The organism is Mesorhizobium sp. KR1-2 (assembly GCF_040045035.1).
Lineage (GTDB): Bacteria > Pseudomonadota > Alphaproteobacteria > Rhizobiales > Rhizobiaceae > Pseudaminobacter.
Window position 1 is genome coordinate 57,672 of the sequence record NZ_JBDZDS010000013.1, and the last position, 56,631, is coordinate 114,302.

The window sequence follows — 56,631 nt, forward strand, 5'->3', positions numbered from 1 at the left end:
GAGCCGCATAGACCTTGAAGTCGTCCTGCAGCGCTTCGCCGAGGCAGATCGCCTTCGCAGCGAGAACCTGGCTGTGGAGCGAGCCCTGCACGCCGGGGAAGACCGCCGACTGCAGCTTCTTGTACCAGTCTTCGTTGTTGGTCAGGATCAGGCCGCCGCGCGGGCCGCGCAGCGTCTTGGTCGTGGTGCAGGTGACGATATCGGCATGCGGGAACGGCGAGGGATGCACGCCGCCGGCAACCAGCCCCGCGATATGGGCCATGTCCACGAGGAACCACGCGCCGACCTTCTTGGCGATCTTGCCCATGCGTTCGAAGTCGAGTTCGCGCGGATAGGCCGACCCGCCGGTGATCAGCAGGGTGGGACGGACCTCCATCGCCACGCGCTCCATCTCGTCGTAGTCGATCACCTCGGTTTCCGGGTTCACGCCGTAGTTGTGCGCCTCGAACCAGCGGCCGGAAAGATTGGCCTTCATTCCGTGCGACAGATGGCCGCCGGCAGCCAGATCAAGCGACAACACCTTGTCGCCGGGCTTCAGCAGCAGATAGAAGACGGCCAGGTTTGCCTGGGTTCCCGAATGCGGCTGGACGTTGGCGTAGCCGCACTTGAACAGCTCTTTCGCACGGTCGATCGCAGCCTGCTCGACGATATCGACGAACTCGCCGCCGCCGTGGAAGCGGTTGCCGGGATAGCCCTCGAGCGTCTTGTTCGTCATCTCGTGGCCAAGCGCGTCCAGGACCGCACGGCTCACGATGTTTTCGGACGCGATGAGCTCAATCTGGCTCTGCTGACGCTTCCGCTCGCTATCCAGTGCCTGGGCAATGAGCGGGTCGCGCTCGTCAACCGAGGCGCTAAAATGGGGTTTCGTTTGAACGGTCATGGCTATCTCCGGATACCGCAGAAAGGTATTGGAGCGAGCCTAGTGAGTTCCTTGATCCAGAAAAAGTTAATAATCTTTGCATATATGTTCTGATCTGCTAATGAATGCGCAGTGAGAACGGAGAGTGCAAGATGGATCTCGCCCGGCTGCGCGCCCTAAGAGAATTGTCGATACGCAAGACCATGGCGGCAGTGGCCGAGGCGCTTTACGTCTCGCCATCCGCTGTGTCGCAGCAGCTCGCCCTTCTGGAAGAAGAGGTCGGCATCGCCCTGATCGAGCGCCGCGGTCGCGGGGTCACCCTGACGCTTGCGGGTCAGCAACTCGTCGAGCGTGCCGAACGTATTCTCGCCGAGCTGGAATCGGCCCGCGCGGACATTGCCGAATTGAAGAAGGTGATTGCCGGCGAGTTGCGCGTCGCGGCCTTTCCATCTGTTGCCGCAGCGCTGATACCGGCAACGGTGCATGAGCTGCTTCAACTGCATCCGCGATTGACCGTCCAGTTTGACGAAATGGAGCCGGCCGAGAGCCTTGCCGCCCTGCGCAGCTGGCAGACTGACGTTGCGATCATTGACGACCTGAACGTCCCCCCTGGGGCGTTGGACCCAAATGTCGAGACGATCCCGCTGATGGAGGACATCTTCAATGTGATGGTGTCGAAAGACCACCGCCTTGCCGAACGGCCCACCGTGACCTTGCAGGAACTGCGCGGCGAGCGGTGGGCAATCGATACGGCTTCGTCGACTTACACGCGCATGCTGACCGACGCCTGCCAGGCGGCGGGTTTCAACCCGCATATCGTGGCCCGCTGCAAGGGGTTCGAGGTGACCATCGCGCTCATCCGAGAGAACTACGGCATCTCGATGCTGCCGGGTCTGCGCGCAAGTAACGATCTCGAAGATGTGTGGGTCTGCAAGGTGGTGCCCGAAATCCGACGCAAGATCTCGCTGGCCTTCCGCAAGGGCGAGAAGCGCAGCCCTGCGCTGCAGGCATTTATCGCGCAGATTGAAAATCGGGTCAGGCCTTGAGGCGACGTCAGGGGTGGGGCGGTCAAGCCGCCGGCAGGCGCGAGGCTCCTGGTCAATCGTCTATTTTTCCTAAACTGTAAGGCAAGGAGAATTAAGTAGACCTGAATAAACCGCATTTTTATCCTGCGGCGGTCGATTTATGGGCGCGCTTGCGGGAGGAACCTCAATAGCGAACTTAGGCCAAATGGCGGGAACGCTTGCTTCAAAACGGCAAAGCCGCCGTTGTCTAACGCCCTTTCAAATCTACGCCACGATGCAGCCATACAGCGTGCCCACGCACATTTTCGTCATATGGGAAGGAATGCGATGAAACTCATGAAAATTCTGGCGGCCGGCGTGTTTGCCGGGCTTGCCTTTGCCGCCACCCAGGCGTCGGCATCAGTGCTGGATACCGTCAAGCAGCGGGGAACGCTGAACTGCGGAACCGACAACACCGCGCCGGGCTTTGGCTACCTGAACACCACGACGGGGCAGATGGAAGGCCTGGACGTCGACTTCTGCAAGGCCATCGCCGCAGCAGTCCTGGGCGACGCTTCGAAGGTCAAGTTCGTCACGGTGACCGACAAGAGCCGCTTTGACGCCGTGCTGACCAACCAGGTCGACGTTGTTTTCGCGCACACCACCGTCAAGCCGGCGCGCGAGTCGTCGATTGCGATCGACTTCCTGCCGATCAACTTCTACGACGGCACCGGCATCATGGTGAAGGCCGACAGCGGCGTGAAGGAGTTCGCCGATCTCGACGGCGCGACCATCTGCACGACGCAGGGCTCGGCCACCGAGACGGTTCTGACTGGCGCCTTCAAGGCACGCGGCTGGAAGACTTCCAAGGTCCTGACCTATGAGAACCTCGAGAAGCTGTTCGCTGCGCTGAACTCTGGCCGCTGCAACGCGATGAGCACGGACAAGTCGGCACTCGCCGCCTGGGCCGGCAACTCGCCGACCCCGGCTGACTACGTGATCCTCCCCGACACGCTCGACAAGTCGCCCTTCGCCGGTTTCGTCGCCGCTAACGACTCCAAGTGGCGCAACGCGCTGCGCTGGATCAGCTTCGGCCTGTTCCAGGCAGAAGAGTCCGGCATCACCCAGGCGAACCTCGATGAGCAGCTGAAGAGCGAAGATCCGTTCGTCCAGAAGTTCCTCGGCGTGGGCGCTGGCTACGGCAAGGACTTCGGTCTTCCGGAGGACTTCGTCGCCCAGGCAGTCAAGGCCGTCGGCAACTACGGCGAGATCTACGATCGCAACCTCGGCCCGAACACGAAGATGTATCTCGATCGCAAGGGCACCCCGAACGCGCCCTGGACGCAGGGCGGCGCGATCTATTCGCCCCTCTGGAACTGATCCATACACGCTCGCTGAGGCGGAACTCCCGCCTCAGCGATTTTTGAGAAGGCGTTTGGTACTTCGATATGACCATTGAACAAACGGATGCGGGCCATCTCACCGCCAATGATGGTTCGCGGCGGCGGCGCAATCGGCTCAGACACGAAGCCATTCAGTTCGCTATCATCGCTGCAGCCATCGGACTGGTTGCAATCTTTGCCATTGCCGTCAAAGAGGGACTGGCAAGACACGGCATCAAGTTCAGCTTTTCGTTCCTCTGGGATGCCGCCGGCTTCGACATCAGCGAAGGCAAGACCTTTGTCTTCAATGAAGGGGCCTGGCCGGGCTTCATCGATTTCACGGCGGACCTCGCAGTCGCACAGGCCTTCGTCACGGGCCTCATAAACACGATCAAGATCGCCATTCTCGCCATTGTGCTGAGCACGGTTCTCGGAACGCTTCTCGGCGTCGGCCGACTTTCCACGAACTGGGTGGTGCGGAATCTTTCGTTCTGGTGCGTTGAGTTCGTCCGCAATACGCCGCTGCTGATCCAGCTCGTCTTCTGGTACTTCGCGGTTGTCCTGCATTTCCCGCCGCTGGCTGCAGCAGCCAAGCTGTATGGCGGCATCATCATCAGCCAGCAGGGGCTCTATTTTCCCATCCCCGTTTGGCAGGGAGAGGGTTCCTGGGTAGCGCTCGCCATGCTGGCCGCGACCTTGGTAGCCGCCGCAGGTGCGATTTTCGGCTCGACCGGGAAGCCGCGGTGGATATTTGCTGGTTCGGCTCTGGCTCTTTTCTGCCTGATGCTGGCAGACGGCGCGATCGCGCTGGACTTTCCGGTCGCCTCGAAATTCCAGGCCCATGGCGGCACGAGCATGAGCCCCGAAATGGCGGCCCTGCTCCTTGCGGTCGTGGTCAATAGCGCGGCCTACATCGCAGAGATCGTTCGCGGATCGATCGACGCGCTGCCGAAGGGCCAATGGGAAGCTGCCGCCTCCCTCGGACTGAGCCGTCGTCACACCGTGAACGACATCATTCTTCCGCAGGTCTTTCGCGTTGTGCTGCCCTCGTTCGGCAACCAGTACATCAGCCTGACCAAGAACACCGCGCTCGGTATCGCGATCGGCTATCCGGAGCTCTTCAACATCTACGGAACGATCGCAAACCAGACGGGCCATAGCCTTGAGGGCATCATCATCGTCATGGTTTCCTACCTGATCCTGAGCTGGATCATCAGCGCGCTCGTCTCCTGGGCCGACAAACGTCTTACCGGTCAGGGAGCCGCGCGATGATCGCCAAATCGTTGAAATGGTCCCGGCACAACCTCTTCGCCAAGCCGTTCGATGCGCTGCTGTCGCTCACCGTGATCCCGAGCGGCCTTTGGCTCATTTACCAAACGGTCGCGTGGGTACTGACAAAGGCGCAGTGGGACATCATCCCGCAGAGCCTGCGCGTGTTGATGATCGGCGTTTACCCGGCCGACCAGGCCTGGCGTGCGTGGACGACGGTGATCATCATCGGCGCGTTGCTGGGCGCGGCGCTTGGCTGTGTCTTTGCCTTTCGGCGCCACCACGCGGCATTTCTGGCGGTCGCCCTGCTCGCCGTGCTGTTCCTGACGGCCGAAGGTGATTTCGCAACCTCGATCTTCATCTTTGCCACGATCGCGATCTCGGTCGGCGGATGGATACTCACTTCGCATTGGGCGCCCGTCCGGCGCGCGCTTGTCCCGGCAAGCTTCCTCGGCCTCATCGGAATATTCGCGGTGCTGGCACCGCCCGGCGTCGGGCTATGGGGCGGCCTGCTGCTGAGCGTCCTCATCACTCTCGTGACCTCCATCCTGACGCTGCCGATCGGCATCCTGCTGGCATTCGGGCGCCGCAGCCGCCTCTCCAGCGTGCGCGTGATCTGCACCGCCTATATCGAGGTCATGCGTTCCGTGCCGCTGATCCTCGTCGTCTACTGGATTTGGATTCTCATGCCTGTGCTGGCGCCCGGATGGGGCCTGGCAGACGTTGCCCGTGGCATGATCGGCTTCACCGTGTTCTATTCCGCCTATGTCGCCGAATATGTGCGCTCCGGCCTGCAGGCGGTGCCACGCGGACAGACCGAAGCCGCGCGCTCGCTCGGCATGAGCGAACTCGACATCAATCGCTACATCGTACTTCCACAGGCGATCCGGGTGGTGGTGCCCCCGCTGGTCGGCAACGTGCTGGATATCTTCAATGCGGCCCCGCTGGTGTTCATCATCGGGCTCACGGATTTCCTACGTGCAGGACAGATGATCCTTGCCAATCCTCAGTACGGCAACCGCACCTACGAAGTCTATTCGTTCCTGTTCGTGACGTATTTTCTCGTAGGTTCCTTGATCACGTTTGTCGCCCGCAAGCTCGAAGCCCATCTCGCGAAAGGCACCCGATGAGCGGCCTCAACCCCAATGGAGTCAATTCAATGAACGCCATCGTTGAAATGAAAGGTCTCAACAAGTTCTACGGAACTCATCACGTTCTGAAGAACATCGACCTTTCCGTTGCGCGCGGGGAAGTTGTGGTGGTGCTCGGTGCGAGCGGGTCCGGTAAGTCCACGCTGATCCGCTGTGTAAACGGCCTCGAGATGTACCAGAACGGCAGCCTGCGGGTCGATGGCTTCCAGATGCCGGTGGAGGAGGACCGCAAGCTCGGCGGCGAGCGCGAGCTTGCCGCCATCCGCAAGGGCGTCGGCATGGTCTTCCAGCAATTCAACCTCTTTCCACACAAGACGGTGCTGGAGAACATCACGATTGCGCCGATGCGCGTGCGCAAGAAGTCGAAGGCCGAAGCCGAGGCGACCGCCCTTGCCCTGCTTGAACAGGTCGGCTTGACCGCTCATGCACACAAGTATCCGGCGCAACTGTCCGGCGGCCAGCAACAGCGCGTCGCAATTGCGCGGTCGTTGGCGATGGAACCGCATCTGATGCTGTTCGACGAGCCGACTTCCGCGCTTGACCCGGAAATGGTCGGCGAAGTCCTGGATGTCATGCGCAAACTTGCGGCGGATGGCATGACTATGATGATCGTTACCCACGAAATGGGCTTCGCGCGCGAGGTTGCGGACCGTATCGTCTATATCGACCAAGGCGCGATCATGGAGATCGCGAAGCCGGACGAGTTTTTCACGCAGCCGAAGAATGAACGTGCGCGGTCTTTCCTTTCCCGTGTTCTCAAGCACTAAGTGCCCCTTGGGGCGATGTCACGATAACCGCCTTCAACGCGGGCTCGAGCTGCCCGTCTATGGTCCGCGCCAAGTGGGGCGGCCAAACAAGATCGCGCCTTTTCCAGTTTGCGACAAAACCCGCAGCACAAAAACGCCGCCTGTAGCGGCCTCACCGGGCTCCCGGCCGGCGAAAATCCAGTTCTCTGCAAGGCGCCAAACAATACGTTATGCGAGGCGTCACAGGTAGCAGAGAAACGTCTCTGCTGTGCATGATCCCCGATCATGAACGGCCAGTTTTTCGAGCTCGTTCCGGATTGCTCGCTCGCCTCTCACGTCACCGTCAAGCGGAACGGCTAAGAGGGGCCTGGGCTGCACAGGAGAACGATTCACGCTAGATCCGCTCCAGCAACTGCGGGGAGTAAACATCTAGGCATCGATCGGTCAGCCACACCTCCCGCAGAAGCGCGCCACTTTGCAGGCCGAGATCACTTCCACCCCTGTGGACGTCGCTTGCCGCTGCGGAATGTGATAGTTTAATGGCTTATCCGCTGCGTTCGCCTTGGGCGAGCGCATTGTCAGCACATCAAGTGCTGAGGGAGGAAACCATGACAAACTGGTCGAAGAAGTGCGCTGGCGGCGCGGCCGCCTGCGTATTTGCCATGCTGGCTGGAACCATCTCGGCCGCGTCGGCTCAGGAAGCAAAGACACATACCCCAGTCACCCAAGACATGCTGAGCAAAGCCGAGAGTGACGGCAACAACTTCCTCCATACAAATGCAAACTATAACCAGACCCGCTTCTACCCCAATCAGCAGATCAATAAGGACAACGTCAAAAACCTGCGGCCAGCCTGGATCTTTCAGACCGACGTCGTCGAGACCCTGGAGACGACGCCGATTGTCGTCAACGGCATCATGTATGTGACGACGGCCTTTGACCATGTCTACGCGCTGGATGCGCGCACCGGTGAGCAGATCTGGCACTACAAGCACCCGATGGGCCCGATCACGACCTTCTGCTGCGGCCCGAACAACCGAGGCGTCGCTGCCTATGGCGACAAGGTCTACCTGGGGACACTCGATGGCCAGCTCGTAGCGCTCAACGCCCAGAATGGATCGGTCGTCTGGAAGAAGGATGTCGCAGACCCGGCCCTCGGCTACAGCGAGACGATGGCGCCGACTGCCGTCGACGGCAAGATTCTCATCGGCACCAATGGCGGGGAATACGGCATCCGCGGCTTTGTGAAGGCCTATGATGCGGAGAAGGGCGACCTCCTCTGGACGTTCGACACAATCCCGGAAAAGACCGTCGGCGTCTGGGCCACGCACGATGCGACCGGCCGTGATTTGCATCGCGACATCAAAGCGGAAAAAGCCGCGCTCGCGAAAACGGGCGATCCATACAAGACCTTGGGCGGTGGCGTGTGGCAGAACCCGGCGGTCGACCTTGAGGCACGGCGCATCTACTTCGTGGTCGGCAACCCGTCCCCCGATCTGGATGGGTCGCTCCGCCCCGGGGACAACCTCTACACGGACTCGCTCGTCTCGGTGAACCTCGATACGGGCAAGTATGTCTGCCACTTCCAATACATCCCCCACGACGTGTGGGACCTCGACTCGGTCAGCCCGCCGATCATCACTCCGGTCAAGACTGACAGCGGCGAGACGGTGAAGGGCATACTGCACGGCGGCAAGACCGGGCACGTTTACGTCAACAAGGCGGACGACTGCAGCCTCATCCGCTTTTCCGAGGCCATGATCCCGCAGGAGAACATGTGGACGCTGCCGACGGCCAAAGGGGCTCGCATGCTTCCCGGCGCCAATGGCGGCGTGGAGTGGTCACCGATGGCGATCGACGCAGAGCATTCGCTTGCCTATGCAATCAATCTACACCAGCCGATGACGTATCAGGTGGAGAGCACACCTTACCCTGAAGGCAAGTTGTGGCTCGGCGGTGCCTTCAAAGTCATCCCCACCGAAGAGCAGTGGGGCAACGTGACGGCGGTCGACTACAACACCGGCAAGATTCGCTGGCAGGCGAAGACGGAGCAACCGATGATCGGCGGCGTTCTAGCCACTGCTGGCGGTCTGGTGTTCACTGGTGAAGGCAACGGCCTGTTCAAGGCCTATAACGCCGAGACTGGCGACGTATTGTGGAACTTCCGCGCCGGTGCCGGGGTCAACGCCCCTCCGGCCTCCTACACGGTAGACGGCGAGCAGTACATCGTCGTAGCCGCCGGCGGCAACACGCAACTGGACTACAAGCGCGGTAACGCCATCATCGCGTTCAAGCTTGCTCAATAGGAAGCTCCGCTTCCCGACAGGCGAAGCGCTTTGCGCTTCGCCCTCCTTGCGCCCACACTGGAGGAGTAGCAATGCGAGCCGTTCACCTAGGAAGCATGTCCGTATTTGCGGCGGTCCTCGCGCTGTCGGTCGGCCACCCCACAAATGCGCAACAGGCTGCAGCTACGCCTCCTCCGCCAGAGATCGCGGACAAAGTGCAACTATGCGCGAGCTGCCACGGCGCCGACGGAAAACCGGTCGTCGAAAAGGTGCCGATCATCTTCGGCCAGCACATGTTCTATCTGCTCACCGAGCTCAAGGACTACCGGGCGGGTCGCCGTGCAAACGAGACCATGGCTCCGATCGCCGCCGAGCTTTCCGATGATGAGATGAAGGCGCTTGCGACCTATTTCGCGGCTCAGCCCTGGCCGAATTATTCGGAAGTCACCAGCCCCGAAGACAGCGCGCGCGCGCAAAGCCTCGCTGTCGAGGGGCAGTGTACGCAGTGCCACCTCGGAGGAATGCTGGGCGACAGCCGCAACCCTCGGCTCAATCACCAGAAGGTCGACTATCTGACCCAGACGATCACCGATCTGCGGGATGGAGCCCGCAAGAATGCCGCGGCCATGGCAGCGATTGTCAAGGACTGGTCCGATGCCGACATAGCTGCGATGAGCCACTATCTCGCCGGGCTCTGATCGGCCGGCTGCGTCCGAAGCGCATTGAGCACGGCAGAATCCGACGCAAGATCGGCTGCCATTTTGCCTTGCCCGTCCCTCAAGGTTGCATCGGCGCCGTGTGCCATCAGCCATGTGACCATTTCGGCATGGCCGCGCTCGGCCGCAATCATCAATGCCGAACGTCCACGGTCGTCCACGGCATGGATGCTCGCGCCGCGCGCCACAAGCAGTTCTGCCGTTGCAAGACCGTCAGGCGCGGCAACGATATTCGGGTAGCCGGCGGCCCACATCAATGCCGTCAGCTTGTGTGCATACTCCCTATTCACGTCAGCGCCGGCATCGAGCAACATCCGCACGATCGGCGTCAGGCCCTTCGCCGCAGCATAGACAAGCGGACCCTTGCCGGTTCCGTCCGGCTCGTTGGGATCGGAGCCACGATCCAGCAGGACACGCACGAGCTGCTCGTCGCCGTCGAACGCGGCAGTGGCCAGCAAAGTCGATCCGCGTGGAGCCAGGCCGGCAGTTGAAGCTCCCCGTTCCAGCAGAATCTTCACCACGTCATGGCGCTGGCGCGCAATCGCAAGCGCCAAGGCTGTCGAGCCGTCCAGATTGGCATGATTGATGTCGGCCCCCCTGTCGAGGAGCAACCCGACCATCTCCTTGTGGCCGCTTTGTGCGGCGTAAAGCAGCGCCGTGTTGGACACGCGGTCGCGCGCGAACACCGAAGCGCCGCGGTCAAGGAGCTCCAGCACGATCGGCGTGCAGCCCAAGTCGGCTGCCCGAAACAGGAAACTGTTGAGGCGCGCGGGGTTAAGTTGGCTCTCGGCCTGCGCAATGCGTCCTTGCAGCCAGCCACAGGTCAGCGGATTGAAGTCGCTGCCCTGCTCTGCAGCTGAAGCAACTTGGCTGCAGGTGAGCACGCATGCGGTTGCAAGAACTACACGACCGCGCACAGAACGCTCCCATGAACTCTTGACCACCTCAAATATAGATGAAGTTGGGGGGCTTGTCCGAGCTCCTTTTCTGCGGATCGACGATTCCCATCGCCTGATCCGATAATCGTGACTGCTTCGGGTCACCTCGCGCCATCGCGCGCGTCAACCCGGATGACTGCAATGGGCCCTTCACTCGTCCTCAATCCCGCCACCTGCCAGCCCTGACAGAAGGTCGCCTGCGAGCAACTTTTCCCTCGAGAGCAACCCGGCATCCTCGAGCGCCTCGAAATCCGGCAGGTCGCGCAGCGTCTCGAGCCCGAACTGGGACAGGAAGGTTTTCGTCGTCACATAAGTGTAGGGTGCGCCCCAATACGTCGATACCGTTGGACCTAAGCCTATGCTCAAGCCTGTGCTTGAGCTTTCTGTTTATGCCAACTGTCCGGTCGACATGGGGGCACTTCATCATGCACTGTGTCTATGCCGCGAGTACCGACGCCTGGTTTGTGTAACAAGCCCCTAGTTATTCCTGCGCGGCCGCTATTTCGCCCGATAAGGCCGGCGTTGCTGTTCACGGCCTGCTTCTCTAAAGAACTGTTCCGCTTTGAGTGGCCCGAGTCGGAGGTGATGTGATGCAACCGCGGCGGCACCACCCATCTTTACTCCATGTAACGAAGATGGCTGTGTCGCAAACTCGCAATAGCGACGCGATCGGGCTGCACCCTTGGGGCTCAGGCAGCTAGGATGGCGAACTGCTCGGCGAGTGATGGTGCGGGATCGTAGGCGTACCTCGCCTGTCGTTTGCGCATCATGTGAACCATCTCGATGCCCGACAGGATGGATGCAGCGCATGCGGTCGATTTGAAGCCGAGCATGGATCGAACCCGACGCTTGATGCGCCGATGGTCCTGTTCGATGCGGTTGTTGAGGTACTGGCTCTGCCGGATGCGGATCGGTTTCACCTGTCGTTGTGATCGATGGCGAAGCCTGCTTTCACCATCGCAGGCAATGATTGCCTCCTTGTTCGTCTGGCTTCCGTCGATCACGATGCGACCCGGTCGGCCATGATGCTGTAGAGCCTTACGAAGAAAGCGCTTGGCGGCCAGAAGATCGCGGTTCTCGCTGAAGAAGAATTCGACAGTGTCACCGACACTGTCGATGGCGCGGTAGAGGTACATCCATCGACCGCGCACTCGCACATAGGTCTCATCAACATGCCACTTGCCGGTGACGGAACGCTTCCGTCTGTTGAATCTCTCAAGCAGCGGCGGCGAGAAGCGCATGACCCAGCGGTGGATCGTGGAATGGTCGACACAGATACCGCGCTCGGTCATCATTTCTTCCAGATCACGCAGGCTGAGATTGTACGCCAGATACCAGCGCACACACAGCAGGATCACCGAACGATCGAAATGGCGGCCTGAAAACATGGAACGCTCCGGGTCACAAGGAGCGGCAATCATGCATCAGCTTTCGTTGATGCTGAGTTTGCGACACAACCTTTCGGACTACGCGGAAATTGCCGCCTTCGAGGGGCCGATTCCGAAGCCGTCGGCCGCGCGGAGAACTGGCGAACTGGCGAACATGAACCAACTAGGGCAACATAACAGTATGCTTCCGAGTGCATGTCCGGCGCAGGGGTCCGCGCCGAACATGGCTGTTGCACCAGATCAGATGTGGTTGTGGCCCATGCGGGCAAACCGGGCGGGATCGGACCTTTCCAGCCGCCGCGCCAGCAGATAACCAACCACGGCCGCGGCTGGGATCAGCGACGGCAGAATGATGCCGAGTGCGCCGCCGGTAGTGTCGGTCAGGTCGCCAAAGTTCATGAATATATAGACGAACAGTGCCGCCATGATCACTCCCGAAACTAGGGGCAGGATCAGCGTCGACAGCGGCGAACCCGCCACCCCGTGTCGACGAAAGAAGACGATCACCGAAACCGAAGTGACGGTCATCATGCCGAGCACGCCGAGCGTGCCGACCTGGCTTATCCAAGTGAACATGTTCAGCACCGGATCGAGCCCCAGACCCGCAAAGAATGCGAGGACGATAAGCGCGCCGATTGTCTGAACCACGGAGCCGATATGCGGGCTCTGGTGGGCGTCATGCGTGCGGCCGAAGGCGGCAGGCAGCAGCCCTTCGCGCCCGGCGACATAGCTGTAGCGCGCAATGTAGTTGTGGAAGGCCGAAAGGGCAGCGAACAGGCTGGACACCAGTAGGATGCCCGCGATCGCCGGCACCGGGCCACCGACATACTCGCCGGCAAGGTCGAAGAAGAAGTTCGACGGGTCGGGCAGGCCCTGGATCGTCGGCACCAGCTTGTCGGCGCCCACGCCCACGATCATCAGCCAGGTCGTGAAAACGAAGAAGATGCCGATCATCAGCACCGAGAGAAAGGTGGCGCGGGGAATGGTCTTTTCCGGCTCGCGTGCCTCTTCAGCATAGATCGTCGTCGCCTCGAAGCCGATGAAGCAGCCCAGGCAGAACAGAATTGCCGCCGTCAGCGAGCCCGAGAAGATGGCGTTCGTGTCGAAGAGATTGAACGACAGGCCGCTGGCACCGCCCTTGCCGAGAATGGCGAAGTCGACGATCAGCACGACCAGATATTCCAGTGCCACCACGAAGACGAGCACCTTGGCCGACAGATCCACCTGCCGGTAGCCGAGGAAGCCGACCAGCGCTATGGCCATCAGGCTCCATCCCCACCAGGGTAGCGCCAGGCCGAAATCAGCGAAGACGCCGGACGCAATGCCGCCGAAAAGGCCGATCAGGCCGAACTGCATGGCGTTGTAGGCGACCAGCGCCGTGATCGCTACCGCGCCGGCAGCACGACCGCCCAAGCCGCGGGCGGCATAGGCGTAGAAGGCCCCCGCATTGGTGACGTGCCGCGACATCGCGACATAGCCGACCGCGAAAGCCAGCATGACGAGGGTCACGAAAATGAACGTGGCCGGAATGCCGGCCCCATTACCCAGCATGAAGGCCAGTGGCATCGCGCCCGCCACGCCCGTCAGCGGCGCCGCGGCCGAGATCACCATGAATGTCACGGCGATCAGGCCAAGCGAATTCTTGCGGAGCTGGTTTGTACCAACCCCCGCTCCTACTCCCGTTATGTCTGTCATAGTTGTCGTTCCTCTCTCTTTGAATTCTTGGCGCCGGTCTTGCCGCCGACTGCCCGTGATGTATTTGAAAGCTCCTCAGTTGCCCGGAGGCAGTTGCACGGCGCGCCGATAGGTGCGCTGGCCATAGAGCAGTGCCGCCGGGCTTTCCGAAAGCCGGACGGACGTGACGCGTCCAACGATGATGTGATGGGTCTCCCACAGAAGCGACGTCGCCACGCGGCACTCGAACGCCGCGGTCGCTCCGTCGATCATCGGCTGGCCCAGCGGGCTCGGCACCCAGGCCGCCCGGTCGAAACGGGCTGCATGCTCGCCTGCCCCGATACGGCCGGCAAAGAGGTCCGATACGTCCTGCTGGTCCTCCTGCAGAAGGTTCGCGCAGAACGCCCGGTTCTTCAGTATGGCCGGCGCTGCCGGGCTGAGCTGATGGATGCAGGCCAGAAGCGAGGGCTGGTCACCATCGGCCGAAACCGAGGTGAGCGAGCTGATGGTCACCCCGTAGCGGCCAGCCTCGCCATCGGTCGTGGCGACCGCGACGAAGGTAGCGGCTCGGCTCATGCCTTCCAGAAAACGGGCGCGCAGGTCTGCATCCATCTTGGTTCACCCCAGATCGAAGAAGCGTTCCAGTTCCACGTCGGGAACCTTGCGGCGGAATTCGTTGTGCTGGCTTTCGCGGGTGGAAGTGAAGGCCTCGACGAAGCGCGGCCCGAACCAGTCCTTCGCGAAATCCGATTGGCGCAGCCGGTCGATCGCTTCGGGCATGGAGCGCGCGAAGTCGCGAGGCGCCTCCTGCGTGTATCCGTTGCCGATGGTCTCTGGCTCGGGTTCGATCTGTTCCAGAATGCCGGCCACGCCTGCCGCCACCGTGGCGGCGACCGTAAGGTAGGGGTTGGTGTCCGCGCCCGGCAGCCGGTTTTCTACGCGCAGCGAGCCGGCATCGTGGCCGACGATGCGGAAGCAGGTCGTGCGATTCTCAAAACCCCAGGTCAGGCCGGGAGGCGCGAATGTTCCCGGCGCGAAGCGGCGGTAGGAATTGACCGTCGGTTGGAAGAGGAGCGTAAGGTCGCCGATATAGGTCTGCAGGCCGCCAATGAAGTGGCGGAAGGTCTGCGACACGCCGTTCTTCTGCGAGGAGTCGTAGAAGACTGACCTGCCCTCGCGGTCCTTCAACGAGACATGGACATGGATCGACTGGCTGTCTGCCGCCTCGGTCCAGCGCGGCATGAAGGTGACGCACTTGCCCTGCCTCTGCGCTAGAGCGCGCAGAAAATTCTTCAGGAGCACCAGTTGGTCGGCGGGCTCCAGTCCCTCCCCGGCTACGATACAGGCTTCGAGGAAGCCGCCGCCGATCTCCTCATGCATCTTGGCGAGGTCGATGCGCAGCGGCTCGCACATTGCGGCAACTGCCTCGTACCATTCCGTCTGCTCGACCTGATAGAGTACCAGGTCGTGGCTGTTGTGCTGCGTCGCGGTCTTGAGGTTGCGATAGCCCTTGGCGCGCGCGCTTTCCGGCGTCTCGTCGAACAGCGTGTACTCGAGCTCCATGCCGTAGCGCGGCAGGTATCCGGCCTTCGCCACGCGGTCGAGCACGCGCTTGAGGATGGACCGCGGGCAGAGTTCAGCCGTATCGCCGGAATAGTTGGAGAGCACCAGAAGGTCGTGCCCGGGCTTCGACCACGGCAGGCGACGAATGGTGGCCGGGTCGACGACCAGCGGGTCGTCGTGGAAGTCGGAGCTGCCGTCGGAGACGCCCGGGATCGTCTGCACCACGTCGGTCGGGTCCAGCGCCAGGGTCACCGGCGACATGCCCATGCCGCTTTTCGCGATCCCTTTCAGGCTGCCCACGGAAACCATCTGCCCGCGCAGAAGCCCGTTGGTGTCGGTCATCGCAACCGTGGCAAATCGGCTGGCCGGATCGGCCAGGTAGTCGTCAATCGTCATGTTCCACCTGCTGAAGGGAGTGGGCGCTTATCAGCGCCTCTAGTTTGGCCAGATCCTCCTCTGGCCGGGTCGAATAGGCTTTTAGGAATACCCTGAGCCCGTTGTTCAGATATCGCGCCACCTCCGCTCGGCTGGGGAGGTGGTCGGGCATGTAGAGGGCCTGGGTTCGCGGTGCCGAAAGGATCAGGCCCCAAAGGTCCTGGGCGGCCAGTTCCGCGTCCTCGAAGGCGAGCTGTCCCGCGGCCCTGCGGCCCTCCAGATAATCCATGATCCCGCGCAGAAGGCGGTCGGGACCGGATTCCTGATAGGCGCGGCCGATCTCGGGGAAACGCTGCACTTCGCCGATGATCAGGCGCGCAAGCGAAAGGAGGTCGGGGCGCATCACCGTGTCGGCATAGTCCCAGGCAAAGCCGTGTAGGTCGGCCACAATGCCCTTGCCGGAGGGGTGCTGGAAGAACTCCAGCATCTGGTCGCGCTCGCCTAGCATCATGGCCGAGAAGAGCGCCTCCTTGGACGCAAAATACTGGTAGAGCGTCGGCTTCGACAGGCCCGCCTCGATGGCGACGGCATCCATCGTCGCGCCGGAATAGCCGGTCTCGGAAAAGACCTTCAGCGCAGCCTCCAGAATACGCCGCTCGCGTTCAATTCGGTTCTGCTGGCGGCGCGGAAGAGCGGTCATTTCGGCAGCTTTCTCAGGAAATCCAACAAGATACGGCTATAGGCTTCGGGCTGCTCGACATTGCAGACGTGGCCGGCATCCGCGATGGTTTCGTAGCGAACGTCTGCCATCGGGGCCTGAGCCAATATACGGCCCGCGACGCCCCGGATCTCGACCGGCGATGCCAGCCGGTCGTGCTCGCCCGTCATCATCAGCACCGGCATGGTCAGGCGGGAAAAGTCGAACCGCTCGGGCGGGTTGGTGAAGCAGACCAGCGCATCGCGATAGGTCTGGGCCGGGATCGCGGCCATGGAGTCGAAGAGCTGCGCCTTCACCTCGTCCGAGGCATTCGGTCCCGCCAGCACCTTCACCACCGCCGGCGCGAAATCCGCCGGTGTCTGACCGGCATCGAGCGGCACTTCGCGACTGACGCGGAAGGCTTCGCGCTCCACAGGCCCAGCCTCCGACATGCCGGTGCAGCCACCAGACAGGACGAGCCCCGCCAGTAGTTCGGGGTGGCGCATGGCAAAGGAGGCGGCGATCCAGGACCCGTAGGACAGGCCCACCAGAACCAGCTTGTCGGCACCAAGCTGCTCGCGGATACGCAGGATATCGGCGCAGTAATCGTCAATTGTGGATTGGTTCGCGCCTAGTGTGCTGCCGCCGTATCCTCGCAGATCGAGCGCGGCTGCGCGCATCACGTTGCCGGCGGCGGCCAGTTGCGGCCGCCAGTTCCAGCGCGCTCCGCCGATGCCGTGCAGGAACAGGCAAAGCGGCCCATCTTTCGCTGGTGTTACGGTCAGGGACAACCGTGGCAGTTCGCCGAAGCTGAAATCCTCTGTGGCCACAGGCTCGGGCGGCCCTTCTTGGACGGTCGCAGCGCCACGTGGCGCAAGCTCCGAAAGCGCCGCGATGCCGGCCTCGAAGATAGGCCTGGTGCCCGCGCAGACTACTGCCGCTCGCGCCGCATCCGGCGCCTCCACGGTGGCGGTCCATTCGATGCCGCTGCCGCCGCCCTCGGCCGCGGAGACGATCATGCGGGCGTCATAGCGCTCGACGCCGGCAATGCCTTCGAGATGGGTGTAGCCAAGCGACCGGTCGCTGTCGCTGAACCAGGTGAGCTGCTCGCGGTAAAGCGTGTCTTCGCCGTGGACGGTGAAGGCGCGGATCAGCGATCCGCGCGCATCGCGTTCCTCGCGGATCGCGGCGATCCCCGGATGCCAGTGCCCGCAAAAATCGCCGGCAACTGCCCAGACCGCCTCGGGAGAGGCCGGGCAATGGCCAATGACCTGGACTTGGTCGCGCGGCATGGAAGCTACCGGACCGCGCGAGCGCCACTGCCCGTGTCGCCCCGCCAGAGCGAGTTGCGGGCGCCGCCCTCGTCGCCGGGGGCGTGGTCGAGCTCGTCCATCTCGTAGAGGGCGAGCACGCCGAGATAGTCCTCCATGATCTCGGAAGTGAAGGGCAGCATCAGCGCGCCGCAGCGGCTGTCGCGATACATGCGCTCCAGCGGCAGCGAGCGCAGCATCGACTGTCCGCCGCAGGTGCGGATCGCCATCGAGGTCATTTCGGCAGCACCTTCCATGACATTGTACTGCGCCGCATACATGCGCAGGACTTCGGCCTTGGTGGGAAAGCCCTTGGCTTCACCAAAAGCCTGCCACCAGAGCGCGCGCATGTTGGCGAGGCGCGCATACATCTTGCCGACCGCGATGCGCTTGGTGGCGTACATGCGCCGGTCGATCGGCGGCTGGCCGGGGATCTTGCCCTTCAGGTAGTCCACCATGAAGTCATAGGCGCCCTGCGCCACGCCCATATATGTGGGCGACAGCGTGATCATCATGTGCGGCCAGTTGGGCAGCGTCTTATTGAAGATGCCGCGCGGCATCAGAAGATCGTCAGCGGTGACGAAGACATCCTTCAGGATCAGGTCGCGGCTGTTGGTGCCGCGCATGCCGAGCGGGTCCCACTCGCCCTTCACGCTGAGGCCCGGCGTGTCCTTGTGGACGACGAAGAGCATCGTGTCCTCATGGCGCGGCTCCTGGCCCTCGAACACCTCGGTGCAGACGATGGTGTAGTAGTCGCAATAGCCCGCCAGAGAGGCGAACTTCTTGAAGCCGTCGATCTTCCAGCCACCGTCCACCTTGCGGCACTGGGTCTGGTTGGGCTTGGAGGTCCAGTTCTGGCCGCCTTCGGAAATCGGCTGCGAGTAGATCGCCTTCTTGGCAACGGCGCGGCGGAACTGGCGCTCGCGCAGCGGGGCGAAGGTGGCCTTCTCCTCCGGCGTCAGGTTCGGCATGTCGAACATGAAGCGCGACCAGGCCATGGACGAGTTGTGCATGTTGAAGGTCAGCGCGGTGGCGCCGCAATATTTGCCAATCTCGGCGCCGACCATAGCGTATTCGGACATCGAAAAGCCCCTGCCGCCAAACTCCTCGGGGATGCAGAGTCCCAAAAAGCCTTCGTCCGCGAGATCCCTGTAGTTCTCGACCGGGAAGGAGGCGTCGTCGTCGACGGCCTTGGCGCGGCCGGCAAAGCGCTCGCGACCCAGTTCATTCACTCGGTTGAGGACGTTCTGGACCTCCGGCCGGATGCGCGACAGGTCATAATAATCGGCAATTTCGCTCATGCTTGTTTCTCCGAAGGCGTCAGAGCGCCAGCTCCCCTTGCAGGACGCCGTTCTTGACGACGATCTTGTTGTCCAGTGCGATGGTGCAGTTGCGCATCGGCAGGTCGAAATGGCCGAGCGTGTAGCGCCCGGCATACTGGTTGGCCCCCGTGGACCACAGGAACGAACCGGCCAGCGCGCGGAACTCGACTGCCTGCATGTCGCGCTTGTCGTACATTGCGGCCGACACCCACCGGGCGCGCGGGTTCATGCCCCAGCCGACATGGCTCATGCCAAAGGCGTTGCGGTCCTCCCAAGCCTCCATGTATTCGCGAAAATGGATGGCATCGATGCCGTCGCCCTTGATGGCGGTGACGAAGTCGTTCTCGATCGCGAAGTCGATGCGGCTGGTGAGCGTGGTCTTGAACGTCAGGTTCATGTCGCCGACGTCCATGACGATGCGGCCGTTGACGGAGTTCTGGCCGGGGAAAGCCAGGCACAGCCCGCCCGGCCAGTGCGCCACCGCGCCGGGCTGGGTGCCAAAGCCGGGCGTGCCGCCGCAGGGCGCGCCGCGCAGATTGATGATGAGATCGGTGCCGGCAGCCGAGGTGACGCGCATTTCGCTCGCCTCGCGCAGCATCTGGGTGCCCAGCGCCACCTTTGGGCCAAGCTCGGCCGTCGGCTCAGTGCGCTCGAGGATTTCCGGATGTTCGTTGCAGACCACCAGGAGACGCGTGTTGCCTGCCTCTTCGATCTCCGGCCATTCGGGGGCGTGGATCAGCCCCTCCACCGTGCAGTCCACGATCACCTCGACGCGCTTCAGCGCCTCGATGACTGCGCGGTTGTGCTGGATTGCCCAGGACGTGCCGGTCGACTTCACCGGCACCGGGGCAGTCTGGCGCGGCGTGGGCATCTGGATCATGCAGTACTCGGCGCCGAGGTCGTGCAGCGCGAGATCTGACAGATGCACCAGCACCGGCCGCGATTGCGTTTCAGATAGGATGGCGACCTTGGTGCCCTGGCCGATGCCGTTCAACCTGAAGACTCGGCGGAAGCAATCAAGCCACCGCCCTTCGATGCGCTCTTGCAGCATCGCAACTCCCCCCTTGAAGCATCATGGCGACGCGAATTTCTTTACTCGTGAGTAAAGTTTCACTCGCCTCCTTTGTCAACGGGATTTTCGAAGATTATCGATCGTTCGATAATTCTTGCTCCTCGCGGGCCGACCACTCCCGCCAGGTCGGCCGTGCCAGGCTGAAGGTGGTGCGGCTGCGGACATAGTCGCTGCCATAGGACCGGGCGAAGAGATCGAGCTTGGGCGTGTCGATATGGGCGCGTTCGGGGTTCAGTACATAGTCGTCGGCGACATGCACGGTCAGCACCCGCCCGATGACCACCACCTGCGCCTGTTCCCATCGCGGAGAAAATGGGCAATTATTTTCGATAGCAGCGGTAATTTTCGAAATTTTTGGATTTGCCGACAAGCTGGACTATGGGATAGTTCCAAGCGCAGAGGAAAGCCGCATGACTCTTGCCGAAAAGGCCTATGACGCGCTGCGTCACGACATCATCCGGGGTGAACTGGCGCCGGGGCGCCCGCTGCGTCTTGCCGACCTCAGCGAACGCTACGGCATGGGTTTTTCTCCGCTCCGCGAAGCCTTGAATCGCCTTCAGGCGGAACGGCTGGTCATGGCCGAGTCGCTGCGCGGCTTCCGGGTGGCGCCGCTTTCGCTGGAGGAACTGCACGATGCGACGTCGCTGCGCATCCTGATCGAGACCGAGGCGCTGTGCGCCTCGGTTCGGCTTGGCGACGATGCCTGGGAAGCGGGAATCGTCTCGGCCCTTCATGCCCTGAACCTCCAGGCCGGCCGCACAGGCCCCGAAGCGGACATCTGGGAGTTGGAGGCGCGGCACCATGCCTTCCACCACGCGCTGCTGGCCGCCTGCAACTCGCCCTGGACGCTGGAATTCGTCGAACGCCTCTATGTGGCGACGGAACGCTATCGCATTCCGATTCTGCTGGCTGCAGCACTTCCGGCCGGGCGCGACGTACAGGCCGAGCACAGCGCGCTTGCGGAAGCAGCGCTCGAGCGCGACATCGACAAGGCGGTCGCGCGCCTGCGGGAACATTATCTCCGTACGGTGAATGATCTGGCCGACGTCATCCGACTGAACGACCCGCGCACGGCTCGGGTTGCCGCGAAGTGAACGGAAATCGGCGCCTCAGGGGCAGGTTGTCGGGCCAGTTCATGAGGCGGGGCAGACGGAGATACGCAGATGGGTCGCGACGGAGCGGGTTGTCACATAGGGTTAGCCGGCTGACGACGAGAGCTTCGAGCGCCGCCAATCGCTCGGCGCCATGCCGGTGCGAAGGCGGAAGAAGCGGGAGAAATAGGCCGGGTCCCTGAACCCGATCTCGTAGCCGATGTCTTCCAGCGGGCGGACGGTGAAGAGCAGCAGCCGCTTTGCCTCGAGCAGGCGGCGCTCGTTGACGAGTTCCTTCACCTGCATGCCGAAGGCGGCCTTGCAGGCCTTGGCCAGCAGATGCGGCGTCGTCGCGAGCGCTGCGGTATAGCGCTCGACGCTCCAGTTCTCGCGGAAATGCGCATCGATCCTGCGGCGCAGCTGCGTCGCGAGCAGGAGATGCGGCGGATGCGCCGCCGAGGGCTGGTCCGCGGCCAGGCGGGCGATCTGCGTCAGGATGGCCGACGTGAGGGATGCCATCACCGTCTGACTTCCCGCTCCGGCGCCGACATATTCCTCGGCGGCGATGTCGATCAGCCGCGCCAGACGGTCCCACAACCTGTCCTCGCCGATGCCCCAAACCATCACCGGGACGTCGAGCGGCAGGATCGTCTGCTCCCGTACCGACAGCAGGGCACCGTCCGCAATGGAGATGACGACGGCGTCGCTTTCCGTCGGCTCGACGGAAAATCCATGCACGATCCCGCTCGGCACGAAGCCCACGGCGGGCGCGGAAAAATCCAATCTTTTATCTTCGATGAAGTAGGAGCCACTGCCTCGCATCCAGTAGGTGATCTGGCCCATCAGGTCATGCTTGTGCGCACTTACCTGTCCCTGATGCAGGTTTTTTCGCGCCATAACGGTTTCCACGTGGAAAAAGCCGGGTTCGAGCGGTTGTTCCGGCTCGCCATAGACAAAGAAACTGGGAATAGCCTCGCCCATTATCTCCCCGAAAAAGTGCAAGCCATTTTGCCATTCTGTCCATGGCGGCCGCCGGACGCAATGCCTAGTCTCGATAGAACTCACGGGAGGAGTGACATGAGAGCTGAAGAATTTCGCGCCGACGCGGCGCGGCCGTTCACGGGCGCCGAATATCTGGAAAGCCTGCGCGACGGGCGCGAGGTCTATATCAACGGCGAAAGGGTCGCGGACGTCACCGCCCATCCGGCGATGCGCAATTCGGTCAGGTCGCTTGCCCGCCTTTACGATGCGCTTCACGATCCGGCGAAGAAGGACGTCCTGACATCCCCGACCGATACCGGTTCGGGCGGCTACACGCACAAATATTTCCGCGTGGCACGGTCGTCGGCCGACCTCGCTGCCCAGCAAGGGGCGATCGCCGAGTGGGCGCGCATGTCCTATGGCTGGATGGGGCGCACCGCCGACTACAAGGCCGCGCTGATGAACACTTTGGGCGCCAACGCCGCCTGGTACGGCCCCTTCAAGGACAACGCGCTCACCTGGCACAAGCGCGCCCAGGAGGCCGCGCTGTTCATGAACCACGCGATTGTCAATCCGCCGATCGACCGCCACAAGCCGGCCGATGCCGTGAAGGACGTGTTCGTCCACATTACCAAGGAAACGGATGCCGGCATCTACGTGTCCGGCGCCAAGGTGGTGGCGACCTCCTCGGCACTAACCCACTACAATTTCCTGGCCCAGAGCTCGGCCACCGTGACCGAGGACCCGTCGCTGTCGGTGATGTTCATCGTGCCCATGAACGCGCCCGGGATAAAGATGTTCTGCCGCGTCTCCTACGAACAGACGGCCAACACGGTCGGCCATCCCTTCGACTATCCCCTCTCCTCGCGCTTCGACGAGAACGACGCGATCCTTGTGCTCGACAATGTCTTCGTCCCCTGGGAGGACGTTCTCGTCCTGCGCGACGCCGCCAAGATCCTGTCCTTCCATCCGGCGTCGGGCTTCATGCACGGCTACTGCTTCCAGGGCTGCACGCGCTTTGCGGTCAAGCTCGACTTCCTCGCCGGCCTGCTTGCCAAGGCGCTGCGGGCAACGGGCGGCGATGCGTTCCGCGGCAATCAGGCGGCACTCGGCGAAGTCATCGCTCTCAGGCACATGTTCTGGAGTTTTTCCAACGCCATGGCCTACAACCCCATCCCCTGGACGGACGGGGCGGTGCTTCCCAATTTGGAAGCCGCGCTCTCCTACCGGACCTTCATGTCCGAAGCCTATCCTCGCGTGATCGAGACGATCCGCAAGGTCATCGCCTCCGGCCTCATCTACCTGCCGTCGTCCGCGAAGGATTTCGGCAATGACGAGATCGACCGCTACCTGGCACAATATGTGCGCGGCTCCAACGACATGGGCCATATCGAGCGCATCAAGATCATGAAGCTCCTGTGGGATGCGACGGGCACCGAATTCGGCGGCCGCCATGCCCTCTACGAGCTCAACTATGCCGGCGCACCGGAAGAGGTGCGGCTGCAGGTGCTGAAGGGCGCCGAGCGTGGCGGGCGGCTCAAGGAAATGGAGGCGCTGGTCGACACCTGCATGGCCGATTACGACCAGAACGGCTGGACGAACGGCACCTGGCTGCCGCCCCTTACCCAGTCCTGACGGGTGAACGCCATGGGCGAAGCCGTTTCCCGGACCGAATTCCGAAATGCGATGGCGCGGGTCTGCGCGCCGGTCAATGTCGTCACCACCAACGGACCCGCCGGGCGCGGCGGGTTCACCGCCACCGCCATGTGCTCGGTCACCGACGATCCGCCGAGCGTGCTCGTCTGCATGAACAGCCGCTCGGCGCAGTGCCCGCTCTTCATCGAAAACCGGCGTTTTTGCGTGAATGTGCTGAGCCACGACCACAAGGATCTGGCGGCGCATTTTGCGGGGGCCACGGCGGACATGGCCGAACGCTATGCCGCCGCAGATTGGGTCGAAATGAAATCCGGCAGCCATGCGCTGGCAGACGCCATCGTCGCGCTGGACTGCGAACTGGCCGACGCAAGGCTCGTTGGCACGCACCATGTGTTCATCGGCCGCGTGGTCGACATTCGGTCACGCCCGGACGGCAACGCGCTACTCTATTTCGATCGCAACTACGTTCACGTGCCGACGCAGCTCGGCAGCTTCGGCGGCTGAAAGCGGATCGGCCTACAGCTGGATCCAGGCCGTCTTTAGGTCGGTGTATTTGTCCAGCGCGTGCAGCGACTTGTCGTAGCCGTTGCCGGACTGTTTTACGCCGCCCAGCGGCACGGTGTTGTCCGCGCCGCCATAGGTGTTCACATGCACCACGCCCGCGCGGATGCCGCGCACCATGCGATGCGCGCGGGAAAGGTTCGACGTCCACACCGCCGAGGCCAGCCCATATTCGGTGGCGTTGGCGATGCGCAGTGTATCCGCTTCGTCGTCGAAGGGGATGATAGACAGGATCGGCCCAAAAACCTCTTCCCTAGCGAGCGTCATTTCCGGCGAGACGTCGAAAACGGTTGGCTCCATGTAGAACCCGCCGGTTTCCTCCAGGATGCGCCTGCCGCCGGTTCTGAGGCGTGCGCCCTCGCCAAGCGCCTTTTCCACGAAGCCAAGGTTCTTGCGCAGTTGGACGTCGCTTGAAATCGCACCTGCCTGCGTCGTGAGCAGCAACGGATCGCCCACCTTCATCTCGGCGGCAATGGCCGCGATCTTCTCCGAAAATGCCTCGCAGATCGAACGCTCGACGAGCAGGCGCGAGCCCGCAACGCACACCTGGCCGGAATTGCGGAAAATGCCAAAAGCCGAAACCTTCGCGGCCTGGTCGAGGTCGGGCGCGTCGGCGAAGACGATGTTGGGCGACTTGCCGCCCAATTCCAGATAGACGCGCTTGAGATTGGAGCGCGCCGAATATTCGAGCAGTCGCCGGCCGACATTGCCCGAGCCGGTGAAGGCGAGCACGTCGATGTCTGGATGCAGGCCGATCGCTTCGCCGGTCACCGCGCCCCTGCCCGTCACGACATTGAGAACGCCTTCCGGCAAACCAGCCTCGGCGCAGATCTCGGCCAGTCGCAGCAGGGTCAGCGACGCCCCTTCAGCAGGCTTCAGCACGACCGAATTGCCAGCCGCGAGCGCCGGCGCCACCTTCCAGGCGCCGATCATCATCGGGAAATTCCACGGCACGATGGCCGCGACCACGCCAACGGGCTCGCGGTGGATGAGGCCGAGAATATTGCCGGCCGTTGGCGCGACCTCGCCATAAACCTTGTCGAGCGCCTCGGCATAATAGCGAAACGTGCCTGCGGCACTGGCCGGCTCCGCCTTAAGCGCCATGGAGATTTCGGTGCCGTTGTCGCGCACGCCCAGCACCGCCAGTTCAAGCGCGTGCTTCTCGATCAGGTCGGCGATCCGGCCCAGCACCTTCTTGCGCTCGGCCGGGGCGGCCTTCGACCAGACGCCCTTTTCGAAGGCGGCGCGGGCAGCGTTGACTGCCGCATCCACATCATGGTTGTCAGCGTCGGCAATGGTCGTGAGCCGGCTTCCGTCGATGGGCGAGATCACATTTAGAGCTGCGCCCGACAGGGCTTCGCGCCAATTGCCCGCCACAAACAGCTTTTGCGCCGGAACGCTGTTCAGACGCAACTGGTCGATCTTTTCCTGCATGACGGGTTCCTGTCGGCAAATTCGTATCGAGAATGGTTGAACCGGCGGGGGAACTCCCCCGCCGGTTCATGATTATCAGGCTTCCACGCCGGCGCCGAGGCGGGCGAAGGAAACGCTGTTTCGGGATTTGAGCGATGCTGCGAGAACAAGGCCGATGACGCCGGCGATCAGCACCAGTCCCGGCAGGAAGACGGCAAGGAAGCCCCCGGCACCCGCTAGGTCGCCGAAGTTGGAGGCGATGAAGATCACCAGCGCCAGAAGGATCAGGCCGGTGATCGCCGGGATGATCCTGGTCACCAGTGCGCTCGGCTCAAGACCGGGATTGCGGCCGAAGAAGACCACGATGGCAAAGGCCGTCAGCGCCATCAAAACCATGATGGCGAGCGTGCCGACATTCGTCAGCCACGAGAAGAGAGCCAGAACCGGGTCCTGACCAGTGAAGGCGAAAAGCCCGATGACGAGAACCGCGATGATCGTCTGGATGACCGAAGCGACATGCGGGCTCTGGTAGACCCGATGGGTAACGCCGATCGATTCCGGCAGCAGCTTTTCGCGGCCTGCAACATACATGTAGCGGGCAACGCCGTTGTGGAAGGCAAGCACGCTGGCGAACAGGCTGGTGACGAACAAGAGGTTCATGATCGGAGGCAGCCAGGAGCCGACATAGCGCTCGGCCAGGCCGAAGAGGAAGGTGGTCGGATCGGCAAGCCCCTGCAGTTCCGGCACCAGCTTGTCGGCGCCCGCGCCGTTCACCATCAGCCATGAGGTGAACATGTAGAACAGGCCGATGATCAGCACGGAAATGTAGGTCGCACGCGGCACGGTCTTGTTTGGTTCGCGGGCTTCCTCGCTATAGATCGTGGTCGCCTCGAAGCCGATGAAGGCGGCAAAGCAGAAGAGAATGCCGATGGATGGCGAGCCGCTGAAGAAGGCGGTGGGCGTGAAGGACGAGAAGCCAAGACCGCTGTCACCGCCCTTGCCGAGGATCGCGACGTTGATGACCATCACGACCGCATATTCGAGGAGGACGAGAACGGTCAGGATCTTGGCTGAAAGATCGACGCGGCGATAGCCGAGCACCGCCACCAGCGCGATGCCGATATAGGTCCAGACCCACCAGGGCAATTCCAGCCCGAGACTGGCGAAGAAGCCCGACGTGGCCGCGCCGAACAGGCCGAAGATGCCGATCTGCATGCAGTTATAGGCAAGGATGGCGATGAGAGCGGCGGCGCCTCCCATCATGCCGCCAAGCCCCTGCGCGGTGTATGCATAGAAAGCGCCGGCGTTGCGGATATGCCGCGCCATCGCGACATAGCCGACCGCAAATAGTAGCAGCACGGTGGTGACCAGCAGGAAGCCTGCCGGAATGCCGGCACCGTTGCCGAGCATCATTGAAAGCGGCACGCCGCCTGCGACCGCCGTCAGCGGTGCGGCTGCCGAAACCACGAGAAACGTGACCGCGCCGACACCAAGCGCATTCTTGCGCAGTTGGTTCGCCCCGGTCGCGGGCGAAGATTGACTGTCCATGTTTTCGCTCCCCTTTTTGGCAGCTTCTGCCATCTGCCCTTGGACGGTTCTCCAAAGGCCTCCTCCGTCGAAGCGAATTGAGACAGCGAATTTCCTCTTGCGCTCAGTCCTCATCGGTTCATTATTTGAACCGTCGCTTCAAATATAGACTTGCAAAGGACGCATCGACCTGTCAAGTTATTTCGCATGTTAAGTATCCCAGTCTGATAGAATCGGCCACTCAGCGATCACCACAAGGGGACGGGCATCGGGAGACTTCAGGCGGCGCTCAGCAGCGGAGGAATTGATGAGCACCATCGGAAAGGCGCTGACTTTGCTGGACGCGGTATCGCGCCTGGAAAAGGAAGTCGGGCTCACCGAGATCGCAAGGCACTGCGGGCTCGACAAGGCCACAGCGCGCCGCTTTCTCGTCGAACTGGAGAAGCACGGCTTCGTCGAGCAGGACCCCGAAACCCGGCGCTATCGGATCGGCGGGGCGCCGGTGCGGCTTGCGCGCATCCGGGAGGCCCGTTTTCCCTATCTCAGCACCGCAGCCCCATTCGTCCGTGAACTGGCCGAGGCCTCGGGCGAAACCGTGCATCTGTCGGAATATGCCGCCGGCAGGCTTTCGACGATCCTGGTGGAGGACTCGCCGCGCGCAAACCGAGTCATCGTCGAAGTCGGCAGCGTTCTGCCCTTTCATGCGACGGCTTCGGGCCTCGCCTTCCTCGCCTTCTGTCCGGCCAGGCAGCTGGAGGACCTGCTGTCCGCGCCGCTCGAAGCCTTCACCGAAAACACAGTCACCTCTGCAAACGACCTGCGCAGCCTGTTGGCCGAAACGGCGAGGCGCGGCTATTCGATCTGCCTGCAGGGCCTGGAAAGTGGCGTGATCAGCACGGCAGCACCGATAAAGGCGCCCAACAGCCTGCCCATCGGCACCATCGCGGTCGCCGCACCCTTGGTCCGCGCCGACGAGGCAACGATCCACCGGCTCGGATCGACCACTGCGGCCACCGCAAAACGCATTTCGGAAAAATTCTTTGGACTTGAGCAGCTTGCTGCTCAGCCGCTGGCGAGGAGGGCCGGCTGATGAATGCGATGAACCGTCTACCCAACATACTTGTCCTGGGAACGGGAGACACAAAGAGCGAGGAACTCGAATTCATGGCTTCCGTCATTCAGGAAGCCGGTGGCGTGCCGGTCATGGTAGACGTCAGCATTCTTGGCGATCCTCCCTACACGCCTGAATATTCGCGGCACGACGTTGCCGCCGCCATCGGCAAGACCATCGAGGCGATCGCGACAAGCGGCGACGAAAACAGCGCCATGGAACTGATGGCGTCTGGTGCTGCCACCCTCGTCCGCAACCTCCATGAAGCCGGCCAGGTGGATGGCGTCATCGTCCTTGGCGGCTCGCTCGGCACCGACCTTGCGCTCGACGTCGCCGCCGTCCTGCCGCTCGGCGTGCCAAAATTCGTCGTATCGACCATCGCCTATTCGCATCTTCTGCCGCCGGAACGCATCGCGCCGGACCTGATGATGATTCTGTGGGCCGGTGGGTTGTACGGACTGAACAGCATCTGCCGTTCGGTACTGTCGCAGGCCTGCGGCGCGGTCGTCGGCGCCGCCCGCTTCGGCATCAGGCCGAGCAGCGAGCGGCCGCTCATCGGCATGACCTCGCTGGGGTCGAGCTGCCTCAAATACATGAAATACCTCAAGCCCGAGCTGGAGCGCCGCGGCTACGACGTTGCCGTCTTCCACGCGACCGGCATGGGCGGTCGCGCCTTCGAGGCGATCGCCGCGCAGAAGGGCTTTGCCGCGGTCTTCGATTTCTGCATTCAGGAGGTGAGCAACCATCACCATGGAACGGTGGTCACCTCCGGCCCGGACCGCATGGAAAATGCGGGCCGCGTCGGCATCCCTCAGCTCGTGGCGCCCGGCGCGGTCGACATGGTGGACCTGCAGGCCTGGCGCGAACTGCCCGCCGCCCTGGCCGACCGGCCTTATCACGCCCACAACCGCCTGATCGGCTCGGTCACCACCGCACCGGAAGGGCGGCGCGAGATCGCCCGCGTCATTGGGGGCAAGCTGGCCGGGACGAGTGCCGAAGTCGCCTTCATCCTGCCGCTCAAGGGCATCCAGGAATGGGACCAGGAGAACGAGCCGCTGTACGAGCCCGAAGCGCTCGACGCCTTCATCGACGAGATGCGGCGCGCGGTTCCCGGGAGCGTCAGCCTGCACGAGGTGGACAGCCACATCAACGAGCTGGAATTTTCCGAAAAGGCGCTCGCCATCTTCGACGAATGGATCGCACGCGGCATCGTGCCCGGGGGCCGGCCATGACCGGACGCGCGCTGATCCTCGATTTCGGCGGCGTCGTCACGCGCACGCTGTTCGAGACACATGACGTGACCGAACGCGCGCTAGGTCTTACCCCTGGCAGCCTGACATGGCGCGGGCCGTTCGATCCGGCAACCGATCCGGTCTGGGTGTCCATGCAGAAGCGCGAGATCACTGAGCGCGATTATTGGATGACGCGCACCCGGGAGGTCGGTCGTCTCGTCGGCGAGGAATGGGTCGATATGAAAACCTTCGTGCAGCGCGCCCGCGGGGCCGATGCCGAACTCGCGCTGCGGCCGGAAGCACGCGATGCCATCCTCAAGGCGAAGGAGGCCGGCATCCGGCTCGCCATTCTCTCCAACGAGCTCGACCTGTTTTACGGCGTCGAGTTCCGCAAGCGCTTCCCGTTGATCGATCTCTTCGAGATCATCGTGGACGCCACCTACACCAAGATATTGAAGCCCGATCCCCGCGCGTATGAGCTTGCTCTGTCGGAGCTCGACCTGCCGCGCGAGGCCTGTGTCTTCGTCGACGACCAGAAGAAGAATATCGAGGGTGCGGAAGCGGTAAAACTTCCTTGCGTCCATTTCGATGTCACCCGGCCTGCCGAGGGCTATGCGACAGCCCTCACGATGCTCGGCCTTTGAACGGACAGGAACGAAAAATGCGTGAAGCCAATTTCCTCATCGAGAACAACGCCCGCCATCTGTGGCATCCAATGGCCCATCCGGCCGAAATGCAGGCGTCGCCGCCCCGGATCGTCAATGCCGGTGAAGGCGTCGAAATCACCGACATCCATGGCAAGCGCGTGCTCGATGCCGTCGGCGGGCTTTGGAACGTCAATCTCGGCTATTCCTGCGAGCCGGTGAAGGAGGCCATCCGCCAGCAGCTCGAGCAGCTTCCCTTTTACTCGACCTTCCGCGGCACCACCAATTCGCCGCTGATCGAGCTGTCCTACGAACTGGCTGAATGGTTCAAGGAAGATGGGCTGGTCCGCTCCTTCTACACCTCAGGCGGCTCCGATTCCGTGGAAACCTGCCTGCGTCTCGCCCGCCAGTACCACAAGCTGAACGGTCAGCCCGAGCGAACGAAATTCGTCGCGCTGAAGAAGGGCTATCACGGCACGCATTTCGGCGGCGCATCCGTCAACGGCAATTCCAACTTCCGCCGCAACTACGAGCCGCTGCTGCCCGGCGTCTTCCATCTTCCCTCGCCCTTCACCTACCGCAATCCCTTCGCGACCACAGACGGCGCGGAGATCGCCAAGGGCATCGCCCGCCTCTTCGAGGACGAGATCGCCTTCCAGGGCTCGGACACGATCGCCGCGCTGATCATGGAGCCGGTTCTCGGCGCGGGCGGGGTGATCGTGCCGCACGAAACCTTCATGCCGCTGATGCGGGAGATCTGCGACCGCCACGGCATCCTGCTGATTGCGGACGAGGTGATCACCGCCTTTGGCCGCACAGGCGCCTGGACGGGCTCGCGCCTTTGGGGCGTCAAGCCCGACCTGATGTCCACCGCCAAGGCGATCACCAACGGCTATTTCCCGTTTGGCGCGGTGATGATTTCCGAAAGGGTCGCGCAGGCGTTCGAGAACAACAAGGGCGCGATGGGTTCCATAGGCCATGGTTACACCTATTCCGGCCATCCGGTCGGCGCAGCAGCGGCGCTTGCCACGCTGAAGGAAACGAAGCGGCTTGACGTCGCCCCCAATGCAAAAGCGCGCGGCGAGGAACTGATCGCCGGCCTCAGCGAACTGCAGCAGCGTCATGAGCTGGTGGGCGATGTGCGCGGCAAGGGGCTGATGTGCGCGCTCGAACTCGTATCCGACAGGGAGAAAAAGACCGGCGCTGCGAAGGACGTGGTTCAGAAGGTCTACGATGTCGCCTATGAGGCGGGCGTCATGGTCCGCACCTCGGGCGTGAACGTCATCATCTCGCCGCCGCTCGTCATCACCGCCGCGGATGTCACCCGCATCGTCTCGGCGCTCGACGCCGGCCTCTCTGCGGCCGGAGGCAAATGAGCTCTACCAGGACCCGTGCACATCGTGCGGTGCGAACGCGTCTGGCTCCGGGTCGCGGACGGGCTTCTTGGCGGGCCGGATCAGACGCCGAGCGTGGCGAGATCGTCCAGCATGTCGAGAAGCTTCTCGACCCGCTCCTTGCCGAACTTTGCCTCGAGCGTCGCATAGATAGCCCGGCTCTCGGGGCCGACCTCGGCAATCACCTTCATGCCCGCGGGCGCGATTTCCAGCAGCACCCGTCGGCCGTCGTCGGCGTCCTTGTGCTTGGAGATCAGGCCGCGCTCCTCGAGCGAGCGGATGATGCGCGTCAGGCTGGGGGCGAGAATAAACGCCTTCTCAGCCATCTCGGTGGCGTCGACCTGCCCGGACTCGGCGAGGATGCGGATCACCCGCCATTGCTGCTCGGTCAGTTCATGGCGCGCGAGCATGGGCCGGAAATGCCCCATCACCGCCTCGCGTGCCCTGAGAAGCGCTATCGGCAGCGAGCGGCGGGTATTGTGGGGAAGAAGGCCATCCGGCTCGGATGTTGCAGAGGTTTTCTGGCGGCTCATAGGTGCTCTATGCGGCATTTTTCACCCTTCCGCAATTACCGGCGCATCGAGGACCGGGGCTGAAATCCCGCTTGACAGCGCCGGGATTATTATTAACATGTTAAATAATGAAAGCGAAGGGGATCGGGCAAGAAATGCCGCACTTCACGATCGAGTACTCGGCCAATCTGGACAAGCGCGTCGATTTCGAGCGCCTCTGCCGTGCCGTCCGCGACACGATCATGGAGACCGGCCTGTTCGAGCTTGGCGCGGTGCGCGTGCGCACGATCCGCAGCGAGCATTATGCGGTTGCAGACCTTTTGCCGGAAAACGGTTTCATCGACATGTCGTTTCGCATCGGCCGCGGCCGCTCCGACGACGAGAAGAAGCGAACTGGCGAGGCGATCTTCGCGACGGTCACGCGCGAGCTCGCGGGTCTTTTCGCCACGCCGCATTTCGCCCTCACCCTGGAAATCCGTGAGATCGACCCGCAGCTGAGCTGGAAGAAGAACGCCATCCATCCCCGGCTCCGCCAGGCCGACGCACGATAGGTCTTTCCAGTTCGCACCTCAAATTCCAGCGCGGCCCGCAGGGGTGGCGCGCCACGACCGGAGAATGAAATGTCCAAACTCGATGAGAACATCGCCAAGGCGGAAGGATTCCTCGCCCGCTTCCGCCAGCATGGCGTGCTCAACCACATCAACGGTGAGGCGGTTCCGGCGGTCGGCGGCGAAACGTTCGAAACGATATCGCCCGTCGATCTGAAGCCGATCGCAAAGGTCGCCCTCGGCCGCGCCGCCGACGTCGACCTGGCCGCAAAGGCGGCCAAGCAGGCCTTCCCGGACTGGGCCGGCATCTCCGGTGACGAACGCAAGAAGATCCTGCACAGGATCGCCGACGCCATCGTCGCGCGCGCAGAGGAAATCGCCTTCGTCGAGTGCATGGATACGGGCCAGTCGCTCAAGTTCATGTCCAAGGCGGCCCTGCGTGGCGCCGAGAACTTCCGCTTCTTCGCCGACCGTGCCCCGGAGGCGCGCGACGGCAAGGTGCTGCGTGGCGGCAACCAGGTCAACATGACGACGCGCGTGCCCATCGGCCCGGTCGGCATCATCACGCCGTGGAACACGCCCTTCATGCTCTCCACGTGGAAGATCGCGCCGGCGCTCGCTGCCGGCTGCACGGTCGTCCACAAGCCTGCCGAATTCTCGCCGCTCACAGCCCGGCTGCTCGTCGAGATCGCCGAGGAGGCGGGGCTGCCCAAGGGCGTGTGGAACCTCGTCAACGGTTTTGGCGAGGACGCCGGCAAGGCCTTGACCGAGCACCCGGCGATCAAGGCCATCGGCTTCGTGGGCGAAAGCCGCACGGGCTCGATGATCATGAAGCAGGGCGCCGACACGCTGAAGCGCGTCCACTTCGAACTCGGCGGCAAGAACCCCGTCGTCGTCTTCGCCGACGCCGACCTGGAGCGTGCGGCGGACGCGGCCGTCTTCATGATCTATTCGCTCAACGGCGAGCGCTGCACGTCCTCGTCGCGACTGCTGGTCGAGGAAAGCATCTACGACAGCTTCACCGCGAAGGTCGCCGAGAGGGCCAAGCGCATCAAGATCGGGCATCCGCTCGATCCCGAGACGGTCGTCGGCCCGCTCATCCATCCCGTGCACGAGAAGAAGGTGCTGGAATATATCGGCATCGGCCGCAATGAGGGCGCCACTGTCGCCGCAGGCGGCGAGAAGTTCGAGGGTCCGGGCGGCGGATGCTACGTCTCGCCCACGCTGTTTACCGGCGCCAACACCGGCATGCGCATTGCCCAGGAAGAGATTTTTGGCCCCGTGCTCACCGCCATCCCCTTCAAGGACGAGGCGGAGGCCCTCGCGATCGCCAATGATGTCCGTTACGGCCTGGCGGGCTATCTCTGGACGTCGGACGTCACGCGCGCCTTCCGTTTCACCGACCATCTCGAAGCCGGGATGATCTGGGTGAATTCGGAGAATGTGCGCCACCTGCCGACCCCGTTCGGCGGCGTCAAGAATTCCGGCATCGGCCGCGACGGCGGCGACTGGTCCTTCGATTTCTACATGGAAACCAAGAACGTGGCATTCGTCAGCTCGGCGCATGCCATTCAGAGGCTCGGCGTCTGAGCGCGCGTTAAGCGCGCCCAACGCTCGTGGAGGAGACACTCATGCCATTGCCCAAACCGAACCTTCATCCGCCCTTCAACATCGTGCGGCTGAGCCATGTCGAGCTCGCCGTCACCGATCTTGCGAAGTCGCGCGCGTTTTATGTCGACGTGCTCGGCCTTCAGGTCACCGACGAGACGGCCGACACGATCTATCTGCGCGCGATGGAAGAACGCGGCCATCACTGCATCATCCTGAAGAAGGCGGACAGGGCAGAGGCGCGTGACCTGGGATTCAAGGTCTACAGCGAGGAAGACCTGGACAAGGCAGCGCATTTCTTCAAGCAGAAGGACCTGCCGGTCGAATGGATCGAGCGGCCCTACCAGTCGCGCACCTTCCGCACGCGCGATCCGCAGGGCATTCCGCTCGAATTCTATTCGAAGATGGATCGCCTGCCGCCGATCCATCAGAAATACGCGCTCTACAAGGGCGTGAAGCCGTTGCGCATCGATCACTTCAACTGCTTCTCGCCGAATGTCGACGAGGCGGTGGCCTTTTACAACGAGATCGGCTTCCGCGTGACGGAGTACACCGAGGACGAGGAGACCGGACGTCTCTGGGCGGCCTGGACGCACCGCAAGGGCGGCGTGCACGACATCGCCTTCACCAATGGTCGCGGCCCGCGTCTGCACCACACCGCTTTCTGGGTGCCGACGCCGCTCAACATCATCGATCTGCTCGACCTGATGTCCACCTCCGGCTGGCTCGCCAATATCGAGCGCGGGCCGGGCCGCCACGGCATTTCGAATGCCTTCTTCCTCTATGTCCGCGACCCCGACGGCCATCGCATCGAGATCTACTGCTCCGACTACCAGACGGTCGATCCGGACCTGGAGCCGATCAAGTGGGACCTCAAGGACCCGCAGCGCCAGACCCTGTGGGGCGCACCGGCTCCGCGTTCCTGGTTCGAGGAAGGCAGCAACTTTGCCGGCACCGAGGCCAAGGAATCGATCCTCAAGGCCCAGCCTATCGTGGCACCGTAAGCATAGATGGGCGGAAGGACTGACATGGAACGCGCAAGATTCGCCACATTCTCCGTCGCCGGGGCGCAAAGATACGGCCTAGTCACCGATTGCGGGGTCGTCGACCTCACGGCCCGGCATGGCAAGCAATGGCCGACGCTGCGCGAGGTCATCGAGGCGGGCGCGCTACAGCGCCTCGCCGACGAGGCAGCGGGTCTTACCCCGGATATCGACCTTGGCGACATCCGCTACAAGATTCCTGTCCCGGCTCCGGAAAAGATCATCTGCGTCGGCGTGAACTTCCCCGACCGCAACGAGGAGTACAAGGACGGCCAGGCCGCCCCTTCCAACCCCTCGCTCTTCATCCGCTTCCCGCGTTCGTTCGTGGGCCACAAGCAGGCCTTGGTGAGGCCGCCGGAAAGCCCGCAGCTCGATTATGAGGGCGAGATCGTCATCGTCATCGGCAAGGGCGGGCGACGCATTCCCGAAGCCTCCGCGCTGGACCACATCGCCGCGCTGTCGCTCTGCAACGAGGGCACGCTGCGCGATTGGGTGCGGCACGCCAAGTTCAATGTCACGCAGGGCAAGAATTTCGATCGCAGCGGTTCGATCGGCCCATGGCTCGTACCCTTCACCCACGAGGCGCAGCTCGCCGACATCAAGCTGGAGACGCGCGTCAATGGCGAGGTGCGCCAGCAGGACCGCACCAGCCGCATGATCTTTTCCTTCCGCAAGATCATCAGCTACATCTCCACCTTCACGACGCTCGTGCCGGGCGATGTCATTGTGACCGGCACCCCGACCGGCGCAGGCGCACGCTTCGATCCGCCGATCTGGCTGAAGCCCGGCGATGTCGTGGAAGTCGAAGCCGAAGGCATCGGCCTTCTGCGCAACCCGATTGCTGACGAGGTGATCTGAACCATGCTGACAAGCGCCGAGATAGCCGCCGCGGTGAAGGCTCTGGACGATGCAGAGAGAAGCCGCGTCCAGACGGGCCTGCTTTCCCTAAAACATCCCGAAATGAGCATGGACGATGCCTATGCCGTCCAGTCTGCCTGGGTGAAGCAGAAGATCGCCGACGGCCGCAAGGTGATCGGCTGGAAGATCGGCCTCACCTCCAAGGCCATGCAATATGCGCTCAACATCGACATTCCGGATTCCGGCGTGCTCTTCGACGACATGATGTTCGAGGACGGCGCCACTGTTCCGAAGGAGCGTTTCATCCAGCCGCGCATCGAGGCCGAGATTGCCTTCGTGATGAAGGCCCCGCTCAGCGGCCCGAACGTCACCGTCTTCGACGTGCTCAACGCGACGGACTATGTCACGCCCGCGCTTGAAATCCTCGACACGCGCATCCTGCGCGTCGATCCGGAGACCAAGAAGGCCCGCACCATCGTCGACACCATTTCGGACAACGCCGCCAATGCCGGCATCGTCATCGGCGGCCGCGCCATGCGCCCGCAGGAGGTCGACATGCGCTGGATGGGCGCGATCGTCTCGCGCAATGCCGAGGTGGAGGAAACCGGCCTCGGTGCCGGGGTTCTCAATCATCCGGCGCGCGGCATCGCGTGGCTGGCAAACCGCCTCGCCGCCTATGGCGAGAGCATCGAGGCCGGCCAGATCGTACTTGCCGGCTCCTTCATCCGCCCCGTCGAAGCCCGCCACGGCGACACGATCGTCGCCGATTTCGGGCCCTACGGGACGATCAGCTGCTTCTTCGAATGAGGTCCTGAATGCCGGTCCCTCGCAATCTCTTCAAACAGGCGCTTCGGGACGGCCGGACGCAGATCGGCATGTGGCTCGCGCTGGCCAGCCCCTACACCGCCGAAATCTGCGCCGGAGCCGGTTTCGACTGGCTGGTCCTCGACGCCGAACACGCACCCAACGACATCCCGCTGCTGCTGTCGCAGCTTCAGGCGTTGGCCGCCTCGAGCAGCCATGCGGTGGTGCGGCCGCCGATCGGCGAAGCCTGGCTCATCAAGCAGATCCTCGACATCGGCGCCCAGACGCTGCTGGTGCCGATGGTCGAAAGCGGCGAGCAGGCGCGCGCCTTGGTGCGGGCGACCCGCTATCCGCCGCACGGCATGCGTGGGGTGGGTGCTGCCCTTGCGCGCGCCTCCGCCTTCAACCGCATCCCGGATTATCTCCAGACCGCCAACGACGAGATCTGCCTGCTCTTGCAGGTCGAGAGCCGGGCGGGGCTTGCCGCGATCGACGACATCGCCTCGACCGACGGCGTGGATGGGGTCTTCATTGGCCCTGCTGATCTCGCCGCCGACATGGGGTATCTAGGCAAGCCCGGTGCGCCGGAAGTGCAGCAAGCGGTGGAAGCCGCCCTCACCCGCATCTGTTCGCATGGCAAGGCCGCCGGCATCCTGACCTCCGACCAGACGCTCGCCCGCCGCTATGTCGAACTGGGGGCGAGTTTCGTCGCCGTCGGCAGCGATGTGGGGCTTCTGGTGGCGGCGACGACGAACCTCCGAGCCGCCTTTGCGGCACGCTAAAGCCGGCGCCGCAGACTGACGGCAAGAACGCCATCTACTGAGGCATGGACGCAGGTAGGGCGCGGCGCGATCACACCCCCCGTTTCAGCCTTCGCCCGATCGACGGTGGTCACGCAGCACGCCGCGGGGTTTGTTTGGCAGCCAAGGCGCGATGATCGCTCATTCCCGGTCCGTGGTTCGTAGCGCCGTCGCGCCACAGGCCGCCCCGGGCTTTTCCTGGCCTATTCCTTAGCTTCGTGCAGCCAACCAAGCCTCGCGCGGGTACTGTCACGTTGTTTGAAATGCAGACGCGCAGGAGCCGAGAGCGCTATTTCAGATGAACTGTTGGCTTTTCGCTTTCCATTCTGCCATAGCCTGAAGGCGGTGGGTTCGTATCTGATGTGCTGAACGGCTGGAATGGGAGGGAACGAAGTGATTGCGGACCGCCGAAAAGACCGAAACGAATTGCTGCAGTGATGCGATCGACCTGAAGCCTTGCCGTGTTTTCTCTCGCTTTCGAAACGGCAAGTGCGAATTTTCGGCCCGGTTATTCAAGCCCTTATGTGAGCGGTGCTCGACCTCTGGCATGACCTGGCGTCTCCCGGCACCGTACGAGCGCAACTCGTCGGTGACCATGCGCTTCGGTGCCATACCCTGCTTCTTCAACAGTCTGGTCAGCAATCGCTTGGCAGCCTTGGTGTTGCGGCGGGTCTGGGCGATCTCGTCGAGCACATAGCCATCTTGGTCAACCGCCCGCCACAACCAGCATTTGCGCCCATTGATGCGAACAACACGCTCATCGAGGTGCCAGGTGTCGCTGGGCGAGGGTGGCTTGCGACGCAAACGGCGTGCATAATCGGCACCGTGCGTCCGACACCACCGGCGGATCGTCTCATAGGAGACAGCAACGCCGCGCTCGAGCATCATTTCCTCGACCTCGCGCAGGCTCACATTGAACCGGAAGTAGAGCCACACGGCTCGGGCAACGATCTCGACCGGAAAGCGATGATTCTTATAGGTCGGCGTCGGGCTGCTCATGCTGTGGGACTACCGCAACTCCATTGACGAATAATCAATGTGACAGCCCCATTTGGGCAGGTGCACGGCCCCGCGGCTCACACAGGATCATCGACGGAACATTTACACTCCCTTTGGGAAGTGTAGTGGCAACAAAAAACGATCTTTATCAGCCATAATCACGGTCCTATAGCGGGCGGGAATAGATATAAGGTCTCCAGTCTTTTCCTGGAGAGTCCGGTGCATATCCGAATAATTAACCCGAACACCACAACCACGTTCACAACAGGTCTAGTCGCCGCAGCGACCACTTTCGCAGCCACGGGAACGCTGGTCGATGCGAGGTCTCCGGCGTCCGGAACGCCATCCGTCGAAAGTCATGTGGAAGAAGCCATTGCCGCGATCGGCGTGATGGAGGAAATCGTCAAGGGCGAGCAGGACGGGGTGAACGCCTATGTGATCGCCTGTTTTGGCGACACGGGTGTAGCGGCTGCACGCGAACTCACCAACGCTCCGGTGGTCGGCATGACCGAGGCAGCATTCTTCGCCGCGTCGCTGGTTGCCGCCCGGTTCAGCGTCATCACCTTGCCGCCGCGCACGCGCATCCACACCGAAAGGGTTCTGCGCGAAACCGGGATGAGCGAACGCTGCGCGGCCGTGCGCGCAATCGACGTCCCCGTGCTCGATCTAGAGGACGAAGAAGAGGCTATTGGCGTCGCTTTCCTGGAGGCGGCCAGACATGCGCTGGACGAAGACCATGCCGAGGCGATCGTGCTGGGCTGCGCCGGCCTCACCAATCTCGTCGAGCCGCTGACCCGCGAGCTCGGCGTTCCCGTCATCGACGGCGTGATGGCTGGGCTGAAGATGGCCGAAGGGCTGGTGATGCTGGGCCTGGGCACCAGCAAGCGGTCGAGCTTCGCCTACCCGCCGGCCAAGAACCTCACCGGCCCTTTTTCCACCTTGCTGAAGGGCTGAGCCCCCCGCAGGCGATGGCGGCCTATGGCCGCCACTCGTCGAGCCGGCGGCGCATGTGGGCCGGGTCGGCCTTGAACAGCGGATCGACGCCGTACCCCGCGACGGTGAAGGATGCCGCCACCGCACCGGCTCGGGCCGCGCGTTCCGGGTCGCCACGATCGGCCAGATAGGCGGCCATGAATGCGCCGCAAAAGCTGTCGCCCGCACCGGTCGTGTCGACGACATCGGCGACGGAGAAGGCAGGAACCCTAAGCTCGACCTCGCGTTCGCGGTCATACAGCAGCGCGCCCTCGCCGGCGAGCTTGATCACAACAAGCTTCGGGCCGACCGCAGCAAAGGCGCGCGCCGCCGCGCTCCAGTCGCTGGTGCCGAGCAGCCGAACCACTTCCTCCGCGCTGGGCATGAAGATGTCGACCTTCGAGATCAGCTCGCGCAGCGCCGCTTCGTTGCCCTTGATGTAGTCTTCCTGCGGATCGAGCGCGACGACGGCATTGGTGTTCGCCTTGAGGTCGGCGACGAGCCTCTGCTGCGCCGTCAGCGTCATCGCCAACACCATGAACCCCTTCGCGTCGCGATAGGAGGGGGGAATGTCCGCGGGCAGCGGCGAGAGGATGTCGAACTCCTCCTCCGTGGCAAACAGCGTCCACTCGCGATCGCCATTGGCGAAGTACTCGACGCGATTGTGCAAGGTGGGCGAACTCCGCCTGGCAAGCCCCGCGTCGTCCAGCCCGGCCCGCCTCATCTCGGCGACGATGGAATCCGGAAAATCCGTGCCAACGGGAGCCACGAGCTCACTCGAGGGCTCCCACGGACGCGCTGCGAGCGTCGCATAGAGCGCGTCCCCGCCTGTGCAGCCGGGACGCTCGCTGCCGTCGGGAAGGACGACATCGTCGATGGTGAAGTTGCCGAGGCAGACGAGCGAGGGCGTGGCACTCATGCTGCGTGCACGCTTTCGGCGGCGCGGAACTTCGCCATGGCGACATGGTAGGCGAAGAGCTGCACCGGGATGGTGTAGACCAGCGCCGACAGCACCTCGGGCACCGCGGGCAGCCGCAGCACGACGTCGGAGCAATCGTCAAGCCTGGTCTCGTCGCCGGTCACGAGCGAATAGATCTGCCCACCCCAGCGGCGACCTTCCTGCGCGGTGTCGCGAGCGCGCGGCACAGAAGGTCCTTCCGGTGCGATGAGGAACAGCGGGTCGCCGGCCTTCTGCGAGTTGTAGTGGTGGAACTCTTCCAGCGGGATGGAGATGCCGTGGTCGGGCGAGCACTCTTTGACCTTGGCCGATCCGAACATCGCCGCCGCAAACGAAGGGCCGCCCGCGGCATAGAGATAGACGCTGCGTGCAGCCTCGCGCTCGGCGATGGCGGCAATGACCGCCTCATGGCTTGCGATGACCTCAGCGATCTGGGCGGGGATAGCGTCGAGCGCCGCCTGAAGCGCCTCAACCCGCTCGCCATTCGAGCCCTTGGCCTTGGCGATGTCGAGGGCAAGCTGGCAGAGAAGCGCGATCGCGGCGGTGCTTGCCTGGGTCGGCCAGCCCTTCCGCTGCGCGTGGACGGTCAAGCGATGGTCAGACTCGGCCATCAGCGCCGAGCCCGGCGTGTTGCTGAGCGCCAGCGTGTGGGCGCCCTTGGCCTTGGCGATCATCATGGCTTCCACGGTCCGCGTGGTGGTGCCGCTGGAGCTCAGCGTGATCATCAGCGTGTCTGGGCCGAGCGTGTGGTGGTAGTAATAGGCCATGTCGAGCGCCTGTACCGGCTCGCACGGAATGCCCAGCAATTCCTCGAACAGGCTGCGCACAGCCACCATCACGGCCAGCGAATCGCCGCATCCGGTCATGAAGATACGGCGGATGCCGGCAGCGGCGATGTTCTGGGCGGCAGCGGCGATGTTTTCCCGCTCACGCTGCAGCGTGGTGCGGATGACCTCGGGCTGCTCCAGGATCTCAGGCAGCGTGAAGTCGACCCGGCGACGGCGCTTGGGGTCCAGCGGATCGTCCGTCGGCAGCGCCGCCATCAGTTGCTGTTCGCGCTCGAACAGATCCGTGACCAGCGCCCTTGAGCGGAGATCGAGCGGCGATTGGTCGCCGAGCAGTGGCGTGAGAAGGCTGGCATTGGTCATGATGGGATCCGAAGTCGCGTTAGAAGAAGGCCGAGAGGTCGAAAATCAGAGTTATTTGCGCTGGGCGGCTTCCATCAGCCGCAGGACCTTGTCCTTGTCCCAGAGGTTGAAGTCGTCATAGGCCGCACCGTCGCGCAGCAACGACGTGCTGACAACGACCGCGTCCGCGGCGTCGAGTGCAGTGGCAACGTTGTCGGCTGTGGCACCACCGCCGATCAGGATCGGGCGCTTCACACCGGCGGCGCGGGCCGCGCGGACGCGCGAAAGAGTATCGGCAAAGCTTGTGCCGGTGATGATGATGCCGTCGGCCCCCATCGACTGCGCCCACAGCGCCGCTGTCTCGTTGGCCACCGGCGCCAGCGGCATGCAGGTGCGGTCGTGCACATCGGCGTAGATGCTGATGTCAGGACGCACTATATCGCCCCGGTAACGCGTGGCCTCGACGCTCAGCGCGTCACGCAGGCCCTCAGCGTTGACTGCTGCGCCGACGAAGATCTTGAGGCGGACGAAATGGGCGTCGGCGGCATCGGCGATGGCGAGCGGCGCTATCGCGTCATGCGCCTGCACGATGATGCCCAGTTGCATATCGGGGAACTCCTTGCGGAAGGCTCGCCCCAGCGTCGCCATGCGCGCTATGGTCTGCGGCGCGGCAGCACCCTTTTCGCGGGTTTCATCCTGAATCTTCACCGCCTTGATACCGCCCTCGGCGAATATCCGGGCGTTGGACAGGAGAAAATCCTCGTACCAGGCGATGGACCGGTGCTTGCCGTCATCAAAGGGCGGCAGCTGCAATGCGGCGATGATAGGAACAGGGGGCATGCCTTGCATAATCTCAATTACTCGCAACGTCTCCGCCCGAACTTGGCGGCGATTGACCTTAGGCGGCGTTCGCTAGGAAAGGGAAATTAAGCTAGTCTGTTGCCGCCGAATTTAAGAATCGAACATCGCGAGCTTTAACACATGCCTTCTTTGAAAGCTACCGAAAGACACCAGAAGATTATGGACCAGCTGAGCGCAACCGGTCGCACCGACGTTTCGGAGCTTGCCGAAGCGCTCGGCGTTTCAACCGTGACGGTGCGTGCGGACCTGCTCTATCTGGAGAAGAACCAGGTTCTACGCCGCATCAGGGGCGGCGCCATCTCGGTGCGCCCCAGCCGCTACGAGCGGCCGGTGGACATCAACGCGTCGCTGCGCAGCAACGAGAAAAACGCCATAGCGGCACTGGCCGCGGAGATGATCCGCGACGGAGAGACCATCATCATGGATACCGGCTCGACCATTGCCGCGCTGGCCGCCCTCTTTCCCAAGACCCTGACCGACATTGCCGTCGTCACCAACTCCCTCGCGGTAGCAACAGAGCTTGCAGACCACCCGGGAGCAACGGTTATCATCACCGGCGGCACGCTGCGTCCGAAGCTCAACTCCCTCATCTCGCCCTTCGGCGATCTGATCCTGAAGGAGATCAACGCCGACATCGCCTTCATGAGTTGCGCCGGCGTCGATGCCGAAAAGGGCTTCACCAACAGCAACTGGCAGGAAGCGGAGATCAAGAAGACGATGATCCGCGCGGCAAGCCGAGTGGTCTTCCTCGCCGACCACTCGAAGCTTAAGCACGTCGCCACCGCCAGGATCGCACCGCTGAGCGAGGCGGACATGCTTATCACCGACAGCAACGCCTCCGCCGAAACACTCAAGGAACTCCGTGCGGCCGGCCTCGAAATCGTGGTCGCCTAGAAAGCAATTTTTTTTGATTGGCAAAAGGAAAAAAATAGAAAGTATTTTTTCGCAAATTTTCCTTGTTTTCCGACCGGGGATATTAAAAGTTACGAAAGCGCTCGCCGATCCTGGCGAGGCGCCTTCCGACAGGTTTTCCCCATGCATGCGCAGCCCGACAGAGACCACTCACACGCATCAGCGCCGATGTTGGCGGACATTCGCCGGCAGGCGGCAACGCTGGGCGAGGTCCATGCAAGGCGCGAGGCGATCGGGACATTCGCCGAGATTAATCTGCGACCCGGAAAAGCTGGCCGAACGCATATCTTCGGCAGCGGCGACGGCTGGTTTGCGGCCCGCGCGGCCTTGACCGGCACGCAGCAGGGTCAGGCGCACAGCGGACTGGATTTCGTTCTGAACGTCGCCCCCACGCTCACCGCCGACGACAGGGCGGTCGCCATTTCGATGTCCGGCAATGTCGACCGTACGCTCGAGGGAGCGCAGATCGCTCAAGCACGCGGCGCGCGACTGAGCGTGCTTACCAACGGTCAGGGTGGACGTCTCGGCGCTCTGGGCGACGCGCTCCACTCGCTCGACATTCCCGACATCGCGCCGTTCCTGTGCGGCACGTCGAGCTACACCGCCACGCTGGCAACCCTGCAGCTTGCATTTGCCAGCCTTGATCCCCGCTCGCGATTTCCCGCGGCGCTCGGCGCGCTGCTGACCGCCCTGCCCGGCTTCATCGAGGAAGCCGACCGCTTCGCGCGATCCGTTGCCGAGCGCGCCGGCAGTGCATTCCCCGGCGCTCGTTTTCTCGGCGTTGGCGCCAGTGTCGCCACGGCCGACTACGGCGCGGCGAAGTTTGTCGAAGTCACCAAGATCCCCGCGTGGAGCGACGACATCGAGGAATTTGCACACCGCCAGTATTGGGGCATGCAGACCTCCGAGATCGTCGTCCTTTTGCCGCTCGACGAGGGCTCGGCGCGCTACGCCGACGCAACCGCCGATGCGTTGTCTGACCTTGGCATCCTGACGATCGCGCTGGAACCGCAAGGCGCCGGCGTGCCCAGCGCCAGCGCCCGGCTGGCACTACCCGGCGACGGCCGCACGGTCGGCATCACCCAGGCTATCGCCCTGCAGTTGCTGGCCTACCATCTTGGCTTCGCCAGCGGCACCGATCCCAACCGGCGCGAGCACCTCAAGAACGATCAAGCGCGGTTCTCCGTAAGCCGCAAACTGACCCGCCGATCCCTGCTCGGCACCGGACAGTAACCCCGAATTCGATCACCAAGGACATCCCATGCTTCCGACCCAGCCCCGCTACGCCTATCACCCGATCACCGAGCGTCCGAAGTTCCAATGGCCGGAAGGCAAGCGCCTCGCCATCTATGTCGCGCTGGGGATCGAGGAATATGTGTTCGGCGAAGGCCTGACCGAGGACCTGTTTCCGGGCGCGTCGAAGCCCGACTACGCCAACACGTCGTGGCGCGACTACGGCAACCGCGTCGGCGCCTTCCGCCTGATCGACCGTTTCCACCGCGAAGGGCTGCCGGTGTCCATCCTGCTCAACACGGAAGTCTACGATCATGCCCCGCAATTGATGGACTATGCACGCGAGCGCGGCTGCGAGATCATCGCCCACGGCCTGACCAATTCCGACACGCTAGCCGGCCGCCCGGCCGACGACGAAGCCGGCTATTTGAAGGCCGTCGCCGACAGGATCGCCGAGCGCGAGGGCACGCCGCCCGCGGGCTGGTCCAGCCCGTGGCTTGCACATACCGACAACACCGCCGACCTCCTCAAGGAGGCAGGCTACCGCTACGTGCTGGATCTGGGCATGGACGATCAGCCGGTGTGGCTCGACACCAGAAGCGGCAAGCTGCTGTGCATCCCCTATGCGCTGGAGCTCAACGACAGCTCGACGATCATCGGCCGGCAGGCCAGCGCCACCGATTTCGCGCAGATGGTCATCGACCAGTTCGACGAGATGCTGGAAGCCTCCGCGGATCAGGCCCTTGTGATGCCGCTTGTCGTCCACTCCTTCATCTCGGGGCAGCCCTTCCGCCTGCGGGCGCTGCGCCGGGCGCTCGCCCATATCGCCCGCCACCGCGATGACATCTGGTTCACGACGCCGGGGCAGATCGCCGATTTCATCCATGCCAAGCCGGAGCTGGCGGTCTGAGCAGAGGCCTCTCAGAGCCCCTGTTCGAGCCACACTTTGGCGATCTCGTCGCGGCGGGCGATCCACGCCTTGCCGCTTCCGATGAGTTGCTGCAGCAACAGATAGAGGCCGCCGATCCGTCCAGGGCGGCCGATGATGCGCGTGTGCAGCCCCACGGTCATCATCTTCGGCGTGGTGCGCCCCTCACGGACAAGCCATGAATAGGCGTCGCCGCAATATCCAGCGAAATCCTCGCCGCGCACGAAGCGCTGCGTCTTGAAGAAATTCATGTCGTTGGTGTCGAAGGCGTATGGCAGCAACACATAGGGCCGCTCGCCGCGCCGAAGCGTGATCGGCAGATCGTCGTTGTAGACATTGCTGTCGTAGAGAAATCCGCCTTCCTCCATCAGTAGCCGCCGCGTGTTCGGCGACGTATGGCTGCGGACATGCCAGCCGGACGGACGGACGCCGGTGGTCTCCTGAATGGCCGACACGCAGCGCGCTATCAGGGCGCGTTCCTGCGCCTCTTCGAAGTGTACCTGGTCTTCCCAGCGCCAGCCGTGGCACATGATTTCGTGTCCCTGCGCGACGGCGTGGTGCGCCAGCCAGGGCGAGGTCTCAAGCGTGCGCCCGCACAGATTGAGCGTGACCTTCACGCCGAACTCCGCGAACACCCGCATCACGCGCCAATAGCCGGCGCGACTGCCATATTCGAAATGGCTTTCCATGCAGTAGTCGCGGGCGCCCACGAGTTCCTGTTGCACCTCATAGGCGGCCTCGTTGCGTTCATCGCCTGAGGACAGCGCGAGCTCCGCGCCCTCCTCGATATTGAGCACGAAGGAGACCGCGACATGCGCACCATCCGGCCAGCGTACCACCGGCGGATGCTCGCCATAGCCACTGAAATCCCGGTCCGGATGGACACCCGTCATTTGCCCACCCACCGCGTGAAACCGACGTCGCGGACAGCCGCCTGCATCACCATCTGGCGGTAGTAGGGTTCGAGCGACCTGGCGCTTTCGCGCAAGGCAATCGCGTCCGCGCGTAGCTGCGGCTCCATGGCACGCAGGCTCTCCAGCATCTTCGTTTCGTCGATCGTCGTCAGCCGGCCGTCGCGGACGACGACCCGGCCATCGACGATGGTGTGGCGCACCGAGCGTCCAGCCTCGCACAGAACCAGTGCGCGCCGAACGTCGTGCAGCGGCTGGAATGTCGGGGAATTGGCGTCAAGCACTGCAAAATCCGCCGCCGCACCGACCTCGATGCGACCGACCGGACTGGGTCGCCGCATGACGCGGTTGCCGCCGTCCCACACCGCCGAAAGGATCTCGGAGCAGGCCGGCCAGTCCCGGTAATCGCCACCGGCAAGCGCATGCATCACGCTGGCGGCCTTGATCGCTCCCCACAGATTGTGGCTGTCGTCGCTCACCGCTTCGTCGGTGCCCAGGCAGATCGGCACGCCGGCGTCGCGCAGGCTCCTGAACGGCATGACCCCGCTTCCCAGGCGCATGTTGCAAACCGGATTGTGGGCCACGACCGCCCCCGAGGCTGCCAGGATCGCGATGTCTTCCGCGTCGACCCAGATCGAATGGATGACCTGCATATGCTCGTCGAGGATGCCGAGTTGATCGACATATTTGACCAGCGACTGACCGTACTTCTCCTCGCCGAGCACGCGCTGCAGCTTGGTTTCCAGGATATGGCAGAAATACGGGAGGTCATGCTTGCGCGCGAGCCCGTGCAGCGCCCGCAAATAATCCTCGGTGGCGCGCTGCGGCGCTGAGCACGACACGGCGGCGGCGATGCGGCCATGCGCGGCGCCGTGCCATCTTTCGATGAGATAGGCATAGTGCTCGAGCATTCCTTCCGCGGTTTCGCGCGGCGCCAGTTCCATGGTCCGCCGGATGTCGTCGGGCAGGAGGTCGCGCAGGAAGGGATATTTGTCGTATTCGACGACGATTGGCTGATCCAGGGCTACGGTGGCGCGAATGCCGATCTCCTTGTAAGCGCCGGCGATGGCGTCAATCGAGGACCGCGTGGTCAGCGGGACGAAAAACGCGTCGTCCATCAGCGAGGTGATGCCGAGCTTGAGCATCTCGGCGGCGCCAATCAGGGTTCGCAGCCGCACCGCCTCGGGGGCCTCCACGCCGCTCGCCAAGGGCGGAACCTCATAGAGCATGAAGACTTCGAGCGGCAGGCCCTCAAGTGTGCCGCGCATGAAGTTGCCCGGCGAGTGCAGATGCGCGTTGATGAGGCCTGGGATCACCACGTCACCCGCCACGTCGAGCACCTCGACATCGGCTTGCAGGTTCGAGCCGATCTCGGCGATCAACCCGTCGCGCACCAGAATATCGGCTCGCACCAGGGTTTCATGATCCGCCGAAATCAGTAAGTTGCCATTGCGGATTATCAGGTCACGCATACGGAGTTCCTTGTCCATGAATGAGTCCGCCCTCCCCGCATCGCGTCAGGTCGTTGTGGGAGCCGGCGGGCAGACACCGCTGAAATTCGCGTTCTGGGGCGTGCGTGCCGAAATCGTCGTCGACAACGTCGCCCACTATGCCGCCGAGACCGGCGAGTGCGTCGCCTGCATCGAGGTGCCGGGCGACTACGAACAGGCTCTCGGGGGGCAGTTTGCCGCCGGCGAAGGTCCCGATGTGTTCTACGCACAGCGCGCCGAGGCCTCGTTGTGGGATGCTCAGGGTCACCTTGCGCCGATCGACGAGACCGAGCCGACGGTCGCGCCGCTTTTGAGGCGCATGGACCACCGTCTGGTCGACGGCGCCCGCAACCGGGATGGCCGCCTCATCGGGCTCACTTATTACAATGGCGGCCCCTTCGCGCTCTTCGCCCATGAGGCCTTCGCCGGACATGTCGATCTGGACAGCCTGAAGGACTGGGAGGCGGTCCTGAACCAGCTTCGCCGCGCCAAGCGGGACGGCTTGTCGCCTCACCCCTTCGTGCCACGCTGGCATCGCAGCCAGACAGGGCTGGTCTGGAGCCTGCTTTGCCATCTCGCCAGCGAGGGTGTCCTCAACTTCGATGCGCCCGACGCGCCTGCGGCGCTGCGGGATGCTCTGGAATTCTTCGCCAGCCTGGTGAATGAGGATCTGGTGCCCGCCGCCTCTCTGGCCGACGAGGCTGACGCCGCCGCGCTGGAACGCTGGGCGAGCGGCCGGCATATGTTGACATTCACCCCGGACTACCTGGCCATGGATGCCTGCGAAGGGGCTGGCCGGCCGATCAACATCGTTGCACCGCGCCTGCCTGGCCGCACCGGCACGCCGCTCATGCCCGGCCATGCCTTGCTGTGCATGAGAAGCGGGATCGACGACGCATTGCTCACGCGTGCACGCGGACTGCTGACCTATCTGGGCGGGACGGCCCCTGACGGTTCGCTGCGCGTGCATTCGCGCTGGTTGTCTGAGCGTCTGTTTGCAGTTCCCTATGCCGAACTCGACGCTCGCGCCGGCATTCGCGCCGGGATGGCCCGGGCGTTTCCCGAAGGCCTTGCCGGGGCCTGTGTCGAGCGGCTCATAGAGGCTCGGCGATCGGCCGAAGTTTCCCCACCTACGCACGCGCCCTGGTTCCTCGAATGGTCGGCCATGTGCGACGCGACCATCCGCTACGAGCTGCTGCGCGACCGGACCATGTCCGCCGCCAGTGCGGCGGACGCCCTCTTGGAGAAATGGTCCATCCTCGCCGCCCGGACCCGCTGACCCGGAAGCCGGCATCGCTAGACCGCAGTCGGCTGCGGCGCTACCCAATGACAGGCCGCGCTGTGCTGGCCACCGATGGACGTCATTTGCGGCTCCAGAGTGCTGCAAACATCCATTGCCATCGGGCAACGGGTGTGGAAGCGACAGCCCTTCGGCGGGTTGAGCGGGCTCGGGATTTCGCCTCCAAGCGTCCCGGTCTTGCGCTCTGGGTCGGGGGACGGCGCGGCCGCAATCAGGGCACGGGTATAGGGATGGGCTGGCGCGTGGTAGATTTCGCGGGCCGAACCGATCTCCACGACCTTGCCGAGATACATGACCGCGATCCGATCGGCGAAGCCGAAGACGCGGGCAAGATCGTGCGAGATGAACAAATAGGTCAGCGAGAACTGCTGCTTGAGGCTGGCGAAAAGCTTCAGGATCTGCAGCTGCAGCGAAACGTCCAACGCCGACAGCGGCTCGTCCGCGACGATGAAATCCGGACGCAGGATCGCCGCGCGGGCGATGGCCACACGCTGGCGCTGTCCGCCGGAAAACTCGTGCGGATAGCGTTCGGCGAAGCTCCGGTCGAGCCCTGCCGCCTCGAGCATATCAAGGACACGCGTGCGGATCGCGGCACTGCTTTCGTCGGTGTGTACCCGCAGCGGCTCGGCCAACGTATCGAAGATCTTCATCTTCGGGTTGAGCGAGGCGTAGGGGTCCTGGAAGATCATCTGGAAGTGCCTGCGCGCGCTGCGCAGCGCCTCCCCCTCCATCGTAGTGATGTCCTGTCCCTTGAAGGCAATCCTGCCGCGCGTGATCGGCGTGCTCCGCAGTAGGGCGCGTCCCAGCGTGCTCTTGCCGCAGCCGCTTTCGCCGACCACCGCCAACGTTTCACCCGTTTCGACCGTGATGTCGATGTTGCTCAAGGCCTGGACGACAGGCGCCGTCTGACGGCCAAGCAGCGACCGTCTGCCGCCGAATTCGACCGTCAGGCCCTCTGCCCGAATGATTGGAGCGGTCGTCAAGGCTAAGTCCTCATGATTGGGTTGAAGCAGGCGACGCGCCGCCCGTCATCTGTGATGTGCAGTTCGGGCAACTCCGCCTCGCAGCGCGGCTGTGCACGGCTGCAGCGCGGTGCGAAGCTGCATCCGGGGCTGACGATCTTCGGATTGGGCGGGGTTCCCGGTATCGGGTCCTGCTCGGTGAACGGATCGTCGATGCGCGACGTGCTGGCCAGCAGCCCGGCCGCATAGGGGTGGCTCGGTTGGGCGTAGAGCTGCTCGGCCGTGGCGTCCTCGACGATCCGGCCGGCATACATGACCACTACACGGTCGGCGAGTTTGGCGAGCAGCGCAAGATCATGCGTGACCCATACCATCGCCATGCCGCGTTCGCGCTGGATCGACTGCACCAGCTTCACGATCTCGGCCTGCACGGTAACGTCCAGCGCTGTCGTCGGCTCGTCGGCGATGAGCAGCTTGGGGTCAGCTGCCAACGCAATTGCGATCATCACGCGCTGACGCATCCCGCCCGACATCTGATGCGGCAGCTGGTCGATCCGGGTTTCGGGCGCCGGAATGCCTACACGCCGCAGCAGGTCGATCGCGCGTGCCCTCGCTGACGACCGCGACATGCCCTTGTGCCGGCGCATACCCTCGGTGATCTGCCGCCCGACGGTGAGCAGCGGATTGAGCGCGGTCAGCGGATCCTGGAAGATGTAGGAGACGATGGGCCCGCGGACGGATTCGAGATCCCTGCGGCCGAGTTCGAGCAGCGAGCGGCCGTCGACCACCATCTTCTCGGCACGGATTTCAGTGCGTCTGCGGTCGAGCAGGCGCACCACCGACATCATGGTGACGGATTTTCCCGAGCCACTCTCTCCCACCAGGCCGACGATCTCGCCCGGAGCGACCGTCAGCGACAGGTCGCGCACCGCGTGGACCGCACCGTCGCCGGTCTGGAAGCTTACGTTCAGGCCCTTGACCTCAAGCATGGCGCTGCTCATTTGCGAAACCTCGGATCTGCGCGGTCCTGCAGCCAGTCGCCGCAGAGGTTCCCCGCGAGCACTGTCAGGGCGGTAGCTATCCCAGGCATGGCCGTCATCCACCAGGCGTTCTGCAGATAGTTGCGACCGTCATTGAGCATGGTGCCCCAGGACGGGGTCGCGCCGCCGATGCCGACGCCCAGAAAACTCAGCGCCGCTTCGGTCAGGATCGCCTGCGCCATTGAGAAGCTCGCCACGACGATGATCGACGACAGGACGTTGGGCAGGATGTAGCGCCAAAGGATGCGCCTGGTCGGCACGCCGACGCTCCTGGCCGCCTCGACATATTCCTGGTTCTTAACGCTCATCACCTGGCCGCGCACCACACGCGCATAGTTGACCCAGGTCGCCAGCGCCACCACGACCACAACGGAGAGGAAGCCGCCGCCGAAGGTCGCCAGCAGGAAGATCGCAAGCAGGGTGAATGGGAACGAAAGCTGCACGTTGATAAGGAACGACAGGGCAGCGTCTACCATGCCGCCGAAATAGCCGGCGAACAGCCCGACCAGCGACCCGATGATTGCGCCGAGGACCACCGCGCCGCCGCCCACGGCCAGCGATATCTGCGCCCCGTGGATAACGCGGCTCAGTATGTCGCGGCCGAGATTGTCGGTGCCGAGGATGTGCTTCAGTGAGCCGCCCTCGACCCAGAAGGGCGGGACAAGCCGGGCAAGCAGATCGACCTTGGTCGGCGAATAGGGCGCGATCCAGGGTGCGAAGATCGCGGCTGTCGCGGCTGTCGCGAGTATCGCCAGGCCGATCAGGCCGATCGTATGTCGGCCGAGGAACATGCGCAGGGCAGAAACTCTCATTTGAGCTTCACCCGCGGATCGATGACAACATAGAGCATGTCGACCAGGAAATTTATGAGGACGAAGAAGGCTGCAGCCATCAGCACAACTCCCTGAATGACTGGGAAGTCGCGCTGGTAGACGGCATTCACCGCCAGTCGGCCCACGCCCGGCCAGGCAAAGATGGTTTCGGTGATGAAGGCGCCCGAGACGAGTTCCGCCAGTTCCAGCCCGGCCATGGTCACGACCGGTATCATGGCGCTCCGGAACGCATGGATGAACAGCACCGTGCGCTCCCTCAGTCCCTTGGAGCGCGCCGTCCTGATATAGTCGGCGCCAAGCACTTCGAGCATGCTGGCCCGCACCAGCCGGGTTAGCCGAGCCGCCGACTGGAGCGCCAGCGTGATTGCGGGAAGGATGAGATAGACACCGCCGCCATAGCCGGAGACGGGCAGGATCTTCAGCTCGACCGCGAAGAGCACGATCAGCATCAGGCCGATCCAGAAGCCGGGCGCTGCCTGGCCGATCATGGCCAGCGCCGTCACCAAGACGTCCCAGACGGTATTGCGGTTGAGCGCGATGATGATGCCGAGCGGCACCGAGATGAGCAAAGCCAACAGGAAGCCGGCCGCGGCAAGCTCCAGCGTGGCCGGGACGCGCTCTGCGATGAGTTCAGTTACCTTGGCCCGCTGTACGAAGGAATAGCCGAGATCGCCATGCAGCGCATTGCCGATGAAGGTGAGGTACTGTTCGCTCAGCGGCTTATCGAGGCCGAGGAATTCGCGCAGTTGTTGCTTGTCTTCGACGGAGGCGTTCTCGCGCGCCATCAACTCGACCGGGTCGCCGGTTAGATGTGCGACGATGAAGGTCGAGAACGAGACGCCGATCAGAACCAGGGCCGCTTGCAGGAAGCGCTTTGACAGGAAAAAAAGCATGGGGGCTCGTTCGGCTGCCCTGCCCCGGCTTTGGCCGGGGCAGGGTGTGCGATCTTACTTGTAGGTGATGAGGTACGGCTCGAGATAATTGTCTGCGCGGAAGTCGTAGCTCAGCTTCTTGGAGATGCCGAAGAAGGCCGGCAGTCTCCACAGATAGAGCCACGGCGCATCTTTCCAGATGATCTCCTGCGCAGCGAATTCCAGCTTCTGACGCTCGGCATCGTCCAACGTCTGCGACGCCTGGATGACGAGCTTGTCATAATCGGGATTGCAGTAGCCGCTCGAATTGTCGACATGGCCGCAGGTCAGGATCACCAACTCAACCGACGGGTTGATGAGCGCGGCCCAGCCCTGGAAGTAGATGCCCTTGAGCGACTGCTTGGACAGGCCCGCACGGAACTGGCCGAGTTCGACCGCCTCGTAGCTCGGCTTGATGCCGACTTGCTCGAGATAAGCGCCGACGACTTCTGAAACCTCCTTGCCGCCGTCGAAGCGGGTCGACCACTGCAGCGTCACCGGGAAGCCGTCCGCATAGCCCGCCTCGGCCAGCAGTGCCTTGGCCTTTTCTGGATCATAGGGGAAAGGCTTGAGGTCCGGATTGTTGTTCGGCGGATTGACAATGCTGGTCAGCTGCGAGGTCGAGCCATTCAGCACCGACGAGATGATGGTCGGAACGTCGACCGCATAGTTCAGGGCCTGACGGACGCGAGGATCGGCAAGTGCTGGCTGTTCGCCCTTGATCGAAAAGCCCATATGCATCTTGCGCAGGCCTTCGAGCTTGACGACATCGCTCACATCCGAGTTCGCCTGCTCTGCTGTGTCGGGGGTGATGCCGACGACCACGTCGACAGTCCCGGCACGAAGCTCGTTCAGGCGCGAGGAAACTTCCGGCACGTTGCGGAACACAATGTCCTTCACTGTCGGCGCATCGCCCCAGTAGCTCTCGTTCGCGGTCAGAACGAGCGCGTCGCCGCGCCGCCATTCGACGAACTTGTAGGGGCCGGAGCCGATCGGGGCCTTGGCAACTTCGTCAGGAGAGGTTTCGGTGATGTATTTCGGAGCAGCAATAAAGGCTTCTTCGAGCCAGTACAGCATGTTCACCGTGGGCTTCTCGGTGACCAGGTCAACGGTGTAGTCGTCGACGACGCGCACTTCCTTCAGCCCGGTCTGCTCGTGCAGTTGCTGGACCGAATTGAAAGGCGCGGTATTCATGCGCGCGAAGTTGACCTTGACGGCTTCGGCGTTGAACGGCTCGCCATTGGTGAACTTGACGCCTTCGCGTAGGTGGAAGCGCCAGGTCAGGTCATCTACCCGTTCCCAGGACGTGGCCAAGCGCGGCTTGGGCGAGCCGTCGAGGTCGCGGCGGACCAGGCTGTCGAAGATCGACCAGATCGCCGATCCGGTCGGATTGTTGCTGTCCAGCATGTGCGGGTCGAGGCTGATGACATCCTCGGACGACGCGATGACGACAGGCTTGGCATCCTGCGCCCAGACGGGAGACAGCGCCGGCAGTGTCAGCGACACCGCTGCCAGCATCAGCAGCCGTTTGGCCCAAAGTCGGTTTGGTTTCATGAATGTTCTCCTTCCCAGTGTTTTGAAGTCTCGTTTTTCCGGCGAACCGGAAAGGCTGATGGAAACAGCGTCGGCCACGAATGCCCCTCCTGGTGCCGCTCCTCATAACTCTCACGGAGCTGTTCGAAGATTGCCTGCATGTCCGCAGCGAACCTAGCTTCGTCGACGCCGGCAATCTTGCCGTCGCTGACGACGCGGCGACCCGCGATCCAGACGTGCCGGGCCCTCAGGCCGGGCGGCATCAGGAACAGCGCCTCGACCGGATCATGGACCGGCTGAATGTCCAGCGCCGAAAGATCCCAGGCGACGATGTCTGCCGCCGCACCCTCTTCGAGCCGCCCGAGGTCCGGCCGGCCAAGCGCCTGCGCGCCCCCAAGCGTCGCCGCGCGAAAATAATCGGCTGGACGGGTGGCTTCCGGCTCGTCCATTCGCGCCATTGCGAGCCCGATTTGCAGGTTCATCAGCATGTTCGGCGGCGCGGTGTCGGTACCCATCGCAATGCGGATGCCCTCGTCGCGGAAGCGCGCAAAGTTGTCCAGTCGCCGGCCGCCGCGCCCCACGACGAGCGGACAATGCACCACCGTGGCGCCGCTGCCCGCCAGGGCAGCCCTGTCGGCTTCGGACAGAGCCGGGTCAGCACGAGGGCCGCCCAGATCTATCGCGTGGGGAAGCAGCGCCCTCTCCGACAGCACGCCGAGATCGCGCAAATGCGCGATCGAGGATTTTCCGGAACGCTTCCAGATAAGATCGGCCTCGGTCAGCGACTGGCAGCAATGCAGCCTGAAGGGCACGTCGAGCGACTGCGCGGCTTCCGCCGTACGCAGCAAAAGCTCGTCCGAGCAGGTCTCGATGGTGGACGGCACAAGCAACCCCGACACCAGACCGCCATGGGCACCGCGGTTTCGCTCGATGAACGCCACGGCCTCGGCGAGACCTGCCAGCCCGGACATCTCGTCCGCGACCTGGCCGATCCTGCCGTCGCGCTCCATCACGTTGACATGGGAGCGGAAGCTCGGTCCGAGGAACAGACGCAAGCCCAGTTCGCCGGCAAGCCCCGCGATCGCGTCGAACTCGGCGCCACTTTCGGCCCATTGCCGGAAGAGTAGCGAAGTCACAGGCAAGGCGGTGGTGATGCCAGACAGCATCAACTGGCAAAAAGCCCCACGCGCGGCGGTCAACATCTGGTCCGGCGTCAGGACATCGCGCGGCCGGGCGGCATATTCCGAGCTCCACGCCTTGGCGCCCGGCGCAATTTTGCCACCAAAGCCGAGGATCGTCGTATCGACGTCGGCTAGCGCATTGAGGTCGACAAAGCCGGGCGCAAGCAGCGCCTGGCCGAAATCCTCGTGACGGTCGGCCGGAGCCGAGGACCTGTGGCCGACATGCAGCACACGGCCGCCGTCGACCACCACCTCTCCATCCTCGAACAGGAGATGGTCGGCGCCGTCGAAACCCAAAACCCAGCGGGCGGTCAGCTTTAGCGTCAACACAGCCTCTCGTCGAAAAATACCTGCCGAGCTTCACGGATCAGCGTGCCAACGTCAATAATTATTTTTCCGAAATGCACAATGACAAATTTTATAAAGTTTTGGAAAGCGGGCCGACTTATGAATAATTCCTGTTTTTACGGTGGTTAAAGAAACAACGGGCATGAGTATCCCATTGAATTTCAGGTTTTCCGTGCGCGAAAAAGAAAAGTATTGGAAAGCCATTCGATTGACACCCGGCTAAGGAAAATGCCTACGCGAAAGCATCGAGAAACGAGGCTCGCTCGTCCCGTCCGGCGACACTGCCGTTCGCCGATGACCGGTCCACGCTCGCTCGCGCGACCGGTAGAAAAATGCGTGCGGCGAGGCGCTGCTTGCAGCAATCTCGCCTTCGCAAAACTGCTTTCCGGACCCACGCGATGGGGCCGTTACAGTCGGCACGGTCCTCGCGCCTGAATGATACGGCCTGCTACTCCCCGTAAGGCACCCAGATGTTCTTCACCTGCGTTGCCCGGCGCAGGAACTCGCGGCCCTGGCCGTCGCTTGACGTCCAGTCGCGCGGAGCCCCGCTCCACACCGGCTTGAGGTTGCCGGCCGACGCCGCCTCGATCGTGGCCGC

54 protein-coding genes (2 of these 54 running past the window's edge) are annotated in these 56,631 nt (G+C 63.2%); 25 read left to right on the forward strand and 29 right to left on the reverse strand.

Features of this window, described 5'->3' with window-relative positions; translation table 11 throughout:
* Positions 1-880: the 5' portion of a serine hydroxymethyltransferase gene (gene glyA, locus ABLE85_RS22035; protein WP_348794851.1), read on the reverse strand. 398 nt of this gene lie to the left of the window's left edge; the window shows 880 of its 1,278 coding nt (coding positions 1-880); it begins with the start codon at positions 878-880; the stop codon falls past the left edge of the window.
* Positions 881-1,011: 131 nt separating this feature from the next.
* Between glyA and ABLE85_RS22040 the strand changes: the two genes are divergently transcribed.
* The 7 genes from ABLE85_RS22040 (at position 1,012) to ABLE85_RS22070 (ending at position 9,394) form a co-directional block, all read left to right on the forward strand.
* Positions 1,012-1,905, forward strand: coding sequence for a LysR substrate-binding domain-containing protein (locus tag ABLE85_RS22040; RefSeq protein ID WP_348794852.1), 894 nt, complete (start codon positions 1,012-1,014; stop codon positions 1,903-1,905).
* A gap of 306 nt (positions 1,906-2,211) precedes the next feature.
* Entirely contained in the window at positions 2,212-3,243 is a 1,032-nt protein-coding gene (locus ABLE85_RS22045; RefSeq protein ID WP_348794853.1) for a transporter substrate-binding domain-containing protein, read from the forward strand.
* 68 nt (positions 3,244-3,311) lie between these two features.
* Positions 3,312-4,517, forward strand: a complete 1,206-nt coding sequence (locus tag ABLE85_RS22050; protein ID WP_348794854.1) for an ABC transporter permease subunit — start codon at positions 3,312-3,314, stop codon at positions 4,515-4,517.
* Complete coding sequence (locus ABLE85_RS22055; protein WP_348794855.1) at positions 4,514-5,644, forward strand: amino acid ABC transporter permease; 1,131 nt, start codon at positions 4,514-4,516, stop codon at positions 5,642-5,644. Before ABLE85_RS22050 ends, ABLE85_RS22055 begins: the two co-directional genes overlap by 4 nt.
* A gap of 29 nt (positions 5,645-5,673) precedes the next feature.
* The gene (locus tag ABLE85_RS22060) at positions 5,674-6,432 is read left to right on the forward strand and encodes an amino acid ABC transporter ATP-binding protein (RefSeq protein WP_348794907.1); all 759 of its coding nucleotides are present in this window, start codon (positions 5,674-5,676) and stop codon (positions 6,430-6,432) included.
* 587 nt (positions 6,433-7,019) lie between these two features.
* Entirely contained in the window at positions 7,020-8,717 is a 1,698-nt protein-coding gene (locus tag ABLE85_RS22065) for a PQQ-binding-like beta-propeller repeat protein (RefSeq protein WP_348794856.1), read from the forward strand.
* Positions 8,718-8,812: 95 nt separating this feature from the next.
* On the forward strand, positions 8,813-9,394 hold the full coding sequence (locus ABLE85_RS22070; RefSeq protein ID WP_348794857.1) for a c-type cytochrome: 582 nt from the start codon (positions 8,813-8,815) through the stop codon (positions 9,392-9,394).
* Here the strand turns inward: ABLE85_RS22070 and ABLE85_RS22075 are convergent.
* The 11 genes from ABLE85_RS22075 to ABLE85_RS22125 all read right to left on the reverse strand — a co-directional run bounded on the left by ABLE85_RS22075 (position 9,376) and on the right by ABLE85_RS22125 (position 20,034).
* Positions 9,376-10,455, reverse strand: coding sequence for an ankyrin repeat domain-containing protein (locus tag ABLE85_RS22075; protein WP_348794858.1), 1,080 nt, complete (start codon positions 10,453-10,455; stop codon positions 9,376-9,378). The two genes, ABLE85_RS22070 and ABLE85_RS22075, sit on opposite strands and share 19 nt — an antisense overlap.
* 45 nt (positions 10,456-10,500) lie before the next feature.
* Positions 10,501-10,659: a hypothetical protein gene (locus tag ABLE85_RS22080; RefSeq protein ID WP_348794908.1), complete on the reverse strand. Its 159-nt coding sequence runs from the start codon at positions 10,657-10,659 to the stop codon at positions 10,501-10,503.
* A gap of 380 nt (positions 10,660-11,039) precedes the next feature.
* On the reverse strand, positions 11,040-11,738 hold the full coding sequence (locus ABLE85_RS22085; RefSeq protein ID WP_348794859.1) for an IS6 family transposase: 699 nt from the start codon (positions 11,736-11,738) through the stop codon (positions 11,040-11,042).
* Positions 11,739-11,978: 240 nt separating this feature from the next.
* Positions 11,979-13,433 carry an APC family permease gene (locus ABLE85_RS22090; RefSeq protein ID WP_348794860.1) on the reverse strand — a complete coding sequence of 485 codons (1,455 nt, stop codon included), beginning with the start codon at positions 13,431-13,433 and terminating at the stop codon, positions 11,979-11,981.
* Positions 13,434-13,508: 75 nt separating this feature from the next.
* A complete protein-coding gene (locus tag ABLE85_RS22095; protein ID WP_348794861.1) occupies positions 13,509-14,024 on the reverse strand; it encodes a flavin reductase family protein in 516 nt (171 codons plus the stop codon).
* 6 nt (positions 14,025-14,030) lie between these two features.
* Positions 14,031-15,371 carry a glutamine synthetase family protein gene (locus ABLE85_RS22100; protein WP_348794862.1) on the reverse strand — a complete coding sequence of 447 codons (1,341 nt, stop codon included), beginning with the start codon at positions 15,369-15,371 and terminating at the stop codon, positions 14,031-14,033.
* Entirely contained in the window at positions 15,361-16,050 is a 690-nt protein-coding gene (locus ABLE85_RS22105) for a TetR/AcrR family transcriptional regulator (RefSeq protein ID WP_348794863.1), read from the reverse strand. Before ABLE85_RS22105 ends, ABLE85_RS22100 begins: the two co-directional genes overlap by 11 nt.
* Positions 16,047-17,339 (reverse strand): alpha/beta fold hydrolase, encoded by a 1,293-nt coding sequence (locus tag ABLE85_RS22110; RefSeq protein ID WP_348794864.1) that lies wholly within the window; start codon positions 17,337-17,339, stop codon positions 16,047-16,049. Before ABLE85_RS22110 ends, ABLE85_RS22105 begins: the two co-directional genes overlap by 4 nt.
* Positions 17,340-17,344: 5 nt before the next feature.
* Positions 17,345-18,658 (reverse strand): acyl-CoA dehydrogenase family protein, encoded by a 1,314-nt coding sequence (locus ABLE85_RS22115; protein WP_348794865.1) that lies wholly within the window; start codon positions 18,656-18,658, stop codon positions 17,345-17,347.
* 19 nt (positions 18,659-18,677) lie between these two features.
* On the reverse strand, positions 18,678-19,673 hold the full coding sequence (locus ABLE85_RS22120; RefSeq protein WP_348794866.1) for a peptidase M29: 996 nt from the start codon (positions 19,671-19,673) through the stop codon (positions 18,678-18,680).
* A gap of 151 nt (positions 19,674-19,824) precedes the next feature.
* Positions 19,825-20,034 carry a hypothetical protein gene (locus ABLE85_RS22125; RefSeq protein ID WP_348794867.1) on the reverse strand — a complete coding sequence of 70 codons (210 nt, stop codon included), beginning with the start codon at positions 20,032-20,034 and terminating at the stop codon, positions 19,825-19,827.
* A gap of 127 nt (positions 20,035-20,161) precedes the next feature.
* Between ABLE85_RS22125 and ABLE85_RS22130 the strand changes: the two genes are divergently transcribed.
* Positions 20,162-20,845, forward strand: a complete 684-nt coding sequence (locus ABLE85_RS22130; protein ID WP_348794868.1) for a GntR family transcriptional regulator — start codon at positions 20,162-20,164, stop codon at positions 20,843-20,845.
* A gap of 102 nt (positions 20,846-20,947) precedes the next feature.
* On the opposite strand, the gene ABLE85_RS22135 is transcribed toward ABLE85_RS22130, so the two are convergent.
* Complete coding sequence (locus tag ABLE85_RS22135) at positions 20,948-21,739, reverse strand: helix-turn-helix domain-containing protein (RefSeq protein ID WP_348794869.1); 792 nt, start codon at positions 21,737-21,739, stop codon at positions 20,948-20,950.
* A gap of 180 nt (positions 21,740-21,919) precedes the next feature.
* Between ABLE85_RS22135 and ABLE85_RS22140 the strand changes: the two genes are divergently transcribed.
* Both ABLE85_RS22140 and ABLE85_RS22145 read left to right on the forward strand, forming a co-directional pair.
* On the forward strand, positions 21,920-23,458 hold the full coding sequence (locus ABLE85_RS22140; RefSeq protein ID WP_348794870.1) for a 4-hydroxyphenylacetate 3-hydroxylase N-terminal domain-containing protein: 1,539 nt from the start codon (positions 21,920-21,922) through the stop codon (positions 23,456-23,458).
* 12 nt (positions 23,459-23,470) lie between these two features.
* Positions 23,471-23,983, forward strand: coding sequence for a flavin reductase (locus tag ABLE85_RS22145; protein ID WP_348794871.1), 513 nt, complete (start codon positions 23,471-23,473; stop codon positions 23,981-23,983).
* 12 nt (positions 23,984-23,995) lie between these two features.
* Here ABLE85_RS22145 and ABLE85_RS22150 read toward each other — a convergent pair whose 3' ends face one another.
* A complete protein-coding gene (locus ABLE85_RS22150) occupies positions 23,996-25,474 on the reverse strand; it encodes an aldehyde dehydrogenase (protein ID WP_348794872.1) in 1,479 nt (492 codons plus the stop codon).
* A gap of 75 nt (positions 25,475-25,549) precedes the next feature.
* Positions 25,550-27,001 carry an APC family permease gene (locus ABLE85_RS22155; RefSeq protein WP_348794873.1) on the reverse strand — a complete coding sequence of 484 codons (1,452 nt, stop codon included), beginning with the start codon at positions 26,999-27,001 and terminating at the stop codon, positions 25,550-25,552.
* A gap of 286 nt (positions 27,002-27,287) precedes the next feature.
* Between ABLE85_RS22155 and ABLE85_RS22160 the strand changes: the two genes are divergently transcribed.
* From ABLE85_RS22160 to ABLE85_RS22175, 4 genes are read left to right on the forward strand one after another with little or no spacing between them, the layout of a single operon-like run.
* Positions 27,288-28,070: an IclR family transcriptional regulator gene (locus tag ABLE85_RS22160; RefSeq protein ID WP_348794874.1), complete on the forward strand. Its 783-nt coding sequence runs from the start codon at positions 27,288-27,290 to the stop codon at positions 28,068-28,070.
* Positions 28,070-29,323, forward strand: a complete 1,254-nt coding sequence (locus tag ABLE85_RS22165) for a Tm-1-like ATP-binding domain-containing protein (protein WP_348794875.1) — start codon at positions 28,070-28,072, stop codon at positions 29,321-29,323. The genes ABLE85_RS22160 and ABLE85_RS22165 overlap by 1 nt, the downstream gene beginning before the upstream one ends.
* Positions 29,320-29,967, forward strand: coding sequence for an HAD-IA family hydrolase (locus ABLE85_RS22170; RefSeq protein WP_348794876.1), 648 nt, complete (start codon positions 29,320-29,322; stop codon positions 29,965-29,967). The genes ABLE85_RS22165 and ABLE85_RS22170 overlap by 4 nt, the downstream gene beginning before the upstream one ends.
* 17 nt (positions 29,968-29,984) lie before the next feature.
* Positions 29,985-31,343: an aspartate aminotransferase family protein gene (locus ABLE85_RS22175; protein ID WP_348794877.1), complete on the forward strand. Its 1,359-nt coding sequence runs from the start codon at positions 29,985-29,987 to the stop codon at positions 31,341-31,343.
* Between the two features lie 80 nt (positions 31,344-31,423).
* Here the strand turns inward: ABLE85_RS22175 and hpaR are convergent, their stop codons facing one another.
* Positions 31,424-31,894 carry a homoprotocatechuate degradation operon regulator HpaR gene (hpaR, locus tag ABLE85_RS22180; RefSeq protein WP_348794878.1) on the reverse strand — a complete coding sequence of 157 codons (471 nt, stop codon included), beginning with the start codon at positions 31,892-31,894 and terminating at the stop codon, positions 31,424-31,426.
* A gap of 134 nt (positions 31,895-32,028) precedes the next feature.
* Here hpaR and ABLE85_RS22185 point away from each other — a divergent pair, with 134 nt between their 5' ends.
* From ABLE85_RS22185 to hpaI, 6 genes are all read left to right on the forward strand, one after another.
* Complete coding sequence (locus ABLE85_RS22185) at positions 32,029-32,424, forward strand: 5-carboxymethyl-2-hydroxymuconate Delta-isomerase (RefSeq protein WP_348794879.1); 396 nt, start codon at positions 32,029-32,031, stop codon at positions 32,422-32,424.
* Positions 32,425-32,493: 69 nt separating this feature from the next.
* Entirely contained in the window at positions 32,494-34,011 is a 1,518-nt protein-coding gene (gene hpaE / locus ABLE85_RS22190) for a 5-carboxymethyl-2-hydroxymuconate semialdehyde dehydrogenase (RefSeq protein ID WP_348794880.1), read from the forward strand.
* 41 nt (positions 34,012-34,052) lie between these two features.
* Positions 34,053-35,033 carry a 3,4-dihydroxyphenylacetate 2,3-dioxygenase gene (gene hpaD, locus ABLE85_RS22195; protein WP_348794881.1) on the forward strand — a complete coding sequence of 327 codons (981 nt, stop codon included), beginning with the start codon at positions 34,053-34,055 and terminating at the stop codon, positions 35,031-35,033.
* 24 nt (positions 35,034-35,057) lie between these two features.
* Positions 35,058-35,930 carry a fumarylacetoacetate hydrolase family protein gene (locus ABLE85_RS22200; RefSeq protein ID WP_348794882.1) on the forward strand — a complete coding sequence of 291 codons (873 nt, stop codon included), beginning with the start codon at positions 35,058-35,060 and terminating at the stop codon, positions 35,928-35,930.
* Between the two features lie 3 nt (positions 35,931-35,933).
* Positions 35,934-36,737: a 2-oxo-hept-4-ene-1,7-dioate hydratase gene (gene hpaH, locus ABLE85_RS22205; RefSeq protein WP_348794883.1), complete on the forward strand. Its 804-nt coding sequence runs from the start codon at positions 35,934-35,936 to the stop codon at positions 36,735-36,737.
* Between the two features lie 8 nt (positions 36,738-36,745).
* Positions 36,746-37,516: a 4-hydroxy-2-oxoheptanedioate aldolase gene (hpaI, locus tag ABLE85_RS22210; RefSeq protein ID WP_348794884.1), complete on the forward strand. Its 771-nt coding sequence runs from the start codon at positions 36,746-36,748 to the stop codon at positions 37,514-37,516.
* 312 nt (positions 37,517-37,828) lie between these two features.
* On the opposite strand, the gene ABLE85_RS22215 is transcribed toward hpaI, so the two are convergent.
* Complete coding sequence (locus ABLE85_RS22215; protein ID WP_348794885.1) at positions 37,829-38,533, reverse strand: IS6 family transposase; 705 nt, start codon at positions 38,531-38,533, stop codon at positions 37,829-37,831.
* Between the two features lie 219 nt (positions 38,534-38,752).
* On the opposite strand from ABLE85_RS22215, the gene ABLE85_RS22220 reads away from it, so the two are divergent.
* Positions 38,753-39,487, forward strand: a complete 735-nt coding sequence (locus tag ABLE85_RS22220; protein WP_348794886.1) for an aspartate/glutamate racemase family protein — start codon at positions 38,753-38,755, stop codon at positions 39,485-39,487.
* 22 nt (positions 39,488-39,509) lie between these two features.
* On the opposite strand, the gene ABLE85_RS22225 is transcribed toward ABLE85_RS22220, so the two are convergent.
* From ABLE85_RS22225 to ABLE85_RS22235, 3 genes are read right to left on the reverse strand one after another with little or no spacing between them, the layout of a single operon-like run.
* Complete coding sequence (locus tag ABLE85_RS22225) at positions 39,510-40,424, reverse strand: carbohydrate kinase family protein (protein WP_348794887.1); 915 nt, start codon at positions 40,422-40,424, stop codon at positions 39,510-39,512.
* On the reverse strand, positions 40,421-41,611 hold the full coding sequence (locus tag ABLE85_RS22230; RefSeq protein ID WP_348794888.1) for an SIS domain-containing protein: 1,191 nt from the start codon (positions 41,609-41,611) through the stop codon (positions 40,421-40,423). The genes ABLE85_RS22225 and ABLE85_RS22230 overlap by 4 nt, the downstream gene beginning before the upstream one ends.
* A 51-nt stretch (positions 41,612-41,662) precedes the next feature.
* Positions 41,663-42,430, reverse strand: coding sequence for a BtpA/SgcQ family protein (locus ABLE85_RS22235; protein WP_348794889.1), 768 nt, complete (start codon positions 42,428-42,430; stop codon positions 41,663-41,665).
* A 141-nt stretch (positions 42,431-42,571) separates the two neighbouring features.
* Between ABLE85_RS22235 and ABLE85_RS22240 the strand changes: the two genes are divergently transcribed.
* The 3 genes from ABLE85_RS22240 (at position 42,572) to ABLE85_RS22250 (ending at position 45,506) form a co-directional block, all read left to right on the forward strand.
* Positions 42,572-43,345: a DeoR/GlpR family DNA-binding transcription regulator gene (locus ABLE85_RS22240; RefSeq protein WP_348794890.1), complete on the forward strand. Its 774-nt coding sequence runs from the start codon at positions 42,572-42,574 to the stop codon at positions 43,343-43,345.
* A gap of 141 nt (positions 43,346-43,486) precedes the next feature.
* On the forward strand, positions 43,487-44,596 hold the full coding sequence (locus ABLE85_RS22245; protein WP_348794891.1) for an SIS domain-containing protein: 1,110 nt from the start codon (positions 43,487-43,489) through the stop codon (positions 44,594-44,596).
* 28 nt (positions 44,597-44,624) lie between these two features.
* On the forward strand, positions 44,625-45,506 hold the full coding sequence (locus ABLE85_RS22250) for a polysaccharide deacetylase family protein (protein WP_348794892.1): 882 nt from the start codon (positions 44,625-44,627) through the stop codon (positions 45,504-45,506).
* An 11-nt stretch (positions 45,507-45,517) separates the two neighbouring features.
* Here the strand turns inward: ABLE85_RS22250 and ABLE85_RS22255 are convergent, their stop codons facing one another.
* A complete protein-coding gene (locus ABLE85_RS22255; protein WP_348794893.1) occupies positions 45,518-46,417 on the reverse strand; it encodes a polysaccharide deacetylase family protein in 900 nt (299 codons plus the stop codon).
* Complete coding sequence (locus ABLE85_RS22260) at positions 46,414-47,907, reverse strand: amidohydrolase family protein (RefSeq protein ID WP_348794894.1); 1,494 nt, start codon at positions 47,905-47,907, stop codon at positions 46,414-46,416. Before ABLE85_RS22260 ends, ABLE85_RS22255 begins: the two co-directional genes overlap by 4 nt.
* A gap of 16 nt (positions 47,908-47,923) precedes the next feature.
* Between ABLE85_RS22260 and ABLE85_RS22265 the strand changes: the two genes are divergently transcribed.
* On the forward strand, positions 47,924-49,204 hold the full coding sequence (locus ABLE85_RS22265) for an extracellular solute-binding protein (RefSeq protein ID WP_348794895.1): 1,281 nt from the start codon (positions 47,924-47,926) through the stop codon (positions 49,202-49,204).
* Positions 49,205-49,221: 17 nt separating this feature from the next.
* Here the strand turns inward: ABLE85_RS22265 and ABLE85_RS22270 are convergent, their stop codons facing one another.
* The 7 genes from ABLE85_RS22270 to ABLE85_RS22300 all read right to left on the reverse strand — a co-directional run.
* Positions 49,222-50,208 carry an oligopeptide/dipeptide ABC transporter ATP-binding protein gene (locus tag ABLE85_RS22270; protein ID WP_348794896.1) on the reverse strand — a complete coding sequence of 329 codons (987 nt, stop codon included), beginning with the start codon at positions 50,206-50,208 and terminating at the stop codon, positions 49,222-49,224.
* A gap of 2 nt (positions 50,209-50,210) precedes the next feature.
* Positions 50,211-51,188 carry an ABC transporter ATP-binding protein gene (locus tag ABLE85_RS22275; RefSeq protein WP_348794897.1) on the reverse strand — a complete coding sequence of 326 codons (978 nt, stop codon included), beginning with the start codon at positions 51,186-51,188 and terminating at the stop codon, positions 50,211-50,213.
* Complete coding sequence (locus ABLE85_RS22280; RefSeq protein WP_348794898.1) at positions 51,185-52,039, reverse strand: ABC transporter permease; 855 nt, start codon at positions 52,037-52,039, stop codon at positions 51,185-51,187. The genes ABLE85_RS22275 and ABLE85_RS22280 overlap by 4 nt, the downstream gene beginning before the upstream one ends.
* A complete protein-coding gene (locus tag ABLE85_RS22285; protein WP_348794899.1) occupies positions 52,036-52,953 on the reverse strand; it encodes an ABC transporter permease in 918 nt (305 codons plus the stop codon). Before ABLE85_RS22285 ends, ABLE85_RS22280 begins: the two co-directional genes overlap by 4 nt.
* A 54-nt stretch (positions 52,954-53,007) precedes the next feature.
* The gene (locus ABLE85_RS22290; protein ID WP_348794900.1) at positions 53,008-54,525 is read right to left on the reverse strand and encodes an ABC transporter substrate-binding protein; all 1,518 of its coding nucleotides are present in this window, start codon (positions 54,523-54,525) and stop codon (positions 53,008-53,010) included.
* Entirely contained in the window at positions 54,522-56,012 is a 1,491-nt protein-coding gene (locus ABLE85_RS22295) for a chlorohydrolase family protein (RefSeq protein WP_348794901.1), read from the reverse strand. The genes ABLE85_RS22290 and ABLE85_RS22295 overlap by 4 nt, the downstream gene beginning before the upstream one ends.
* Before the next feature lie 469 nt (positions 56,013-56,481).
* Positions 56,482-56,631: part of an aldehyde dehydrogenase family protein coding region (locus ABLE85_RS22300; protein WP_348794902.1), annotated on the reverse strand (this coding region is incomplete at its 5' end). The annotated region continues 185 nt past the right edge of the window; the window shows 150 of its 335 annotated nt.

Coding starts and splice junctions, on each gene's coding strand:
- ABLE85_RS22040 (WP_348794852.1), top strand. CDS start 1,012: ATGGATCTCGCCCGGCTGCGCGCCCTAAGAGAATTGTCGATACGCAAG.
- ABLE85_RS22045 (WP_348794853.1), top strand. CDS start 2,212: ATGAAACTCATGAAAATTCTGGCGGCCGGCGTGTTTGCCGGGCTTGCC.
- ABLE85_RS22050 (WP_348794854.1), top strand. CDS start 3,312: ATGACCATTGAACAAACGGATGCGGGCCATCTCACCGCCAATGATGGT.
- ABLE85_RS22055 (WP_348794855.1), top strand. CDS start 4,514: ATGATCGCCAAATCGTTGAAATGGTCCCGGCACAACCTCTTCGCCAAG.
- ABLE85_RS22060 (WP_348794907.1), top strand. CDS start 5,674: ATGAACGCCATCGTTGAAATGAAAGGTCTCAACAAGTTCTACGGAACT.
- ABLE85_RS22065 (WP_348794856.1), top strand. CDS start 7,020: ATGACAAACTGGTCGAAGAAGTGCGCTGGCGGCGCGGCCGCCTGCGTA.
- ABLE85_RS22070 (WP_348794857.1), top strand. CDS start 8,813: ATGTCCGTATTTGCGGCGGTCCTCGCGCTGTCGGTCGGCCACCCCACA.
- ABLE85_RS22085 (WP_348794859.1), bottom strand. CDS start 11,738: ATGTTTTCAGGCCGCCATTTCGATCGTTCGGTGATCCTGCTGTGTGTG.
- ABLE85_RS22090 (WP_348794860.1), bottom strand. CDS start 13,433: ATGACAGACATAACGGGAGTAGGAGCGGGGGTTGGTACAAACCAGCTC.
- ABLE85_RS22095 (WP_348794861.1), bottom strand. CDS start 14,024: ATGGATGCAGACCTGCGCGCCCGTTTTCTGGAAGGCATGAGCCGAGCC.
- ABLE85_RS22100 (WP_348794862.1), bottom strand. CDS start 15,371: ATGACGATTGACGACTACCTGGCCGATCCGGCCAGCCGATTTGCCACG.
- ABLE85_RS22105 (WP_348794863.1), bottom strand. CDS start 16,050: ATGACCGCTCTTCCGCGCCGCCAGCAGAACCGAATTGAACGCGAGCGG.
- ABLE85_RS22110 (WP_348794864.1), bottom strand. CDS start 17,339: ATGCCGCGCGACCAAGTCCAGGTCATTGGCCATTGCCCGGCCTCTCCC.
- ABLE85_RS22115 (WP_348794865.1), bottom strand. CDS start 18,658: ATGAGCGAAATTGCCGATTATTATGACCTGTCGCGCATCCGGCCGGAG.
- ABLE85_RS22130 (WP_348794868.1), top strand. CDS start 20,162: ATGACTCTTGCCGAAAAGGCCTATGACGCGCTGCGTCACGACATCATC.
- ABLE85_RS22135 (WP_348794869.1), bottom strand. CDS start 21,739: ATGGCGCGAAAAAACCTGCATCAGGGACAGGTAAGTGCGCACAAGCAT.
- ABLE85_RS22140 (WP_348794870.1), top strand. CDS start 21,920: ATGAGAGCTGAAGAATTTCGCGCCGACGCGGCGCGGCCGTTCACGGGC.
- ABLE85_RS22145 (WP_348794871.1), top strand. CDS start 23,471: ATGGGCGAAGCCGTTTCCCGGACCGAATTCCGAAATGCGATGGCGCGG.
- ABLE85_RS22150 (WP_348794872.1), bottom strand. CDS start 25,474: ATGCAGGAAAAGATCGACCAGTTGCGTCTGAACAGCGTTCCGGCGCAA.
- ABLE85_RS22155 (WP_348794873.1), bottom strand. CDS start 27,001: ATGGACAGTCAATCTTCGCCCGCGACCGGGGCGAACCAACTGCGCAAG.
- ABLE85_RS22160 (WP_348794874.1), top strand. CDS start 27,288: ATGAGCACCATCGGAAAGGCGCTGACTTTGCTGGACGCGGTATCGCGC.
- ABLE85_RS22165 (WP_348794875.1), top strand. CDS start 28,070: ATGAATGCGATGAACCGTCTACCCAACATACTTGTCCTGGGAACGGGA.
- ABLE85_RS22170 (WP_348794876.1), top strand. CDS start 29,320: ATGACCGGACGCGCGCTGATCCTCGATTTCGGCGGCGTCGTCACGCGC.
- ABLE85_RS22175 (WP_348794877.1), top strand. CDS start 29,985: ATGCGTGAAGCCAATTTCCTCATCGAGAACAACGCCCGCCATCTGTGG.
- hpaR (WP_348794878.1), bottom strand. CDS start 31,894: ATGAGCCGCCAGAAAACCTCTGCAACATCCGAGCCGGATGGCCTTCTT.
- ABLE85_RS22185 (WP_348794879.1), top strand. CDS start 32,029: ATGCCGCACTTCACGATCGAGTACTCGGCCAATCTGGACAAGCGCGTC.
- hpaE (WP_348794880.1), top strand. CDS start 32,494: ATGTCCAAACTCGATGAGAACATCGCCAAGGCGGAAGGATTCCTCGCC.
- hpaD (WP_348794881.1), top strand. CDS start 34,053: ATGCCATTGCCCAAACCGAACCTTCATCCGCCCTTCAACATCGTGCGG.
- ABLE85_RS22200 (WP_348794882.1), top strand. CDS start 35,058: ATGGAACGCGCAAGATTCGCCACATTCTCCGTCGCCGGGGCGCAAAGA.
- hpaH (WP_348794883.1), top strand. CDS start 35,934: ATGCTGACAAGCGCCGAGATAGCCGCCGCGGTGAAGGCTCTGGACGAT.
- hpaI (WP_348794884.1), top strand. CDS start 36,746: ATGCCGGTCCCTCGCAATCTCTTCAAACAGGCGCTTCGGGACGGCCGG.
- ABLE85_RS22215 (WP_348794885.1), bottom strand. CDS start 38,533: ATGAGCAGCCCGACGCCGACCTATAAGAATCATCGCTTTCCGGTCGAG.
- ABLE85_RS22225 (WP_348794887.1), bottom strand. CDS start 40,424: ATGAGTGCCACGCCCTCGCTCGTCTGCCTCGGCAACTTCACCATCGAC.
- ABLE85_RS22230 (WP_348794888.1), bottom strand. CDS start 41,611: ATGACCAATGCCAGCCTTCTCACGCCACTGCTCGGCGACCAATCGCCG.
- ABLE85_RS22235 (WP_348794889.1), bottom strand. CDS start 42,430: ATGCCCCCTGTTCCTATCATCGCCGCATTGCAGCTGCCGCCCTTTGAT.
- ABLE85_RS22240 (WP_348794890.1), top strand. CDS start 42,572: ATGCCTTCTTTGAAAGCTACCGAAAGACACCAGAAGATTATGGACCAG.
- ABLE85_RS22245 (WP_348794891.1), top strand. CDS start 43,487: ATGCATGCGCAGCCCGACAGAGACCACTCACACGCATCAGCGCCGATG.
- ABLE85_RS22250 (WP_348794892.1), top strand. CDS start 44,625: ATGCTTCCGACCCAGCCCCGCTACGCCTATCACCCGATCACCGAGCGT.
- ABLE85_RS22255 (WP_348794893.1), bottom strand. CDS start 46,417: ATGACGGGTGTCCATCCGGACCGGGATTTCAGTGGCTATGGCGAGCAT.
- ABLE85_RS22260 (WP_348794894.1), bottom strand. CDS start 47,907: ATGCGTGACCTGATAATCCGCAATGGCAACTTACTGATTTCGGCGGAT.
- ABLE85_RS22265 (WP_348794895.1), top strand. CDS start 47,924: ATGAATGAGTCCGCCCTCCCCGCATCGCGTCAGGTCGTTGTGGGAGCC.
- ABLE85_RS22275 (WP_348794897.1), bottom strand. CDS start 51,188: ATGAGCAGCGCCATGCTTGAGGTCAAGGGCCTGAACGTAAGCTTCCAG.
- ABLE85_RS22280 (WP_348794898.1), bottom strand. CDS start 52,039: ATGAGAGTTTCTGCCCTGCGCATGTTCCTCGGCCGACATACGATCGGC.
- ABLE85_RS22285 (WP_348794899.1), bottom strand. CDS start 52,953: ATGCTTTTTTTCCTGTCAAAGCGCTTCCTGCAAGCGGCCCTGGTTCTG.
- ABLE85_RS22290 (WP_348794900.1), bottom strand. CDS start 54,525: ATGAAACCAAACCGACTTTGGGCCAAACGGCTGCTGATGCTGGCAGCG.